The organism is Pseudomonas plecoglossicida NBRC 103162 = DSM 15088 (assembly GCF_000730665.1).
GTDB classification, from domain to species: Bacteria; Pseudomonadota; Gammaproteobacteria; order Pseudomonadales; family Pseudomonadaceae; genus Aquipseudomonas; species Aquipseudomonas plecoglossicida.
This window is the reverse complement of sequence record NZ_BBIV01000051.1, coordinates 1-42496: the sequence shown is the minus strand read 5'-3', so window position 1 is coordinate 42496 and position 42496 is coordinate 1. Positions and strand designations below refer to the sequence as shown.

The following is a 42496-nucleotide window of genomic DNA, read 5'->3' as shown; positions in this document are numbered from 1 at the left end:
CGCTCGATCTTCAATTCAGCATACATGCCACGGCAAGCACACTGCGTCGCACCCCTCACCCAAGAAACAACCGATACGCCGGATTCTCGGTCTCATCCCAATACCGATACCCCATCTCCTCCAGCGCCTGCGCCATCCCCGCCTGTTCATCCATCGGCACTTCCAGCGCCGCGAACACCTGCGCCTGCGCCGCACCATGATTACGGTAATGGAACAAACTGATGTTCCAGCGCTTGCCCAACCGCTCCAGAAAACCCAGCAACGCCCCCGGCCGCTCGGGGAACTCGAAGCGCAGCACCCGTTCTTCAGCCCCCGGCGCCGCATGCCCGCCCACGGTATGGCGCACATGCAGCTTGGCCAGCTCGTTGTCGGTCAGGTCGAGCACGCTGTAGCCCTGCTCGCCGAGGCTGGCCAGCAATCGATCGCGCGGATCATGCAGCGGGTGAGTCTGCACGCCGACGAACAGACGCGCCTCCTTACCTGGGTAATAGCGGTAGTTGAACTCGGTGATCTGCCGCCGCCCCAGTGCCTGGCAGAATGCACGGAAACTGCCCGGCTGTTCGGGGATGGTTACGGCGATGATCGCTTCGCGCTGCTCGCCCAGCTCGGCGCGCTCGGCCACATGGCGCAAGCGGTCGAAGTTGACGTTGGCCCCGGAATCGATGGCCACCAGGGTCTGCCCCTGCACGCCCTCACGGGCCACGTACTTCTTGATCCCGGCCACGGCCAGGGCGCCTGAAGGCTCGGTGATGGAACGGGTGTCGTCGTAGATGTCCTTGATCGCCGCGCACAGTTCGTCACTGCTGACCGTGACCACTTCATCGACGAAGTGCCGGCACAGTTCGAAACAATGGGCACCGACCTGGGCCACCGCCACGCCGTCGGCGAAGGTACCGACCTGCGGCAGGATCACCCGCTCGCCTGCGGCCAGCGCGGCCTGCAGGCAATTGGAATCTTCCGGTTCGACGCCGATTACCTTGACCTGCGGTCGCAGGTACTTCACGTACGCAGCGATACCGGCCACCAGCCCACCGCCGCCCACAGGCACGAAGATCGCATCCAGCGCCCCCGGTTGCTGACGCAGGATCTCCATGCCAACGGTGCCCTGCCCGGCGATCACGTCCGGGTCGTCGTAGGGCGGTACGAAGGTCGCGCCTTCTTTGTCGGCCAAGGTCAGCGCATGGGCCAGGGCATGGGGGAAGCTCTCGCCGTGCAGCACCACCTCACCGCCTCGCGAACGCACGCCCTCGACCTTGAGCGACGGGGTGGTGGTCGGCATCACGATGGTTGCCTTGATGCCCAGCCGGGCGGCCGCCATGGCCACGCCCTGGGCGTGGTTGCCCGCCGAGGCGGTGATCACCCCGCGCTCGCGCTGGACCGTGCTCAGGCGCGAGAGCCGGGTGTAGGCACCGCGGATCTTGAACGAGAAGGTCGGTTGCAGGTCTTCGCGCTTGAGCAATACCTGGTTGCCCAGGCTGGCGGACAATGCCGGGGCCCGTTGCAGCGGGGTCTCGATGGCCAGGTCGTACACCGGCGCCGAAAGGATGCGCCGTACCTGCTCCGACAGCAGCTGCTGCGGGGTTGGCGGGGTACGTGGACTGACGTTGAGGTTGGTCATCGATGCAACTCCTTGGCTGTATTCACGTTGCCCAGGAGTCAGAGAGAAAAACCCGCCTCCAGGGCGGGTTCGGTGCACGTACGCGCTAGCCCGCCAAGCTGATAATGGCGGTAATAATAATGGCGTTCACGTGCGGGAAAGTGTTCATGGGGTGGGAACTTATCCTGCCCGATGCGGGCAAGTCAACACTTGGCTTGCTGGGCCGAGAGCGGCACGTCGAACACTTTGTCGAAGCCCCACTGGAACACGAAGGCATAGACGAAGAAGAACACGAACAGCGCCAGGTTGGTAAGGAGCGCCGCCCACAGGCTGACATCCAGCCAGTACGCCACCAGCGGCAGCAGGAGCACCACCAGGCCGCCCTCGAAGCCCAGGGCATGCAGCAGTCGGCGCATGAAGGTGCGCTCACGTTTGTGCTGACGGGCTTCCCAGCGCTCGAACACCCAGTTGAAGCCCATGTTCCAGCTCATCGCGATGCCCGACATCAGCATCGACAGCACGGCCGACTGGGCCATGCCGGCCCCGAACGCCAGCTCCAGCGCCGGTGCCACGCAGGCCACGGCGATGACCTCGTAGAGAATGGCCTGGACGATCTTGCGTGCCTTGCCTTGCATGTGCAGCTCCATGATGAAAAGCCATGACAAATTACAAGGTGCATCCTACAAGAAAAAGTCTGGGAGACACATTTGTCTGACCGTTCAATCAACAGTGCGCATTGGACAACCCCGCCCCTGACTGCTTGTATCTATCCATTGCAAACGGCAATGAGTCGTATCGCTTCGTCCGGCAAATCGAACGAGGAACACGTCGATGGCTAACACCGTCATGATGGTATTCGGCACCCGCCCAGAGGCGATCAAGATGGCTCCGCTGGCCAGGGTGCTGCGCGAATGGCCGGACCTGGACCTGCATATCTGCTCCACCGGCCAGCACCGCGAGATGCTCGGGCAGGTGCTCACGGCGTTCGGCCTGAGCGTCGACCAGGACCTCAAGGTGATGACCCAGAACCAGACCCTCAACGGCCTGGCGCGCGACCTGCTGGACAAGATCGACAAGGCCTATGAACAGGTCAAGCCAGACCTCGTGCTGGTGCACGGCGACACCACCACCAGCTTCATCGCAGGCCTGGCCGCCTTCCACCGGCACATCCCCATCGGCCATGTCGAAGCCGGGCTGCGCACCGGCAACCTGCAGCAGCCCTGGCCGGAAGAAGCCAACCGGCGCCTGACCGGGGTGATTGCCGACCTGCACTTCGCCCCCACCACCAAGTCCCGTGACAACCTGCTGCGCGAAGGGGTGCCGCTGGAAAACATCGAAGTCACCGGCAACACCGTGATCGACGCCTTGCTGTGGATGCGCGAGTACCTGGCCGCCAGCGCCTGGCACCCGGCAGCCGACTCCCCCCTGCACGCCCTGCGCGACGACCAGCGCATGGTGCTGATCACCGGCCATCGCCGGGAAAACTTCGGCGCCGGTTTCGAGCGCATCTGCCTGGCCCTGGCCGAACTCGCCCTGCGCCATCCCGACGTGCAGTTCGTCTACCCCGTGCACCTCAACCCGCATGTGCAGAAAGCGGTGTACGGGCTGCTGTCCGGACGCGACAATATCCTTCTGGTGCCGCCCCAGGACTACCAGCATTTCGTCTGGCTGATGAACCGCGCGCACATCATCCTGACCGACTCCGGCGGCATCCAGGAAGAAGCCCCGGCCCTGGGCAAGCCGGTGCTGGTTCTGCGCAAGGTCACCGAACGGCCCTCGGTGCTGGAGGGTGGCACGGTCAAGCTGGTCGGCACCCTGACCGAACGCATCGTCAAGGAGACCAGCCACTTGCTCGACGACGACGCGGCCTACCGGCAGATGGCGCGGGTCTTCACCCCGTTCGGCGACGGCCACGCCAGCGAGATCATTGTCGAACGCCTGAGCCGCTGGTTCGAGGAAACCGCCAAGCAACGGGATGACGCATGAGCCTGGCTTTTATCGACTTCCTGACCTATGTGCTGTTCGGCCTCAAGATCCTGGCGATCATCCTCGCCACCCTGATGTTCCTGCTGGGCCTCGATGACCTGTTCATCGACCTGTGCTATTGGGGCCGCAAGCTGATCCGGCGCTTTCGCATCTACGACAAGTACGAGAAGGCCGACGAGAAACGCTTGTACGAAGTGCCGGAAAAACCCCTGGCGATCATGGTCCCGGCCTGGAACGAGGTGGGCGTGGTCGGCGAAATGGCGCGCCTGGCAGCCTCGACCATCGACTACGAGAACTACCAGATCTTCGTTGGCACCTACCCCAACGACCCGCAGACCCAGGCCGACGTCGACGCCGTCTGCCTGCACTACCCCAACGTGCACAAGGTGGTCTGTGCCCGCCCCGGTCCGACCAGCAAGGCCGACTGCCTGAACAACATCATCGACGCCATCCTGCGCTTCCAGGACGATGCGCGCATCGAGTTCGCCGGTTTCATCCTGCACGACGCCGAAGACGTGATCTCGCCCATGGAGTTGCGGCTGTTCAACTACCTGTTGCCCAACAAGGACATGATCCAGATCCCGGTGTACCCCTACGCACCGGAATGGAAAGGTTTCACCGCCGGGCACTACGTGGACGAATTCGCCGAGAACCACGGCAAGGACGTGATCGTGCGCGAAGCGCTTACCGGCCAGGTGCCCAGCGCAGGCGTCGGCACCTGCTTCAGCCGCCGCGCCATCAGCGCGCTGCTCGAAGATGGCGACGGCATCGCCTTCGACGTGCAGAGTCTTACCGAAGACTACGACATCGGCTTTCGCCTGAAGCAGAAAGGCATGAAGTGCATCTTTGCCCGCTACTCCATCAGCGACCCGGCGCTGACCCTCAAGCAGGAATGGCGCCTGGGCATGAGCCGTGAGTTTTCCCAGGTGATCTGCGTGCGCGAGCACTTCCCGCGGGACTGGCAGCACGCCATCCGGCAGAAGTCGCGGTGGATCGTCGGCATCGTGTTCCAGGGCACCAGCAACCTCGGCTGGAGCCGTACCGGCGCGCTCAACTACTTCCTCTGGCGCGACCGCCGCGGGCTGTTCGCCTACCTGCTGAGTTTTTTGGTCAACCTGTTGCTGCTGGTGCTGCTGGCCATGTGGCTGGTAACGGTGATCGCCCCGCAATCGTGGCGTTTCATGTCCATTCTCAGCGACAGCTGGCTGCTCACCACCCTGCTCTGGCTCAACGGCCTGATGCTGATCAACCGCCTGTTCCAGCGCGGCTGGTTCGTTACCCGCTTCTACGGCATCGGCGAAGGCCTGCTGTCGGCGCCGCGGATGATGTGGAGCAACTTCGTCAACTTCTTCGCCAACCTGCGCGCCTTGCGCCAGGTCATGGAGATGGGCGATTCGCGTCGGGTAGCGTGGGACAAGACCACCCACGAGTTCCCCGCCCTCGCCTCGCCGGCGCGCACCCCGCTGGGGCAACGGCTGGTGGCCAAAGGCCTGATCAGCGAGCAGCAGCTGGAACAGGCCATCACCAGCCCGGTGCGCCGCCGCCTGGGCCGCGAACTGTTGCTGCGCGGCTGGCTGAGCAGCGAACAACTGGTGCAGGCCCTGGCCGAGCAACTCGACCTGCCCTGGGCACCGCTCAACCCGTTCAAGCTCGATGCACGGCTGATCGCCACCCTGCCCCGCCGGCTGGCCACCCATTACGGGGTGCTGCCGGTGGCGGAGGATGGCGACACGCTGGTGCTGGCCAGCGAGACCCCGGTCAGCCAGGTGTCGCTGGGGGTAATCAGCCGCCAGCTCAAGCGCCCGGTGAGCTGCCGCCTGGCCCCCCAGGGCCGGGTCACCCTGGGCCTGGGCTACCACTACCCCAGCCCCTGGCAGACAGAGCAGACCCGGCACATGCTCGAGGTGCTCGAACAGCACCAGGACAACGCCGAACTGATCGAGAAGGTCAGTTGCCACCAGGTCATGCTCGGCACCCTGCTGCAAGTGCGCGGCATGGTGCCGGTGACGCTGTTCAACCAGGCACTGATCGATTTCGACCCCGAGCGGCAAAGCCTCGGCGAGCACCTGATCGCCCGCGGCATCATCACCGAGCAGGTGCTGCAGCAAGCCCTCGCCGAACAGGCCAGCGAGCAGCAGGCCGCCTATGACCTGATCCGGGAGGTGGCATGAAGCCGCGTTTTACCCTGACCTTCACCAGCCTGTTGCTGTGCTCCGCCGCGCTGCCCTCGCTGGCCGCGCCGATGACCGAGTTCCAGCGCTTCACCAGCTTCCCGTTCATGGAGCGCAGCTACCGCGAAGCGAAGAAGGACAACTGGGTCGAAGTCGAGCGCCTGACCCGCCACGTGCTCGGCCGGGTACCGAACAACGACGAGGCCCGCGCCCTGCTGGTCGAGGCCCTGGCCCACCAACGCCGCTACAAGGACGCTGAAGCCGTCGCCGAGCAGATGGCCGGCAGCGCCGAGCAGGCCGATACCTTGCAGGAACTGCGCCTGACCTGGATCGAACAGGACCCGCCGGCGGCCAGCCAGGTGGAAAGCTGGATGGCCAGCGCCGATGCCAACCAGCGCGTTCGCCTGTGGCAGGCCTATAGCCTGAGCCTTGCCAAGTTCGGCGGTGCCGGCAAAGCCCTGGACTGGCTCAGCCAGATCCCCCCGCGCAACGACGGCCGGGTATTGCGCCTGGCGCGAGCCAATTTCGCCGAGCAACTGCGCGACTGGAACCAGACCATCGAACAGCTGCAACCGCTGGCCGACAAGGGCCAGCTGCCCGCACAGGACTGGCAGCGCCTGGCCAATGCCTATATCCAGCAGGTCGACGAGCAGGGGCTGAACAAACTGCTGCAGACGGCGCCCTCCGCCGAGGCGGCCAACCAGGCCCGCCTGGCCATGGCCAACCGGGCGATTGCCGTGGGTCACAACCAGCAGGCGCAGCGTTGGCTGCAAACCCTGCCGAGCGACCAGTTGCAACGACCGGAACAACGCCAGCAATTGTGGGAACTGGCCCGGGAAGGGGGCGACGCGCCCCTCGTCATGCGCTTGAGCAATGAGCTGCAGCGCCCCTGCCTGGAAACCGTGGACTGGCTGTCCCGGCATGACCCGGACCTTGCCCGCGAACAGTTCAAGGGTTGCGCAGACCAGGCGGATGCACGCGCCTACGCCGTGCTCAAGCAGCGCCTGTACGGTGACCCGGTGCAACCGCCGCAACCGCGCACGGCAGCCGAGTGGGAGCGCCGCTACCGCCAGAGCGGCGACCTGGCCGCGCTGGAGCAAACCACCTTCCTGCTGCTGCAACAAGGCCAGGCCGAGCACGCCCGGTCATTGCTGGAGCAGGCCTACGACCGTCGCCAAGGCCGACTGACGCCGTCGCTGCTGCAGCGCCTGGGCAATCTCTATGCGCGCATCGACGGACCGCTGGACAGCCGGCGCATGCTCGGCCTGGTGCCCAGGGTCGATGCCGCTACCCGCGCGCAGCTGCTGGGCCGCCTGGCCGAGAACGGGCAATGCGATGCCGTGCGCCAGGCCATTCCCGCCACGCCGACCGAAGCCGGCCAACTGCGCGCCCTGGGCCGCTGCGCCATGCCCGACCAGCCCGGTGAGGCCGTGGTCTATTACCAGGCCGCCGAGCGCCTCGGCGGCGCTGGCGACCGCCTGCCGCTGGCCTATGCCCTGGAAGCCGCCGGCGACTCGCAGTCGGCGGCGCCGATCTGGCGCAGCCTGCCGGACAGCGCCTGGACCGACAATGCCCGGCTGACCGCGGCCAGCGGCGCCCTGAACAACGGCGATGCCCAGGCCGCCCGCCGCTACTGGGATGGCGCCCGGCACCAGAGTGCCGATGACTGGGCCCTGGGTGCCAGCATCGCCCAGCGCCAGGGCGACCCCCACGCGGCCCTCGAATTTCAGCGCCAGGCCCTGGCCCACAACCCGCGCGCCGATCACTACTATGCCGCCGCCAGCACCGCGCAAACCGCTGGCGACAGCGCGCAGAGCACGGCCTGGCTCGCCGAAGCCGTGCGCCTGGCCCCTGACCAGCCGCGCTACCGCGCCGACTACGGCATGCGCCTGGCCGGCTCGGCCGACAAAGCCCAGCGCCGCCAGTCGATCCCCTACCTGGAGCAGGCCACCCGCGACTTCCCCGAAGACTATCGCCTGGGCGAGACCCTGGCGCTGCGCTACGACGAAGCCGAGGACAGCGCCTCGGCGCGACGGGAACTGCGCCGGATCATCGACGTGGAAGAGCACCTGGTCGACGGCGACGACGAGTACGGCAGCCTCGAAGCGCGAAAATACCGCCAGCGCCGAGCCCACGAGAGCCTGTCACGGCGCGATACCGTCACCCTGGCCAGCACCTGGTCGCCTGCGGGCACCTCGACCAACGACAAGTTCCTCGACAACGGCCAACGCAGCGGTACGTCACGCAAGGCCCAGTCGCAGAACGTGCAGTTGGCCATGTGGGACCACGCCCTGGGCGAAGAGCCCAGCCGCAACGGCAGCACCCTGTCGGTCTACGGCCGGGTGCTGTTCGGTGGCCAGAGCCGCACCGACTACGCCCAGAGCATGGGCACCGGGGTCGGCCTGCGCTACAAGCCACTGGGCCAGGCCAACCTCAACCTGTATGCCGAGCTGTATCACCAGCGGCAGATCGATGATGAGCACTACAGCGGCCTGAGCCTGGGCGAGCTGCTCAGCCCGGCCAAGGTCGGCGGCAACTGGGGCGACCTGCGGCACAACGCGCAATCGAGCAACGACCTGCTGCTGCGCGCCACCTCCTCGTTCCTCGACCAGGGCGACTGGCGCAACGACTGGCGGGTCGACGAGGACGACTGGAACGAACGCTTCCTCTATCTGGACGCTGCCTGGTGGACCCGTGCCGGCGACCACGCCTGGCTGTCGCGCTACCAGCAGGGCCACGCCTGGAAACTGCCCGGCTCCTCGCCACAGACCGTCATGCCCTATGGCTTCCTCGAATTCTCCAGTCAGGACCCGAGCAACGACTGGCGCCAGGATGCCCGCGCCGGGGTCGGCGTGCGCTGGCAATGGTGGTTCGACGATGATCGCTACAACGCCTACCGCGGTTCGCTGAAAGTGCGCGCCGAATACCAGCAGTCGCTGGGGGGCAACCTCTACGTGCGCGCCAATGGCGTGCTGGTTGGCGCGGAGATGAACTTCTGATGCGTACCTTGCTGGCAATCTGCATGCTTGCCCTGTGCCTGCCGGCCATGGCCGACCAGCGCCTGTTCTATCAGCCACTGAACCGCGATGCCGGAGTGACCCCCGCCCAGTGGCAGCAGCTGTGGCGGGCGACGGCAGCCCAGGGCGGCAAGACCCTGATCGTGCAATGGAGCGCCTATGGCGACAGCGATTTCGGCGGCCCCCAGGGCTGGCTGGCAAACAGCTTGCGCCAGGCCCGGGCCCAGGGGCTGGAGCTGGTGCTGGGGCTGTACATGGACCCGGCCTACTACCAGCGCATCGACGAACTCGACGGCGATGGGCTGACCGGCTACTGGAAAGCGCAACTGGGCCGCTCGCTCGGCCAGTACCAGCGGCTGCGCCAGGACTGGCAGTTGCCAGTGGCGGGCTGGTACCTGCCGCTGGAGCTGGACGACCTGCATTTTCGTGATGCGCTCCGGCGCCAGGCGTTGTTCACCCAGTTGCAGGCGTTCAACCGGCAGTTGGACAAACCCTTGCATATCAGCGCCTTCAGCGCGGGCAAGCTGGCACCGCGACCGAATGCCGCGTGGCTGGATGAACTTGCAGGCTTGGGCTTGACTGTGTGGTGGCAGGACGGCGTCGGGACCGGGCGGTTGCCGCCCATGGTACGCCAGGGCTACGAACAGGCCTTGCCGTGCAGGGTGGGTGTGGTGCGCGAGGCGTTTCGCCAGGTGAGCGCACCGGGGCAGGCGTTTCGCGCAGAGCCTGCCGAGCCGAAGCTCGGCGGCGGGTGCCATGCCGAGGCAGTGTTTGCGTTGCGCTACCGGCCTTGGGCCCGGGGTATCCTGCCATTGAATTGAGTGCCTGTACCGGCCCTGTCGCCGGCAAGCCGGCTCCCACATCGAAGCCTGTGCTGACCTTGTGGGAGCCGGCTTGCCGGCGATAGGGCCGCAGCGGGCAAAAGCAGTCCTCACAAGGAACCCCAATGCTCAGGACCCTCGAAGAACACGTCCGCCAACAAGTCGCCCCCGCCGCGCTGCGCTCGGAATTTCGCCAATACGAATTCGAGAACGCGCGGCGCGTCTGCCAGCTCATCTTCTGCGTCAGCATCATCATATGGGTGGTGTTCGACCTCATCGTCAGCTACATCGGCAAGCAGGGCTTCACCTGGCTGTCGGTCGCGTTCATAGCGCCAATGTGCAGCCTCACCGTGGTGCTTGGTTTCACCCGCAAAAGCCATCACTTCGATGTCCTGAACCTGTTGTTCGTCGCCATCATCACCGTGGGCATGCGCCTGATCACCGATGGCCTGCCGATCGAACTGCGCCCGCTGTGGCTGGTACTGGTCATCTCGACCGTGCTGTACAGCGTGTCGGTACTGCCGGTGCGGCGCTGGTCGTTCTTCTGTGTGCTGGTGCTCACCTGGGCCATTCTCAACCCGTTCTACGGCACCGACATCGAACTGAGCGACCTGGAAGCCATCATGCTGGTCAGCTACGCCGTGTTCCTCAGCGGCCTGGTGATCTACACCTACCTGCGCCTGCGCCAGACCAAGCTGCACAATTTCTACATGGCCAAGCTGCTGCTGGAGCAGGCCTACGTCGACGTGCTGACCGAAATCCCCAACCGCCGCTCGTTCATGACCAAGGCCGAGCGCCAGTTGCAGGCCGCGCCGGGCGGGCAGTACCTGGCGATGATCGATATCGACAACTTCAAGAAGGTCAACGACCGCTTCGGCCATGACATCGGCGACCAGGTGCTCAAGCGCGTGGCCGTGCATATCAAGGCGTCCATGGGCGACTACGAATTCGCCAGGCTCGGCGGCGAGGAGTTCGCCATCTTCTTCAAGGGCCTCGACCAGGAGGGCGCCGAGCGGCAAGTGGCGGCCTTGTGCAAGCGGGTGCGGGAAGATGTGGGCGAACATCCGGTGACCATCAGCATCGGCCTGGCCCGGGTGGACAGCGCTGATACCTTGACCATGGCACTGGTCAAGGCCGACCAGGCGTTGTACGAGGCCAAGCACAGTGGCAAGGACAGGTTCGTGCTGTGGACTGCCGAGCTGGCCGAAAGCGACTAGCAGGCCTGGCCTTATCGCCGCGGTTCGTCGCCACGACAAGCCGGCTCCCACAGGTTTTGTGCAGCACCCAGACCTGTGGGAGCCGGCTCGCCGGCGATAGGGCCCGAACAGCCACCCTACCCACCCCCAGGCAAACGTATCCTGAACTGCGCCCCACCCAGCGCCGACTGCGCCACGGTCAGCGTCCCGCCCTGCCCCTCGATCGCCCGGCGGCTGATCGCCAATCCCAGGCCAAACCCGCCGGTATTGCGGTCCCGGCTGCGGTCCAGGCGGTAGAACGGCTGGAAGATCCGCTCACGCTCCTGCACCGGGATGCCGATCCCGTCATCCTCGACCGTCAACAGGCAGGCGCCGTCCTCTTCCAGGCGCAGGCGCAACAGCAGGCTCTGGTCGCAATAGCGCATGGCATTGCGCACCAGGTTCTGCACCGCCCGGGCCGTCAACCGCGGGTCGAGCACGAAGCGTGGCAGTTCACCCTCGGCCCGCACTTCCCAGCGAATGCCACGGGCATCGAGCTCTTCGGCAAAGCCGCCGAGCACACTGTCGACCAGCTCCAGCAACGACACCTCGACCCGCTCACGGGCCTGGTCGGCGTTGTACAGCCGGCTGTAGGACAGCAACTCGAGCACCAACTCGTCCAGCTCGCGCACATGCCCCACCAGCTCCAGCAGGCGCTTGCGGCTGGCCGGGGGCACTTCGTCGAACAGCAGCACCAGGCCGAAATCCAGGCGGGTGAGCGGCGTGCGCAGTTCGTGGGACACCGCGTTGAGCAACTCGCGCTGCTGGTTGACGTGGCGTTCCAGGTCGCTGGCCATGGTGTCGAACACCCCTGCCAGCTCGCCGATGTTCGAGTGCGGCGAAATGTGCGTACGCTCGGCCATCTGCCCCTGGCCCAGGCGCCGGGCGGTTTCCTTGAGGCGCTCCAGGTCCCGCCAGTGCGGCCATACCCATAGCAACAGACAGCCGAGCATGGCGGCGACGATCAGCACGGTGACGCCCCAGGAAAGAACATTGATGTCCAGCGGGTCGGGCGGCGAATGCAGGCTCACCAGCCAATCCTTGTCCAGCGGTGCCAGCACCGTCCGGTAGTAACCCCAGTCGCCAATACGCACCACGTACAGGCCATGTTCCACACGCGCTTGCTCAGGCGCAGTCAAATCGGCCTGGTCGCTGCGCAACAGGCTGACCTGCAGCGGCGCGAACGCCTGCGCCAGCTCCTCTTCCACCGCTGGCCATTGCTCGCGGGGCGCCTGGCGGAACTGGCGAACGATCAGCGACTGTACGCCCTTGGCCTGGTCCAGGTTGTAGGCCATGAAGCGCTCGTGAAACAGGCCGACGATGGCGTCGGGGATCAACAGCAGCGCGCCGGCATAGCCGACGATGATCACCAGGTACAGACGCACCAGGATCTTCAGCACCCCTTCAGCACTCCCACTCGACGCGGCTGAACAAGTAGCCCTTGCCCCACACGGTCTTGATCTTGCGGGCTTCGCCGGCGCTGTCGTCGAACTTGCGGCGCAGCTTGGAAATGGCCACGTCGACCGAACGGTCGGTGCCATTGAACTCGATACCGCGCAGTTGCTGGAGAATGCGGTCACGGCTGAGCACTTCGCCGGCATTGCGCGCCAGCACCACCAACAAGTTGTATTCACCGCTGGACAACTCCACCTCTTCGCCGCGCCAACTGATCAGGCGCTCGGCCAGGTCGATGTGCAGGCCGCCCACCTGGATGCGTTCATTGTCCAGGCACGGCTCGTTGACGCTGCTGCGGCGCAACAGGGTACGCACACGCGCCAGTAGCACCCGCGGCTCGCACGGTTTGGTGACGTAGTCGTCGGCCCCCATTTCCAGTCCCAGTACCTGGTCGTGGCTGTCGTCGCGGGCGGTCAGCATCAGGATCGGCACGCTTTGCGAGGCCTGGCGCAGCAGGCGGCACACCTGCAGGCCGTCGAGGCCCGGGAGCATCAGGTCGAGGATCACCAAGTCCGGTTTGTCGCGGTGGAAGCTGTCCAGCACGTGATCGCCGCGGGCGATCACCTGCACATGAAAACCGTTGCGTTGCAGGTAGCTGGCGATCAGTTCGGACAGGGCGCTGTCGTCTTCGACCAGGAGAATGTTTGGCATAGGCGCTTGACAGAATGTAGAGAGGACCTCATCGGCCCCCGTGGGAGCGGGCTTGTCCCGCGAAAGGACCAGCACCGATATCAGCCAGCAGAATATAGAATCCTACAAGCCGGAAGGATTATTCGTCACACTTTTTCACACACGTCCTACAGCTGTTAACAGGCACCCAGGGAACGACTGCCGTAGCATACAGCCATCATCATCGGAAGATCCGTATGCCTACCATTCTCTCCCCTCGCCTGCGCCCCGTGGCGCTCGTGGCGCTGCTGGCCTTGCCCCTGGCCGGTTGCAACGACAGCGCCGAACAGGCCGAACAGGCCGAACAAGCTCCCCTGCCCCAGGTTCGGGTAGAAACCCTGCAACTGCAGCCGCTGGCCATCAGCACCGAACTGAGCGGGCGCATTCTTGCCCCGCGCACCGCCGAAGTGCGTGCCCGCGTCGCTGGCGTCGTGCTCAAGCGCGTCTACCGCGAGAGCAGCGACGTCAAGCAGGGCGACGTGCTGTTCCTCATCGACCCGGCCCCGTTCAATGCCGACCATGACAGCGCCCGCGCCACCTTGGCCAAGGCCCAGGCCAACCTGTACCAGGCGCGCCTGCAGGAGCAACGCTACCGTGAACTGGTCGACGACAAGGCGGTCAGCCGCCAGGAGTACGACAACGCCCGCGCTGCCTTCCTCCAGGCCGATGCCGTGGTTGCCGAGGCCAAGGCCGCCCTGGAGCGGGCGCGCCTGAACCTGGGCTATGCCACGGTTACCGCGCCGATCTCCGGGCGCATCGGCAGGGCCCTGGTGACCGAAGGTGCGCTGGTGGGGCAGAACGAGACCACGCCCCTGGCCACCATCCAGCAACTGGACCCGATCCACGCCGACATCACCCAGTCGACCCGCGAGCTCAACGCCCTGCGCCGCGCCCTGCGCGCCGGCGAGTTGCAGCAGGTGGGCAACAGCGAGGCACGCGCCACGCTGATCCAGGATGACGGCAGCGCCTACCCGCTGCCCGGCAAGCTGCTGTTCTCCGACCTCAGCGTCGACCCGAGCACCAACCAGATCACCTTGCGCAGCGAGTTCCCCAACCCCGACCTCGACCTGCTGCCTGGCAGCTACGTGCGCGTGCGCCTGCAGCAGGCGCTGCAGCCCAAGGGCATCAGCGTGCCGCAGCGGGCTATCCTGCGCGACAGCGCGGGGGTGCCGAAAGTGCTGGTGGTCGACGCCCAGGCGCGCATCGGCGAACGCCAGGTGCAGCTGGGCAGCGTCCAGGGCGACCGCTGGATCGTCAGCGACGGCCTGGTCGCGGGCGATCGCGTGGTGGTCGAAGGCCTGCAGCACGTCAAGGCCGGCGACCAGGTCCAGGTCGAAGCCACCCCGGGCAACCCGCCCATCGCCCAGCACAACGGCCAGTGAGGGCCTGACCCATGCCGCAGTTCTTCATCGACCGCCCGATTTTCGCCTGGGTGGTCGCAATGTTCATCGTGCTTGCCGGCGCGCTGGCCCTACCCCAGCTGCCAGTGGCGCAATACCCCAACGTGGCCCCGCCGCAGGTGGAAATCTACGCCGTGTACCCGGGCGCTTCGGCAGCGACCCTGGACGAAAGCGTGGTCAGCCTGATCGAACAGGAGCTCAACGGTACCGACAACCTGCTGTACTTCGAGTCGCAGAGCAGCCTGGGCAGCGCCACCATCACCGCCACCTTCGAGCCGGGCACCCACCCGGACCTGGCCCAGGTCGACGTGCAGAACCGTCTCAAGGTGGTCGAGTCGCGCCTGCCCCGGGCCGTGACCCAGCAGGGCCTGCAGGTCGAGAAGGTGTCCACCGGCTTCCTGCTGCTCGGCACCCTCACCTCGGAGGATGGCAGCCTCGACGAGACCGCGCTGTCGGACATCCTCGCGCGCAATGTGATGAACGAAATCCGTCGCCTCAAGGGCGTCGGCAAGGCCCAGCTGTACGGCGCCGAGCGCGCCATGCGCATCTGGATCGACCCGCGCAAGCTTGTCGGCTTCACCCTCACGCCCAACGATGTGGCCGTCGCCATCGCCGCGCAGAACGCCCAGGTCGCCCCTGGCAGCATCGGCGACCTGCCGGCCCGCGGCAGCCAGGAAATCACCGCCAATGTGGTGGTCCAGGGCCAGCTGAGCACACCCGAGGAATTCGCCGCGATCGTCCTGCGGGCCAACCCGGATGGTTCGACGGTGACCATCGGCGATGTCGCCCGGGTCGAGATCGGCGCCCAGGAATACCAGTACGGCACGCGCCTCAACGGCAAGCCGGCCAGTGCGTTCAGCGTGCAGCTGGCACCGGGGGCCAACGCCATGGAAACCGCCACGCTGGTGCGGGCGAAGATGAAGGAACTGGCGCGCTACTTCCCCGAAGGGGTCAAGTACGACATCCCCTATGACACCTCGCCGTTCGTCAAGGTGTCGATCCAGCAGGTCATCAACACCCTGTTCGAAGCCATGTTGCTGGTGTTCGCGGTGATGTTCCTGTTCCTGCAGAACCTGCGTTACACCCTGATCCCGACCCTGGTGGTGCCGGTGGCGCTGATGGGCACCTTCGCGCTGATGCTGGCGCTGGGCTTCTCGATCAACGTGCTGACCCTGTTCGGCATGGTCCTGGCCATCGGCATCCTGGTCGACGACGCCATCGTGGTAGTGGAGAACGTCGAGCGGATCATGGCCGAAGAAGGCCTGCCGCCCAGGGAGGCCACGCGCAAGGCCATGGGCCAGATCAGCGGTGCCATCGTCGGCATCACCCTGGTGCTGGTGGCGGTGTTCCTGCCAATGGCCTTCATGAAGGGTTCGGTCGGCGTCATCTACCAGCAGTTCTCGCTGTCGATGGCGGTGTCGATCCTGTTCTCGGCGTTCCTTGCCCTGAGCCTGACCCCGGCCCTGTGCGCGACCCTGCTCAAGCCCCTGGGCAAAGGCGAGCACCACGAACGCAAAGGCTTCTTTGGCTGGTTCAACCGCCGTTTCGAAGCCATGAGCAACGGTTACCAGCGCTGGGTGGTCCAGGCGCTGAAGCGCAGCGGGCGCTACCTGCTGGTGTACGGCGTGCTGCTGGCCGTGCTCGGCTACGGCTTCAGTCAGTTGCCCACCGCCTTCCTGCCGACCGAGGACCAGGGCTACACCATCACCGACATCCAACTGCCACCGGGTGCCAGCCGCATGCGCACCGAACAGGTGGCCGCGCAGATCGAGGCGCACAACGCCGAGGAGCCTGGCGTGGGCAATACCACGGTGATTCTCGGCTTCAGCTTCTCCGGCAGCGGGCAGAATGCGGCGCTGACCTTCACCACCTTGAAGGACTGGTCCGAACGCGGCGGCGACGACAGCGCCCAGTCGATTGCCGACCGGGCCAGCGCGGCCTTCTCGCAGATCCGCGATGCGGTCGCGTTCTCGGTGCTGCCACCGCCAATCGACGGCCTGGGCGAGTCCACCGGCTTCGAATTCCGCCTGCAGGACCGGGGCGGCATGGGCCATGCCGAGCTGATGGCAGCGCGTGACGAGTTGCTCGAAGGCGCCGGCAAGAGCAAGGTGCTGGTCAACGTGCGCGAAGCCTCCCTGGCCGAAAGCCCGCAGGTACAGCTGGAAATCGACCGCCGCCAGGCCAACGCGCTGGGCATCTCGTTCGCCGACATCGGTGCAGTGCTGGACACCGCCGTGGGCTCCAACTACGTCAACGACTTCCCCAACCAGGGCCGCATGCAGCGGGTGGTGGTGCAGGCCGAAGGCGATCAGCGCAGCCAGGTCGAAGACCTGCTGAAGATCCATGTGCGCAACGACAGCGGCAAGATGGTGCCACTGGGCGCCTTCGTCCAGGCCAGATGGGTCAGCGGCCCGGTTCAGCTGACCCGCTACAACGGCTACCCGGCGGTGTCGATTTCCGGCGAGCCGGCGCCCGGCTACAGCTCCGGCGAAGCCATGGCCGAAGTCGAACGCCTGGTCGCGCAGTTGCCGGCCGGTGCGGGCCTGGAATGGACCGGCCTGTCGCTGCAGGAGCGCCTCTCCGGCAGCCAGGCACCCATGCTGCTGGCCCTGTCGCTGCTGGTGGTGTTCCTGTGCCTGGCGGCGCTGTACGAAAGCTGGTCGATCCCCACCGCCGTGCTGCTGGTGGTCCCGCTCGGCGTGCTCGGTGCGGTGCTGGCGGTGACCCTGCGCGGCATGCCCAACGATGTGTACTTCAAGGTGGGCCTGATCACCCTGATCGGCCTGTCGGCCAAGAACGCCATCCTCATCATCGAGTTCGCCAAGAGCCTGGTGGACCAGGGTGTGGACGCCGCCGACGCCGCCGTGCAGGCCGCACGCCTGCGTCTGCGGCCGATCGTCATGACCTCGCTGGCGTTCATCCTCGGCGTGGTGCCGCTGGCCATCGCCACCGGCGCAAGCTCGGCGAGCCAGCAGGCGATCGGCACCGGAGTGATCGGCGGCATGCTCAGCGCCACGCTGGCGGTGGTGTTCGTGCCGGTGTTCTTCGTGGTGGTGATGCGCCTGGCAAAACGTGGCCAAGTGACTAACCAGACCACCAGTGAAGAGCGTGCCTTATGACAAACGAGCTCGGTCGGGTAGAAGTCGGTATGTCAATGTTGCTGGCATCGGTGGAGGGTCTGAAATGAATAAAGCTCGCCATGCCAGTGCCAGCAGCCAAGTCCAGGCACTCGTGGGCCAGCAAGGCGAGCCAGCTATCTGCGCAAGCAATTGGGTGCTGGACGTCTCATTGAAACGATGCTTTGTACTAAATCCCTAGCCTCATACCCACTAAATGGATAATGGGTGCCTTCAGCAGTTAAACTGTTGGCCTTTTGCACTTCCCCGCACCTTGTAGGCTGGGAGTTCCTGAACCCAGTGGAGGACCCCTGTGAAGCTCTCCCGGCTACGACTGCACGATTATCGCTGCTTCGAATCTCTCGATATCGATTTCCACCCCCAGGTGACTGTTCTGGTCGCTTCGAACGGTGTGGGAAAAACTTCTATACTTGATGCCATCGCAGTAGCTTACGGCCCTTTTGTTGGCGCTTTCGACGAAGCGATTGGCAGCCATTTCGAGCCTCGGGACATTCGCCAGTTCGCAGTGCGCAAGACATCCTCCAATGAGATGGAGTACGCCGCCAAAGGTGTGAGGATGGAGGCAGAAGGTAATATTCCAGGAAGTCTATTGGACTCGCTGGATACAGGCCTGACTAGTGCCTGGCGCAGAAGCCTTTCAAGTGGCACGAAGACCAAGACCACTGTGAAGGATGCCAAGGAGCTGAGTGACTATGGCAAACGGCTCCAGGAGGCCGTTCGCACACCAGGTAGTGAGGTGTTACTACCCCTTATCGCCTACTACGGCACGGGTCGCTTATGGCAGCAGAAGAATAAGAAACGTGAATCAATGCCCCTGCAACGGACTTCGCGGACAGTTGGCTACACCGACTGTCTAGATCCGGCCTCCAGCTACAAATCGTTCGTAGATTGGTTCCGCTACTGGAGCATGAGCGCCAAGGAATACCGCTTCAAAGCGATGGAGCTTGAAGAACCATCACGGCCCTCAGAGTTCGACGACTACATCAAGTCGGTGAGCACCGCCGTTGACATCTGTATGTCCCCTGCAGGCTGGCAGGGGATCGAGTACTCACTGACCAAGGAAGCACTGGTTTCCTACCATCCCGAGTTTGGCCAGCTCCCTGTGGAATTGTTGAGCGATGGCATCCGCAATATGATCGGGATGGTCGCAGACATTGCATTCCGCGCCACCAAACTCAATGGTCAGCTGGGTGGCTTTGCTGCCAGGGAAACCCCCGGAATCGTGCTGATAGATGAAGTGGATATGCACCTTCACCCAGAATGGCAACAAGCAGTAATACCTTCACTGACTAAGGCCTTTCCCAAGATACAGTTCATCGTCACCACCCACAGCCCTCAGGTGCTAAGTACCGTTGACAGCGAGTCGGTGCGAATGATCCGCAGCGTACGCGACCCTGAATCGGGTCGGATGGTCACATTGACAGAACGCCCGCAATGGCAGACCCGTGGTATTGCCAGCACGGACTTGCTAGCGCGCATCATGGACGTCAATCCAGTTCCCGACGTACCCGAGGCACACTGGATCAACCAATTCCAGGCTCTGGTCCAGCAGAATCTGCAGGACTCGACCGAAGGAACTGCGCTGCGCGAAAAGCTGAAGCAGCATTTCGGCGCTGGGCATCCCATCATGCTGGAGTGTGATCGTTTGATACGTCTGCAAAGCTTCAAGCAGCGTCTCCCCAAAGCCATAGGAAAGGAGTAACGCTGGGTGCGACGGTTAAGCAGAGATGTAGAACCGCCCGAGGGCTTGAGCCGCTATCGTCACGGTCGCGATCGATGGGCGAGTATCACACCCGCAAACCGCCAAGTGATATGGGACAAGCTGGATGCAATGCAAGGAAAGCGTTGCGCCTATTGCGAAGCCGATATCAACCACGAAAAACGGCACATCGAGCACTTTCGCCAGCGGGACCGCTACCCCCAAGGAACATTTGATTGGCACAACCTTTTCGGTTCCTGTAACCGCACAAGCTCTTGCGGGAAGCACAAGGACAACTGTGGTGTCTATCGCCAGGAAGTCCTCATCAAGCCGGATGTGGAAGACCCCGAAGCCTTTCTTGTGTTCACCCCGAATGGTTCCGTGCAACCAAGAGCCAATTTAAGCGCAAACGACCGCACCCGGGCCGAGCAGACCATTCGAATACTCGGATTGGACGGCGCACTGACGCAGATAAGGCTGGAGCAGATACGCGGCCATCTTGATACAGCACTGATGATCGCGGAGCTGGCCAAAGAGTATTCCCAAGATGAATGGCTGCCGTTCCTGGCTGATGAGCTCTCGCTCATTGCCGATCTTCCGTTCGCAACCGCCATTAAGCATGTACTGACCCCACAAGATGAATGACAGTTTCCCTCTCTGCCTTGCGCCCTGCTCGATCCTCATCCTCGCCGGTGGCCGTGGCCAGCGCATGGGTGGCCGTGACAAGGGGCTGCTGCCCTGGCGCGGCGAGCCGCTGGTGGCGCACGTGCAGCGGGTGGTGCGGCCACTCAGCGATGATGTGGTGATCTCGTGCAACCGCAACCAGGCGCTCTATCGCCCCTTTGCCGAGCAACTGGTAGGCGATGCCGAAGCGGATTATCCCGGGCCATTGGCCGGGGTGATCGCCGGCCTGGCGGCGGCGCGGCATGAGTGGGTGGTGGTGCTGGCCTGCGATGCGCCATTGATTGACCGGGGGTTGATCGAGGACCTGCTACGGCTGGCGGTGGCCAATGACTGCGCGGCCATGGTGCGTCAGGGTGGCTTTTGGCAGCCGATGTTCAGCGTGCTGCCGCGCCGGCTGCTGGCGGTGCTGGCGCAGGCCTGGGCTGCGGGTGAGCGGAGTTTGCAGAAGGCGTTGCTGCTTGAGCCCGTTCAAGAGCTGGCGTGTGCCGAGGGGGATATCCGTTTGAGCAATTTCAACAGCCCCGACCTGTTGCAGGGCCATTGAATCCAGCCGATCAACGGCCAGACAACTCCTCGACACTGATCTCGCGCATCCTGAACTTCTGCACCTTGCCGGTCACCGTCATCGGGAACTCGTCGACAAAGCGGAAATACCTGGGCACCTTGAAATGCGCGATCCGCGCCCTTGCCCATTCGCGCAGCTCGTCTTCGCTGGCCACCTGCCCCGGATGCAGGCGCACCCACGCCACGATCTCCTCGCCATACTTGCTGCACGGCACGCCGATCACCTGCACGTCGGCGACCGCCGGATGGGTGAAGAAGAATTCCTCCAGCTCGCGCGGATAGATGTTCTCGCCACCGCGAATGATCATGTCCTTGCTGCGCCCGACGATCCGCACATAGTCCTGCTCGTCCATCACCGCCAGGTCGCCGGTGTGCATCCAGCCTTCGGCATCGATGCTTTCTGCCGTCGCCTTGGGGTTGTTCCAGTAGCCCAGCATCACGCTGTAGCCCCGCGTGCACAGCTCGCCGATCTCGCCGCGCGGCACGGTATTGCCGTCGCCATCGATCACCTTGCTTTCCAGCCGAGGCTGGGTGCGGCCGACACTGGTCACGCGCCGCTCCAGGTCGTCGCTGGCTCCAGTCTGCAACGACACCGGGCTGGTTTCGGTCATGCCGTAGGCGATCTGCACCTCGGCCATGTGCATCTCGTCGATTACCCGGCGCATGACTTCGATCGGGCAGGTGGCGCCGGCCATGATCCCGGTGCGCAGGCTCGACAGGTCGAAATCGCCCCGTTGCGGGTGGTCCAGTTCGGCGATGAACATGGTCGGCACGCCGTACAGCGCCGTGGCCTTCTCTTCGGCCACGGCACGCAGGGTAGCCAGGGCGTCGAAGGCATCGTTGGGGTAGATCAGGGTGCTGCCGTGGGTCATGCAGCCGAGGTTGGCCATGACCATGCCGAAACAGTGGTACAGCGGCACTGGCACGACCAGCCGATCGTGTTCGGTCAGGCCGAGGCTTTCGCCGACCATGTAGCCGTTGTTGAGGATATTGCTGTGGCTCAGCGTGGCGCCCTTGGGGAAGCCTGTGGTGCCGGAGGTGTACTGGATGTTGATCGGGTCGTCGCAGCGCAGTTGTGCCTGGCGCTCGGCCAGTGCCTGACGGCTGACCGCCTCGGCGCGCGCCTGCAGGTCGTGCCAGGCGAGGAAGCCTGGCGGTGGCGCAATGGCAAGGCTGACGACCCCGCGCAGCTCGGGAAAGCGCTCGCAGATCAACGCACCGGGTTGCCCGTGGGCAAGGCCCGGGATCAGGCCCAGCAGCATGGCGTGGTAGTCGGAGGACTTGAAGGCATCGGCGCAGATCACCCAGCGGCAGCCGGACTGGCCGAGGGCGTAGTCCAGTTCGCTGGCGCGGTAGGCCGGGTTGATGTTGACCAGGATCGCACCGACCTTGGCGCTGGCGAACTGGGTGATGCACCACTCGGCGCAGTTGGGGGCCCAGATCCCCAGGCGGTCGCCCGGTTGCACGCCCAGGGCCATCAGGGCGCGGGCGTGCTGGTCGACGACGTCGGCCAGTTGCTGCCAGGTGTAGCGCAGGGCCTGGTGGCGCACGACCAGGGCTTCGCGGTCGGGGAAGCGGGCGACGGTGCTGTCGAAGGCATCGCCGATGCATTCATGGAGCAGGGTCTTGTCCAGGTTGCCCTGGGTGTAGCTGGGCTGGGTCATGGGCGCTTCCCTTTGTTGTTCTTGTAGTGACTTCAGTGGCCCCATCGCCGGCAAGCCGGCTCCCACACCTACCTGTGGGAGCCGGCTTGCCGGCGATGGATCCAGCACTGTATTACCTGACGAACACCTGCGGCGTAGTGGTCGACATGTCACCACCCGGCAACTTGATGTTCTTCACCTTCTCCAGCGTCTCGGGGTCGAACACCGCCAGGTCATTGAAGGTGCCGCCCAGGTACAGCTTGTCGCCCTTCTTGTCGAAGGTCACACAGTAGTAAGTGTGCTCCAGGTTGGCCGCCTTGATCAGCTTGCGCTGCTTGATGTCGTACTTCGCCAGGCGGTTGAGTACACCGTAGATCTGGTTCGGGTCTTTCGGCGAGCGCAGGCCGGTGAAGTAGATCTCGGTCAGGTCGCCGAATTCCTGGGTGTGGGTCTTGCCGGTCTTGAGGTCGACGCTCAGGTAGCCATACAGCAGCTCGGCGGTAGCCGGGTCCTGTTTCTCGTCCTTGAACTTGGCGATGGTGTAGAGCATCGAGAACTCGTGGCGCGGGCTCTGGTGCGGCCAGAAGTACAGCACGTCCGGCGCGCTGTAGCCTTTGCGGTTCCAGTTGCGCAGCGGCAAGGCCACATCGTACTTGCCGGTTTTCACGTCCATCTTGTAAAGGTCGGGGCCGACGAAGAACAGGCTGCCATCGTCGGCGGCGCGCATCAGGTACACCTGGCGCGGCATCGGGAAGGTACGCACCGCCTTGGCATTGACGCCATCGGCTGTGCTGAACACCTCCAGGCGCGGCGGCTTGACCACGTAGTGGTCGTTCAGGCGCTGGGTCGGGTTGACCGTGGCGTAGATCTCCTTGCCGTCCGGGCTGATGGCGAACGAGTACATCGACATGCCGGTTTCACCCGGCACGCTCGACAGGTCGGCGTGGAAGGTGGTCTTGCAGGTGTCCAGGTCGATGCCGTAGATGTCGGCATAGTGGTTGTTGAGCACGTAGGCCGTGTGGTTGTCCGGCGCCATCATCGCGGTGCCGGGGCCGAACTTGCCAGGCAGCTTGCAGCTCTTGTACAGCGTGTCGCTGGCAACGTCGATCAGGTGCAGGTTGTTCGGGTAGTTGGTGGTGACCAGGTATTCCTGGCCGGCCGTCAGCGCCTTGCCTGTGTCGTCGGCCTGCACCGTCCAGGCGCAGACCGTGGCGGCGATGGTGAGCGCGAGTTGCGCGCAGCGTCCAGCATTCATGCGGTTTCCCCTTGTTTTTCTTGTCGGGCCGGTCACTTGTCTTTCGGGAACACGGTGCCGAGGTTGCGCCAGTCGTCCTGGGAGTTGGTCGCCTGGGCGTTCCAGTCCTGGTAGGTGCTCATCATGTCCGGCACCTGGGCCGGCCACCAGCAAGGGTCGGAGCAGCCATACAGGTCGGCTTCCATCGGCTGGCACAGCGAGCTGACGCCACCGAAGGCGTCCACTTCCCAACCCGGGTCGGTGGTGGCGGTGCAGCCGGCGACGGCGCTCATGGCCATGACTTCTTCGACACGGTCTTCGGCGGCGGCCTGCTCCAGGATGCGCGCCTTGTTGTTGAGGGGCTTCAAGTGCTTCATGTCAGTGCGCCTTCCGCGGGGTGATGTAGCGATCGATGAAGGCCGGGTTGGCGGCCATGATGCGGCTGTAGACATCGATGCCGAAGTCGACCCAGTCACGCATCAGCTCGCAATAGTGGTAGGTCGGGTGCTGCGGGTCGCCGTAGCGCGCGTAGCTTTCGTGGTAGCAGCCACCGGAGCACAGGTTGCGGATGCGGCAGCTGTCGCAACCGGTGTTACTGCGGTCCAGGCGCTGGGACAGGAAGTCGTTGAGCTGCGCCTGCTTGACGCCCTGGTGGACGTTGCCGAAGGTCGGCAGGCTGGACCCGGTGAAGCGGTGGCACAGGTTCAGCTCGCCCTCGTGGTCCACGGCCAGCATCTTCAGCCCGGCGCCGCACGGCAGGGCTTTCTTGTGGCCCTCGTGGATGTCGGTGATCAGCTGGTGCAGGTTGGAGAAACCGATGTTGCGGTGCTCCAGGGCCGCCTCCAGGTAACGGCGGCCCAGCGCCTTCATGTTGGCGAAGACCTCGACCAGTTCCTCGCCCGTGAGGTTGAAGTCGGCCATGTCGCCGGAGGTGACCGGCGCAAAGCCGACTTCGGCGAAGCCCATCTCGTTGAACAGGTGGTTCCAGATGGTCTCGACGTCGGTGATGCCGCGGGTCAAGGTCACCCGCGCGCCGACCGGGCGGCTGGTGTAGCGCGACAGCAGCATGTCGGCCTTGCGCCGCACCACGTCATAGGTGCCCTGCCCGCCCACGGTGATGCGGTTGCGGTCATGCACGGTCTTGGGCCCGTCGATGCTCACCGACAGGCCGAAGCGGTGGGCGTTGAGCCAGTCGACGATCTCTTCGGTGAGCAGCGTGGCGTTGGTGGTCATGATGAACTCCACCTGCTTGCCTGCCTCGGCGAAGCGTCGCTCGCAGTAGGCCACCATGTGCTCGATCAACGGCCGGTTGGACAGCGGCTCGCCGCCGAAGAACACCACGCTGTAGCGCTGTTCGTCCGGCGATTCCTTGAGCAGCATCTCCACCGAGGCTTCGGCGGTGGCGGTGCTCATCTTCTTGCCGGCGGACGGCTTGTCCAGGTCTTCCTTGTAGCAGTAGGTGCAGCTCAGGTTGCAGCCGGTATTGACGTTGAGCACGACCGTGTTGAGCGCGGTGCGCTCGACCTGCCTGATGGCGATTTCCGGGGTCAGCGGCGAGCCGTCGCTGACCAGTTCCAGGGCGATCAGCTCGCGCAGGGTTTCCTGGATGTCCTGGCCGGCGAACTGCTGGCCGAGGCGCTGGGTCAGCTCCTCGGCGCTGCAACCTTGCTGGCGCAGGGTGTCGATGATGCCGCCGGTCACCGCGTCGGCGGCGAACAGCGAACTGCTGGGGATATGGAACAGCATGCGGTCAGCGTCGACCTGCACTTCGTGCAGGTTGCGCTCGACCAGGTTCAGTTGTGCGCCCATGGCGACCTCCGAGTAATCGATCCGTTGAACACGCTTGGCAACCGGCCCTTATGGCAAGGGCGGGTTGTTCCAGCGCTGAACGGTGACGATCAAGTGCCCCTCGCCCGTCTGGCCGCCGTCAGCCAGGGTGGCGACGACCTTCAGGTTGCCGGCGTTGTTGGTCATCATCTTGCGCGCCGGGTTCGGCCCCGCGCCGCCTGGCACGAACACGCCGTCGGCCTGCATCGTGCCGGCGAACTTGACGTCTTCGTCCTCGACTGCACGTTCGTTGAACGGTTCGACCTTCCAGGTCGCCGGCAGGTAGCCGATGCGCAGCGGCTGGCCGCTGGCGTCCTTGCCCCAGGCCTCGGCCTCGAAACGGCCCTGGACCTTCGGTACCGAAGCGCCATTCTCGCCGATGCGGGCAATGGAGAAGGCCGGCACCACCTTGACTTCCTCGACCTTGTCATAGACCGCCAGGTTGATGCCCTTCAAGTCTCCGACCGCGACGTCGCGCTGGCCAGGCTTGGCATCGGCGGCGGCGCGCGCCTTGACCCGTACCAGGGTCGGCGTCTGCTCGAGCACTTCGGTCACTTCGACACCCGCGCCCAGGTCCGGCTTGCCGGCAAGGCCAGTACCGACCAGGCTGATCTCGCTTTCGCCGCCAGCCTTGATGAACGCCGGTTGCACCGCCAGCAGGCGCACCTTGCCTTCTTTCGCGGCCGTGAAGTCCAGCCCGCGCTCGTCATGATCGGCCTCGAACATGCGACCCTTCATCTCGCCATCCAGCGCCGAGAAGACCTGGCGCAGATTGGCCTCGCCAACCTTGACGTTGCCGCGCCACTCGTAGCCGTTGTAGAGGATCGCCGTGCCACTGCCGTTGAACGGCGTGCCGTCGGCGTAGGTGCCTTTGACTTCGACCTTGAAGCTGTCGCCTTGGTCTGCGCTGACCGACATCACCCCACGCACATCGCCCTTGGCCAGCATGTGGCCGCTGAACGCCCACTGCCCCGGCAGTGCATCAGCCTTGGGCTTGGCCTTCTGCCATTGGGTCCAGGCCGGGCTTTCCAGCGGGTAGCGCTTGGCCAGTTCCGGCACCACCTGTTTCAGGGCGATGTTCAGCCAGTCGCGGTCGCGGGCCTGGGCCTGGTATTCGAGGGACGGCCACTGGCCGAGGTGGAAGTTGATCAGGTGTTCCCATTCCTGCGCCGGGCGACGCTGCAGGGCGACACGGGCGCCGGAGTGGCAGCGACCGCAGGTTTCGCTGAGCATGCTGTCGAAGTTCTCGACCGTGTTCAGCCGGCGCTCCATGGCGTAGCGCACGCCATCGGTCTCGCTCGGCGCCAGGCCCTGCTTGTCGGCCAGGTACTTGACCAGGGTGCGACGGTCGTCGTCACTGATCTGCAGGCCATGCATGATCTGCATGCGGGCGATGCTCATCAGCCAGCCTTCGGGCGTCTTGCGCTGGTGGCTGATGCGGCTGTAGGTATCGTTGCCCTCAGGGGTATGGCACCCCATGCACTTGTTCTGCAACAGGCTCGGGCCCTGGTCGGCCGCCATGGCCTGGGTACCCAGCAGTGCGGCGGCGACAAGCGCCAGTTTGCCCGCATGTCGCCGGAGTCGAGTCGTCTTCAAGGTCAGACCTCCACGGTGTTGTTCTTATCGTTTTCGCACGCTTTGGTACAGCAGGTGTGCATGTGACGGTTGTGATACAGAAACTGTGCCAGATGCTGATAAATCGTTGTATTTCAGGGTTTTAGGGGGTTTCCAATGTCGCCGGACAGGTGACCGGGGCGAGTTGGACCGTGCCATTTCGAGACAGCGTGTTTCAGGTTGAGACAGGGCTTGCTGCAAAGGCCATCGCTGGCAAGCCAGCTCCCACAAGGTACCCCACAGCGCTTGAGGGTTGCGGGGTACCTGTGGGAGCCGGCTTGCCGGCGATTGGCCCTCACAGACACTGTTTCAGCACCGTCTCACACCGTCTCAAAGTGCAACAGCGCAACCACGCAATCGCACCTTTGCACACGGGCAAACCCAAGGCAGCACAGGCCTTTGCGCCCATTGCAGCACCTTGGCACGGCCATTGCGCCATCCCCGTCACATCCAATGACAAGAGGCACCGCCCCATGCTTTCCGAACTGCCCATCCTGCCCGCCACCCGCGCTTTCCTGGAGCGCAAGCTGAAGATGCGCATCGGCGCCGACTGGCAGGACGCCGCCAGCGGTCGCACCCTGTCGTTCCGCAACCCGGCCACCGGCGAGGTGCTCGGCGAAGTGCCGGCCGCCGAAGCCGAAGACGTCGACCGCGCCGTGCGCGCCGCGCGCCAGGCGTTCGACGACTCGGCCTGGAGCCGGATGCGCCCGCGCGAGCGGCAGAACCTGCTGTGGCGCCTGGCCGACCTGATGGAGCGCGACGCGCAGCAGCTGGCCGAGCTGGAATGCCTGAACAACGGCAAGAGCGCCGGTGTGGCCAAGGTCATGGACGTGCAACTGGCCATCGACTTCTTGCGCTACATGGCCGGTTGGGCCACCAAGATCGAGGGTAGCACCGTCGAGGCGTCGATGCCGTTGATGCCCAACGACCAGTTCCATGGTTTCGTGCGCCGCGAGGCGGTGGGCGTGGTCGGCGCCATCGTCGCCTGGAACTTCCCGCTGCTGCTGGCCTGCTGGAAGCTCGGCCCGGCGCTGGCCACCGGCTGTACCGTGGTGCTCAAACCGGCCGACGAAACCCCGCTGACCGCGCTCAAGCTCGCCGAGCTGGTGGACGAAGCCGGCTACCCGGCCGGCGTGCTCAACGTCATCACCGGCACTGGCCTGAATGCCGGCGCCGCACTGAGCCGCCACCCGGGCGTGGACAAGCTGACCTTCACCGGCTCCACCGAGGTCGGCAAGCTGATCGGCAAGGCGGCGATGGACAACATGACCCGCGTCACCCTCGAACTGGGCGGCAAGTCACCGACCATCGTCATGCCCGACGCCGACCTGCAGCAGGCCGCCGCCGGCGCCGCCACGGCGATCTTCTTCAACCAGGGCCAGGTGTGCTGCGCAGGTTCGCGTCTGTACGTGCACCGCAAACACTTCGACAACGTGATCGCCGACATCGCCGGCATCGCCAACGGCATGAAGCTGGGCAGCGGCCTGGACCCTGCCGTGCAGATGGGCCCGCTGATCTCGGCCAAGCAGCAGGACCGGGTCACCGGCTACATCGAGCTGGGCCGCGAGCTGGGCGCGACCATTGCCTGCGGTGGCGAAGGCTTTGGCCCGGGTTACTTCGTCAAGCCGACGGTGATCGTCGACGTCGACCAGCGCCATCGCCTGGTGCAGGAAGAAATCTTCGGCCCGGTGCTGGTGGCGATGCCGTTCGATGACCTCGACGAGGTGATCGGCATGGCCAACGACAACCCATACGGGCTTGGCGCGAGCATCTGGTCCAACGACCTGGCGGCGGTGCACCGGATGATCCCGCGGATCAAGTCCGGGTCGGTATGGGTCAACTGCCACAGCGCGCTGGACCCGGCCTTGCCGTTCGGGGGTTACAAGATGTCCGGGGTGGGGCGTGAAATGGGGGCGGCGGCGATCGAGCATTACACCGAGCTGAAGTCGGTGTTGATCAAGCTCTGATCTGAGAGGCTTGGCGTCTGTGAGATCGAGCGCCGCGCGGGCGGCGCTCGATCTCCGCCCCACCACAAAACCCAAGCCATGCACCTGGCAACACCCGACAACCTCAGCCGTACCCCTGCCCTACCAGCCACCGCCGCACCATGCCCTGCTGCGGCAACGGCAAATCTTTCAGCACCTCATCAACGCCCCGCCCCCCGCAAAGCCCCCGCACAATCGGTGCCAACTCCACCGCCTGCAGGTGCCAGACCCCCAACGGCTGGTCCGCCGTCACCACCACTTCGGCCTCATCCACCAGGCCATCGCGCAACACGGGCCGCTTATCCACCCGCACTGCCGACCAATCCGCCTCAAGGTGCAGCGGTTGCGCATCCGGCCAGCCCCGCCGCCGCGCCCAGAACGCCAGCCCCGCCCGCGCCTGCTCCTGCCCATAGAAATCCCGCCCTATCCGCGCAAAGCGCAAGAACAGCTGCTCGACCCGCTGCTGGTGGAAGCGCTGGGCCAGCTCGGCACGCTCAGGCCTGCGCAGCAGCGTGTTGACCACCACAGGCGCCTGCAGCGCCGAAGACAACGATTGGAAGATCCCGTTCCCCGACAGTGGGTCAACCGCCATGGCAGCATCCCCCACACGGATCCAGTCGTCCCCCACGCACTCGCCGGCGAGGATCGCCGTGCTGCTGCGGGCATGCACTTGCGCAGGTTCGAACGCAGCGGCGCCGAACATTTCGGCCACCAAGGCAGAGGCACGTCGGCGCTGCGCGCAGTAGTCCGCCAGGGCTGCCTTGCCCGGCAGCCCTTCGGCGTTCTGGGTGATCTGCCAGTAGCATCGGCCATCGGCCAACCTCGCCATCCACGCCCAGCCATCGTCGAGGCTCTCCACCGCCGAAGCCGGGGCGCCGGGTTCGCCTTGCCAGAGGTTGAGCAAGCTGACCGTCTCGGGGCCGCGCAAGCGGTCAGCGGCCAAGGGCGCCTGGCGACCACGGGCCTCGACCAGAAATTCGGCTTCAAGCACCTGCCCATCGTCCAGCCGGACGCAGTGGCCCTCGGCGCGCGAAACGTCGCGGACACGCCCCTCCACCAGCGACACGCCCGCCCGCGCCAGATCATCGCGCAAGGCGCGGTCAAAGCTTTGCCGGTCGAGCAAAAACTCCTGGTTCATGCGCAGGTGCTGGCCATTCCAGCGCACCTCGCGGCTGGCGGGCATCGCCGCCTTGGCCAGGGCGTCGCCGAGCCCGGCATGGCGCAGCCCGTCCAGCACCCGTTGCGACACCCCTTCCAGCGCCGCGAAACGCCGCCAGTCGGACACAACGGTGACCGGGTAACCCAGACGGCGCAGGCCAATGGCCGTGGCGGCCCCGGCAGGACCGGCACCCAGCACCAGAATGCGTGGTTCAGGCATCCCCAGCCCCCCGCCGCTCCGGGCCGATGAAACTGGCGTGCCCCTGCAGCCAGGCCAGCACCTGCTCGCGGTCAAGACCAGGCCGTTGCTGCAACAGCCCGGCAATACGCCCGGTAACCGCTGCGCAACCAAGGCTGGCGCCGGCCATGCCGCGCTCGCCGACATGCCCACCGAAATCGGCCTGGGCGCTGCCCAGCCACGACCACTGGCCGGGCGCGCAGCGGGCATCGCCGGTGATGCGGATCACCCCGGGATAGCTCGCCGGGTACACCGCAGCACCCTGGGCGGGGCTCGATGCGCACAGCAGCACGCCAGCGGCCTGCACTTCGGCGCAGGCCTGGCGCAGCACCGGGCGGTCCTGCTGCAAGCCAAGGCTGAGGTTGACCAGCGTGGCGCCCTGCTCGGCCAGCCACAGCAACGCCGCGGCCACTTGCAAGGCGCTGGTGCTGCCCTGATCGCCAAACACCTGGGCCAGCAGCAGCGCCACCCCGCCCGCCTCGGCCTGCAGGCGCGCCAGCACGGCGCTGCCATGGCCCAGGCGATCGGGGTGCGGCTCGCCCTCGCGCAGCATGCCCTGTTCCAGCCAGAACCGCCGTGCGGCGCGCAGCCCCTCGCCCTGTGCGGCGCTGCAACCGCTGTCGATCAGCCCGACCAGCACTTCACCGGCCATGCTTGATGGCCTGCGCAGGCAACACCTGCAGCTGCCCACCCTGCAGATGCAGATGCAGGTCGGCATCGGCCAGGGTCGAAGCGCGGTGGCTGATAAGAATGCGCGTGCGCCCGGCGAACAGTTCGTCGATGGCGGCGATCACTTCGCGCTCGGTGGTCTCGTCGACCGCCGAGGTGGCTTCGTCCAGCACCAGGATCGACGGTGCCTGGAGCACCGCACGGGCAATGGCGATGCGTTGTTTCTGACCGCCGGAGAGCTGCTGGCCGCGCTCACCGAGCAGGCCGTCCAGGCCCAGCGGCAGGCTCTCCACCAAGGCATCCAGGTGCGCCAGGCGCACCACCCGCTCGAGCGCCTCGCGGCTGGCCTGGGGTGCGCCGTAGGCGAGGTTCTGCGCCAGCGTGCCACGGAACAGCACGATGTCCTGGCTGACCACCGCGATGCGTTGGCGCACGGCGGCCAGGTCGAGTTCACGCAAGTCGGCGCCATCGAGCAGGATGCGCCCGGCGTCCGGGTCGTAGAAGCGCTGCAGCAGGTCGATCAGGGTCGACTTGCCCACGCCCGAGGCGCCGCTGATGGCCACCTTCAGGCCAGCCGGCAGGCAGGCGTCCACGCCGTCCAGCACCGCGCCCTGGCGGCCGTCATGGGCAAAGCGCACACCTTCCAGGCGCAGTTCGCCAGGCCCTTGCGGCATCGGACAGGGCTCGGCGGCCTCGTGTACCGCCACGGCTTCCTGCTTCAGCTCCATGACCCGGCCCAGGCTCACCGCCATGCGCTGTACCGCCACATACAGCCCCAACAGGCTCTGCACCGGGCCGACGGCCATGCCCATGTAGGTGGAAAAGGCAATCAGCGCGCCCAGTTGCCAGGTCCCCTGGATCACCCACCAGCCGCCCACCAGGAACGCACAGGCGCGGCACCATGAGGTCAGGGTGCCGGGGATCGCCTGGGTGAAGAACTCGGTGACCTGCACCTTGAGCAGCTGGCGCATGTAGCCTTGGCCCAGCTGATCCAGGCGCCCGGCTTCGCGGTCTTGCTGGCCGGCAGCCTGGATGAATTTCATCGCCGGCAGCGTCTCGACCAGGAACGACGACACGTCCGCCGAACGCTCGCGCAGGCTGCGCACCTCGCGCTCGACCTTTCGCCGCATCCAGCGCAGCCACAGCACCTCGATCGGGATCAGCAGCGCCAGCAACAGCGACAGTTGCCAGGACAGCATCAGCATCAAGGCCACCGAGCCGATCAGGCCGATCACTGCGGACACTGCCGAGAACAGCGAATCCACGGCAAAGCGCTGGATTTCGGCGACGTCGCCATCGAGCCGGGAAAGAATGTCGCCCGTGCGCCGGCGTCCGTAGAACGTCGGCGACAACCGTTGCAGGTGGCGATACAGGTCGTCGCGCAGGGCGAACAGAATGCGCCCGGACAGCCGCGTGTGCAGGTAGCGGTTGACCCCGGCCAGCACCGTGCCGAGCAGACCGGCGCCGATCATGATCGCCGCCATGTGCCAGAGGGTCTGGTAGTCCTTGGCCAGCAGGCCCTCGTCGATCAGGGTCTTGACCAGCCAGGGTTGCGCCAGCGCCAGCAGCGATGCGCCCAGGGACAGACCTAGCAACACGCCGATGGCGCGCCGCTGCGGACGTACGAAACCATACAGCCAGGCCAGGGCCTGGCGCATGAGCACAGGGTTGCTGGACTCCACCAGCCTTGCGAACAAGCCGCCCATGTCAGCCCCGCAACTGCTTGAGCTTGCGGTACAAGGTCGCGCGGCTGATGCCCAACGCCTCGGCGGCCGCCGAGACATTGCCCTGGTGGCGTGCCAGGGCGTTACGGATCAGCTCGAGCTCGGTGTCCTTCAAGCTGCCGGAAGGCCCGCTACCGCTGGCCAGTTCATCGAGCAGGCAGTCGGTCAGGTGGTCCAGGGTCAGCACTTGCTCGCCGTCTTCGCGCATGGCCAGTGCGGTACGCACGACCATTTCCAGTTGGCGGATGTTGCCCGGCCAGTCGAAGCCTTCGAGCAGCGCGGCCAGCGAGGGGTCGAGGGTGATTCCCTTGGCCCCGGACTTGTCCAGCAGGCCCTGGATGATCGTCGCCAGGTCGTCGCGCTCGCGCAGGGCCGGCAGGCGCAGCGATACGCCGTTGACCCGGTAGTACAGGTCTTCGCGAAAATGCTGGTCCTGCACCAGGCGCTTTAGGTCGCGGTGGGTCGCGCAGATCAGCGCCACGTCGATGTCCTGCTCGTCGCCTGCGCCCAGCGGCGCCACCCGGCGTTCCTGCAGCACCCGCAGCAAGCGCGCCTGCAGAGCCAGCGGCATGTCGCCGATCTCGTCGAGGAACAGCGTGCCGCCGTGAGCTTGCATCAGCCGCCCGACCATGCCGCCCCGGCGCGAGCCGGTGAAGGCGCCTTCGCGGTAGCCGAACAGCTCCGATTCGATCAAGCCTTCAGGGATGGCCGCGCAGTTGACCGCGACAAAGGCCTTGTCGGCCCGTGGGCCGGCCTGGTGCAGCGCCCGTGCCACCACCTCCTTGCCGGTACCAGTCTCGCCCAGCAGCAACACCGGCAAGCCATTGCCCAGGCCCTGGCGGGCCATGCGCAGGTTGCGCGCCAGGCGCGCATCGCCACCGGCCAATGCCTCCAGCGCTGGGGCCTTGTTGGCCTGGGCCGGCTTGCCGGGTGCGCTGGCGCCATTGACCTGGCTGTGGCGTGGCAACTGCAAGGCGCGGAAGAAGAACTCACCCTTGGCGGTCTGCACGCTGCTCACCCCGCCCTGCCACAGGCGGGCGATGAAGGCCGGCGAGCGCTCGCCCAGCAGGTCGCTGCTGCGCCGCCCGAGCAGCCCCTGGCGAGGCACCTGCAGCAATTGGCAAGCGTTGTCATTGGCGGCGACCACTTCGCCATCCAGGCTCAATGCCAGCAAGCCGTGCCAGGCACTGTTGAGGTATTGCGGACGGCTGTGGAAGGCCAGCACCAGGTGTTGCGGGTGGCACAGGCCGAACATCCGGCTTTCGATGTTGCCGGCGGCCATCATCAGCATCGACAAGCTGTCCTGGGGCTGCGCCATGACCCCTTCGCGGGTGATGTCGAGCACGCCGATCACCTCGCCGCGCGGGTCGCGCAGCGGCACCGAGGTGCAGGAGAACGGGCTGAGGCGGTCCAGGTAATGTTCGCCGCAATTGATCAGGGTCGGCCGGCCTTCGACCACGGCTGTGCCGATGGCGTTGGTGCCGCGCAGCGACTCGCTCCAGCAGCTGCCGGGGTGCAGGTCGCGCAGGCCTTCGCGTTCGAGCACGTGGGTCTGCCCTTCGATGGCCAGCACGTTGGCCTGGGCGTCGCCGACGATGATGATGCCGGCCTTGCCCTGGCGTGCGACCAGGTAGTCGAGTTCGGGGGTGACGGCGTCCATCAGCAGGCGATTGCGTTCCAGCAGGGTACGCAGGTCGTGGCCCTGCTCGAGGCCCAGGCCGACTTGTTCGCCTTGCAGGCAGTTCAGGCCATGGCCGAGGCTGCGGCGCCATGAAGCGTCGATTTCGTCGCGCAGCATGCCAATTGGCAGCTCGCCTTCGCTGGCCAGCTTGAGGCGGGCCTGGCGGGATTCGTTCAGCGAGTCTTGGGCGTTTGTTATGGGTAATTGTCGCGCCATCTTCTACTCCAGCTGTGCCACCTCACGGCAGGGGCACCGGGCTTGGGATTTTTTCCGCAGTGTGCGGGAGTTTTCTCTGGGCGTCATCAGGCAACATCGCCGCGCCCGCAGCGACGTACCTGTGGGAGCCGGCAAGCCGGCTCCCACGAGGATCGCGCAAGTTTCGGCATCCCGGGCAAGGCTGATGCTTCATCGCCAAGGCGTGACCCTCCACCAACCCAATCCCCCCAATCCTGGGGGACAGCCCCCATGTAGCAAAGGCCTGCAAACACCCCTCAGCCAACCTCAACCCCTTGCAGCACAAGGCCTGGCGCCTAATTTAAAAAACCTGGCACGACTGTTGCCGATCTCTTGCCAAACGCCCCAAGTTCATGGGCCCGTTTGCAGGAGGAATCGACTCATGCACCGACCGCTACCTAACCCGCTGGCTGTGGCGATCCTTGCCAGCATGCTCCAGCTCCCAGCCCAGGCTGCGCTGTATGCAGTCGACACGGGCACCCCCGACATCGCCAACGGGAATTTCCCCGCCTGGTACCAGGACAGTCACGGTCGCACCCTCGACCTGTGCCTGAGCAAAGTCGTCAGTTCACGGGTGGCCGGTGCACCGGGCGCGCCGGCCTACATGTGCACCTTGTTGCCGACACCCGGCGTGTTCGACGACACCCAACCCATCGCCTTCCCCGACAACTTCCCGGATGAAGCCTTCTGGTTCACCGCCGACGCCGCCATCGTCGATGCCGCACGCGGTATCGACCTGAGCTATGGTGCGGCCATCGAAGCTGCATTCGCCGCCGAAGAGCCCCATGAAGGCGACCAGCAGAGTTTCGCCCGGGTGCGCATCCGCGTCGACGTGCCGGCCGCCGGCACCTACGTCATCACCCACCCTTATGGCGTCGAAGTGTTCGACGTACCCGCCGGCGGGCGCCGGGCGATCAACATGACCCGGGATATCGGCATCGCCGGCGCTGGCGATTTCAGCGGCGCGCTCAAGGGTGATGTCGGCCCGTTCCTGCGCAGCGTCAACGGTCCCTACGTTGAAGGCGGCCAGCGCTTCATCGGCGACCCCAACCTGGAAGAGCGCGTCACCGGCAGCCCGTTCAACACCAACTTCGTGCGCATCGAAGGCCCCAACGGCATCGACGTGCGCACCGAACTGTTCGCCATCTCCGGCAAGCTCTCGGCGGTTAACCGCCCAACCCCACTGATCCCCCAGCGCAGCACCTATTCACGGCGCTCCGTGAGCGGTGTGGTGCAGGCCCAGCAAGACATGTTCGTGCTCGCCCCGCCACCACCGGCCACCGTCACCCTCACCAGCCAGACCCCGAACCTGTCGCTGACCGAAGCCAACGGCACCGGCACCTGGTATGCCCAGTCGGCACTCAACCCGGACATCGGCAGCAGCTTGCTGATCAAGGCCGACAACAGCGTGGCGATCCCCAGCAGCAGTGCAACCGACGCCGCCCTGCCACTGACCGACCTGGTCACCATCACCCGCGCCGAGTACAGCCTGGGCAGCGGCGAGCTGACCCTGGAGGCCAGCAGCAGTGACGAGACTTCACCTCCCAAGCTCACCGCACGCACTGGCGACGGAACATTGATCGGCGTGCTCGGCGGAAGCGGTTCAGTACCATCGTTGACCACCACCCTGAAGCCTGTCCCACCGACGAAAGTGCAGGTCGACAGCGCCAACGGTGGCAGCGACAGCGAAGACGTGGTGCTTGTGCCATGAACAGACAAAGGCTCAGCCTTCAAGGAGGCAGCATGAACACTTGGCCGCGCCGTGCGCTGTTCGCCGCCGGTTTCTCCCTCACCGTCACCAGCGCGGCCTGGGCCAAGCTCGCCGAGGTCGACCCAGGCCCCTACACCTTCGCCACCGGCGGTTACCCGATGTGGTACAAGGACGGCGCTGACCCGGCGCTGGCGCTGGAGCTGTGCCGCTCGCGCGCCACCAGCTCCAGGGTCGCCGGGACACCGGGGGCGCCTTCCTACATGTGTACCCTGTTGCCGGAACCGGGCATCTACGATGACAGCCTGCCGTTGGTGTTCCCCGACAACTGGCCGCCCGAGATGTTCTGGTTCCTGGCCGAAGCCACCATACCGGCGGTGGGTAACAGCGGCTACGAGCTGGACGCCTACGTTGCCGGCCTGGAGGCTGCCTTCGCCGCCGAGAACCCGGTCAACGGCGACCAGCAAAGCTTCGCCCGGATCCGCATTCGCGTGTCGGTGCCAGTTGCCGGCACCTACACCATTACCCACCCCTATGGCGTCGAGAAAGTCACGGTCACGACACCGGGCCGGCGGGCAATCAACATTACCCGCGATATCGGCATCGGCGCCCCCGGCAACTTCAGCGGAGCGCTCAACGGTGCGCTCGGGCCATTCCTGCACCGTGTCGGCCCCTCCTACACCGAGACCAACCCGGATACCGGCGCCATAGAGACCTTCATTGGCGACCCAAACCGTCTGGAACCCGTGCAAAACAGCCCGTTCAACACCAACTACGTGGAGATCGACGGCCCCGCCGGCAAGATCCACACCGACCTGTTCACTCTCTCTGGCAAGGTCCTCGATCCGCGTGCAGAAACACCGGTGACGCTGGAGCGGGCCACCTACTCGCGCAATAACCTCGGTACCCGCGTAGCAGTGTTCGCCAAGGCGCCGAACACCGCCAGCCTGTGCATGCGCAACGGCCTGGCGCTGGTCGGCTCCCCACCTGGGCCGTGCGAACTCACCCTGACCAGTGACAACAATGGGCGCTTCTTCAGTCAGCAACTGAGCCAGGCCGTGCCACCCTCGGTGGTAGTGGTCACCGCCAGTGATGACAACGTTACCCAACCGACGTCGCTGTCGAGCAAGTTGACCGACGTGGTCAAGATCAGCACCGCGCGCTACGAGTGGTCCAGCAAGACATTGACCATCGAAGCACGCTCCAGCGACGAAGTCGTGGTGCCTGACATGCTCGCCCAGGGCTTTGGCCGCCTGTCCAGGAGCGGTGGCTTGCAGAAGCTGACGGTATCCGATCTGAAACAGCCACCGGCCACCGTGACGGTCAAGTCCGCCCATGGCGGCAGTGATGTGGAACCGGTCGTGATCGTCGGCACCGCCCCGGTCGAAGGCGAAAACAAACCACCGGTGGCCCAGGCCGACGTCGGCAGCACCAGTGTCGGCATCCCGCTGACCCTGAACCTGCTGCAGAACGACAGCGACCCGGACGGCAACGTGCCGTTGAGCATCACCGACCTGACCCAACCGGGCACCGGCCTGGGTGGTGTGGTACTCAACGGCAGCACCCAGGTGACCTACACCCCACCGGCCGGTGCCACCCAGCCGCTGGTGGCCACCTTCAACTACTCGGCCATGGACGCCAAGGGGCTGAAATCGGCGCCGGCCACCGTGACCATCAACGTCGCGCCCAACCGAGCGCCGACCGCTGTCGCGGAAACCGTCACCACCCTGGCCGCGCCGCTGACCATCAACGTGCTGGCCAACGACACCGACCCAGAAGGCAACCTGCCACTGGCGGTGGCCAACTTCTCTCAACCGCCTGCCGGTCGCGGCACCGTGACCAGCAATGGCACCACCATCACCTACACGCCACCGGCCAGCGTGCCTACGGCATTCACCACCACCTTCACCTACCAGGCGCGTGATTCGCTGGGTGCGGTATCCCCTAGCGCAACGGTCACGGTCAACGTGCAGCCACGCCCAGTCGCAGAGACCTTCGCGGTCACCGCAGCCACCGTGCTGGCCCGCTCGAACAACCGTTACAACTGGGACATCAGCGGCACCTCCTCGGTGACCACCGGCAACACCATCACCGTGCGTGTCACCACCACCACCGGCGTGCAGACCCTCGGCACCACCACGGTACCGGTCACCGGCCGCTGGCGCCTGACGGTCAGCAACAGCACCACGCTGGTCCCGACCGCCAGCCCGACGGCAACCATCACCACTAGCCAAGGGACCACCCGCACCGTCGCTGTAACCCGGCAGTGAGGCAAAGGAGAACGCCATGAAACGCCTGTATCCGCTGTTGCTCTGCCTGGCCCTGGTGGGCCAGGCACAAGCCGACGATCTGATGGACAACGCCGACCTTGCCGCCGGCAGCGACCTCGGTGAACCGGTGATCATCCGCCTGCTGCCGGCAGGTGCCGGCCAGGTGGCGGTGATCGAGCAGCAAGGCACGGGCAACCGCGCCGCCCTCGACCAGAACGGCCAGGCCCTGCTGGGCCGCATCGTCCAGGCCGGGGGCGCGCAGGAGGCGTACATCCTGCAGGAAGGTAGTGACCTGATGGCCAGCATCAGCCAACAGGGATATGGCAACAGCGCGTCGATCCGCCAGAGCGGCAGCAGCAACAGCGCCAGCATCGACCAGATCGGCAACGACAACAGCGCCAGCATCGTGCAAGCCGGCTCGGGCCTCAACAGCTCCGTGACCCAGGCCGGCAATGGCCAGCATGTTCAGATCACCCAATACCGATAGACCTGGAGGCACCACCATGTTCAAGCTCGCTCCCTTAAGTGCCGCTATCGTCCTGGCCTTGGCCGGCCAGGTCATGGCTGATGACAGCACCTCGAATCAGTCGCAAAGCGGTAACCAGAACATCGCCGAAGTGACGCAGACCGTCGCGCCTTTCGCCGCGGCCACCCAGACCCAGACCGGCAAGGGCCACAACCACCTGGCGGTGCAGGAAAACAGCACCAGCTTCATCGACCAGACGGCCAACGGCTCCTACAACGCCGGCTACGGCGAGCAGCTGTTCGAAAACGGCAGCCACATCAACCAGCAAGCCACGGGCAACCTGAACGACGCCTTCGCCAGCCAGTCGATCGGCCAGAACAACCAGGTGCTGCAGATCCAGCAAGGCGGCGAAAACCGCTCGACGGTGTGGCAGGACAGCCAGCTTGGCAGCCAGGCCACCACCCAGCAGAACGGCCAGCGCAACGAAGTCTTCGTCGAGCAGCTGTTCGGCGGCAGCAACAACAAGAGCAAGGTCGAACAAGGTGGCCAGGACAACTACGCCGCCGCCGAACACATGACCCACAACGACGGGCACATCGAGATCTACCAACAGGGCAAGGAGAACTGGGCCTACGGCGACCAGCGCGACGGTATCGGCGGCATCCTCACCATCGACCAGCAAGGTACCGGCAACTCAGCGGAAGTCTGGCAGGACACCCAGACCGGCAGCCGCGCCGGCGTCAGCCAGACCGGCCAGCTCGACGAAGCCTACATCGACCAGAGTTTCGGCCAGGGCAACGTCGTCAATCTGTACCAGCAAGGCAACACCAACGCCAGCTGGTCGGACCAGTTCGAGACCAACAACTCCAACACCACCATTTCCCAGAGCGGTACGGGCAACCTGCATTACACCTACCAGACCGGCGACAACCAGAGCCTCACCGTGACCACCCAGGGCACTGGCAACAAGGTCATGGCCAGCAACTGGAAGGGTGACAAGCTTGGTGGCCAGTTCGGCAACAACCAGACGGCAGCGGTCAACCAGAAAGGCACCGGCAACGGCGTCAACCTGACCCAGAACGGCGCCTACCAGCAAGCCACCCTGAACCAGAAAGGCACCAACAACTCGATGGAGACCAAGCAGGCCGACCAGAACAACGAGCTGTACTTCGAGCAGAACGGCAGCGACAACATCCTCGTCGCCGACCAGCGCGGCACCGACAACTATGCCTTCGGCTCCACCACCGGCAGCGGCAACACCATAACCCTGGATCAGTCCGGCTATGCCAACCAGAGCTTTACCACCCAGCTGTACGGCAGCGGCAACAGCGCCACCATCAAGCAGGCCGACACTGCCAACGTCGCCTACGTGACCCAGGGTGGTACTGGCAACCAGGCCGTCGTGGACCAGGCTGGCGCCAACCAGAGTGCCACCATCACCCAGATGGGCAACGGCAACATGGCGACTTCAACTCAACGATAAACAGCAGCTCCCCCCTTGAACCGCGGTGTCCCTCTCCCTGGTGCCGCGGTTCTTTTTTTTCGGTCATGCCTTGCACAGTCTGTACTGGCCCTATCGCCGGCAAGCCGGTTCCCACGGGTACGGCAAAGGTTTCGAAAGGTGCAGCGGCCAGCGCTAGAATGGCCTCACATTCCCTCAGCGCCACCACCATGATCCAGTCCGACCTCGACCTGTTCGGCACCCAGCCCCAACGTCTGGCCAGCCACACCGTGCTGCTGCCTGGCTTTGCCCTGGCCGAGATCGAGCCGCTGCTCGACGCCCTGCGCCCAGTGCTGCGCGCCGCACCGTTGCGGCACATGCAGACGCCAGGCGGCCTGAACATGGCCGTTGCGCTGACCAACTGCGGCTCGCTGGGCTGGGTCAGTGATGCCAAGGGTTATCGCTACAGCCCCGTCGACCCTGTCAGCGGCAAACCCTGGCCCGCCCTGCCCCAGGTCCTTCTCGACCTGGCAGGGCGCGCGGCGGCAGCGGCAGGCTTCGACGGGTTCTTACCCGATGCCTGCCTGGTCAACCACTACCTGCCCGGTACCCGCCTGAGCCTGCACCAGGACCGTGACGAAGCGGATTTCGGCCAGCCGATCGTGTCGGTGTCATTGGGCTTGCCAGCGGTGTTTCTGCTCGGTGGGCTGCAGCGTTCGGACCGTACCCGGCGGGTGCCGTTGAGCCATGGCGATGTGCTGGTCTGGGGGGGTGAGGATCGGTTGCGCTTTCATGGGGTGCTGCCGGTCAAGCCGGGCGTGCATCCACAGATGGGCGAGCGACGGATCAACCTGACGTTGCGCAAGGCCGGGTGACTCGGAGACTGTTGCTGGCCACCTGACATTTTTGCCAGTAGACGCTGTGTGGAGACACCCGCCTAATGACACCGTCGCCACCGCACCCGGGTGGCTCGTTCAAGGGAATGAGACGATGCGCGTGCTTACACTTTTTCTGCTTTCGCTCGCCGCCGCCACGGCAACCCCAGTCATGGCATTGGACGCCAATGAACAAGCCTGGGTCGACGCCCCGCCGGTCACCTTTCGGGTTTACTCGGTAACGTGGCAGCCGACTTATTGCCTCATGCAAAAAGAAAAAACAGATGGCCGCCCCTGCGCAGAAATTCCTGCGCGCTTCAAGACGCACGGCATTTGGCCCTACAGTAACAGCGAAGGCCCGTTTACCAATCGACACCCTCAAAACTGCACGCCCTCGAAGGCCTGCACGGTCAAAGACGCCTGCAGTGAAAGTACGCTGGATGCAGAGTTGGCACGCATCAAACGCAACGATCATGAGAAATGGCTACCTGAAAACCCGGACGGCATGCTCAAGCACGAATGGAAGAAGCACGGTAGCTGTTCCGGCAAGTCGATGCAGGCCTACTTCGATGACCTCATCAACCTCAGGAAAACGGTGGTAACAGTTGATGAGAAGACCCCCGCTTTCAAGGCACTGGTCGACCGCTCGACCCCTTTCAAGGATATCCGCAAGATTTTCCCGGCCAATACGGCGTTCCGATGTTACACGGACAGCAATGGCAAGCAGAACCTGCATGAAGTCTTCTACCTGATTGACGATAACGGTCAGCCTTACCACCAGGAAAAGAATCTGCGCATTGGTATCCAATGCGATGAAGAGCAAGAGACGTTGATTCGCAGCACACTTTGAAAGGCCGTGGTGATGGGCCTGACCATACTGGCCCTATCGCCGGCAAGCCGGCGATAGGGCCACTGCAGTCACTGATGAATCTTCAGGCACTTCGCATCCGCGTGGCCGTCAGCTGCTGCAACTCCACACCATCGAGCAAAGCCTCGACCACCGCCTTGGCCGAATCCAGCCCATGATCGTTGCTCAACAACAGATCGCGACAGGTGCCGGTGGCGAGTTCCATGGCCTTCAGGTTGGTAGCGAACGCGCCTTTGAGCAGCGTTGACAGGTGCACCAGCGCATCTTCGAAATCCACGCCCGGCCGCACTGCGAACAAGGGCGGATGGCTGCATTCGCAGTTGCCGAAATCGAATGAAGTGGTGGTGGCGCGGGTGGGTGGGTCGGGTAAGCCTTTTGTCATTGTGTCGCTCCTTGATTCAATGGAGCCGCCACACATCGCTACCG

31 protein-coding genes are annotated in these 42496 nt (G+C 65.1%); 17 read left to right on the top strand and 14 right to left on the bottom strand.

Going from position 1 to position 42496, the window contains the following annotated elements:
• Positions 1-55: 55 nt before the first annotated feature.
• Together ilvA and PPL01S_RS21735 are read right to left on the bottom strand one after the other, a co-directional pair.
• Positions 56-1618: a threonine ammonia-lyase, biosynthetic gene (ilvA, locus tag PPL01S_RS21740; RefSeq protein WP_016394751.1), complete on the bottom strand. Its 1563-nt coding sequence runs from the start codon at positions 1616-1618 to the stop codon at positions 56-58.
• A gap of 182 nt (positions 1619-1800) precedes the next feature.
• On the bottom strand, positions 1801-2232 hold the full coding sequence (locus PPL01S_RS21735) for a PACE efflux transporter (protein ID WP_016394752.1): 432 nt from the start codon (positions 2230-2232) through the stop codon (positions 1801-1803).
• Between the two features lie 196 nt (positions 2233-2428).
• Here PPL01S_RS21735 and wecB point away from each other — a divergent pair, with 196 nt between their 5' ends.
• The 5 genes from wecB to PPL01S_RS21710 all read left to right on the top strand — a co-directional run bounded on the left by wecB (position 2429) and on the right by PPL01S_RS21710 (position 10809).
• Complete coding sequence (gene wecB / locus PPL01S_RS21730) at positions 2429-3583, top strand: non-hydrolyzing UDP-N-acetylglucosamine 2-epimerase (RefSeq protein WP_016394753.1); 1155 nt, start codon at positions 2429-2431, stop codon at positions 3581-3583.
• Positions 3580-5754 (top strand): cyclic di-3',5'-guanylate-activated glycosyltransferase NfrB, encoded by a 2175-nt coding sequence (gene nfrB, locus PPL01S_RS21725; RefSeq protein WP_016394754.1) that lies wholly within the window; start codon positions 3580-3582, stop codon positions 5752-5754. The genes wecB and nfrB overlap by 4 nt, the downstream gene beginning before the upstream one ends.
• Positions 5751-8753, top strand: a complete 3003-nt coding sequence (locus PPL01S_RS21720; protein ID WP_028625358.1) for a phage receptor — start codon at positions 5751-5753, stop codon at positions 8751-8753. Before nfrB ends, PPL01S_RS21720 begins: the two co-directional genes overlap by 4 nt.
• Positions 8753-9592, top strand: a complete 840-nt coding sequence (locus PPL01S_RS21715) for a DUF4434 family protein (protein WP_016394756.1) — start codon at positions 8753-8755, stop codon at positions 9590-9592. Before PPL01S_RS21720 ends, PPL01S_RS21715 begins: the two co-directional genes overlap by 1 nt.
• A gap of 125 nt (positions 9593-9717) precedes the next feature.
• Positions 9718-10809 carry a GGDEF domain-containing protein gene (locus PPL01S_RS21710; protein ID WP_028625357.1) on the top strand — a complete coding sequence of 364 codons (1092 nt, stop codon included), beginning with the start codon at positions 9718-9720 and terminating at the stop codon, positions 10807-10809.
• 116 nt (positions 10810-10925) lie between these two features.
• Here PPL01S_RS21710 and PPL01S_RS21705 read toward each other — a convergent pair whose 3' ends face one another.
• Complete coding sequence (locus PPL01S_RS21705; RefSeq protein WP_028625356.1) at positions 10926-12227, bottom strand: ATP-binding protein; 1302 nt, start codon at positions 12225-12227, stop codon at positions 10926-10928.
• Between the two features lie 4 nt (positions 12228-12231).
• The gene (locus tag PPL01S_RS21700) at positions 12232-12933 is read right to left on the bottom strand and encodes a response regulator (protein WP_028625355.1); all 702 of its coding nucleotides are present in this window, start codon (positions 12931-12933) and stop codon (positions 12232-12234) included.
• 215 nt (positions 12934-13148) lie between these two features.
• Between PPL01S_RS21700 and PPL01S_RS21695 the strand changes: the two genes are divergently transcribed.
• From PPL01S_RS21695 to mobA, 5 genes are all read left to right on the top strand, one after another.
• A complete protein-coding gene (locus tag PPL01S_RS21695; protein ID WP_028625354.1) occupies positions 13149-14333 on the top strand; it encodes an efflux RND transporter periplasmic adaptor subunit in 1185 nt (394 codons plus the stop codon).
• 11 nt (positions 14334-14344) lie between these two features.
• Entirely contained in the window at positions 14345-17470 is a 3126-nt protein-coding gene (locus tag PPL01S_RS21690) for a multidrug efflux RND transporter permease subunit (RefSeq protein ID WP_028625353.1), read from the top strand.
• Positions 17471-17780: 310 nt separating this feature from the next.
• Positions 17781-19190, top strand: a complete 1410-nt coding sequence (locus PPL01S_RS21685) for an AAA family ATPase (RefSeq protein ID WP_028625352.1) — start codon at positions 17781-17783, stop codon at positions 19188-19190.
• A 6-nt stretch (positions 19191-19196) separates the two neighbouring features.
• Positions 19197-19832, top strand: coding sequence for a retron Ec78 anti-phage system effector HNH endonuclease PtuB (gene ptuB, locus PPL01S_RS21680; RefSeq protein WP_028625351.1), 636 nt, complete (start codon positions 19197-19199; stop codon positions 19830-19832).
• Entirely contained in the window at positions 19825-20415 is a 591-nt protein-coding gene (mobA, locus tag PPL01S_RS21675; protein ID WP_016394764.1) for a molybdenum cofactor guanylyltransferase MobA, read from the top strand. Before ptuB ends, mobA begins: the two co-directional genes overlap by 8 nt.
• Positions 20416-20425: 10 nt before the next feature.
• Here the strand turns inward: mobA and PPL01S_RS21670 are convergent, their stop codons facing one another.
• From PPL01S_RS21670 to peaA, 5 genes are all read right to left on the bottom strand, one after another.
• Positions 20426-22099, bottom strand: coding sequence for a fatty acid CoA ligase family protein (locus PPL01S_RS21670; protein ID WP_016394765.1), 1674 nt, complete (start codon positions 22097-22099; stop codon positions 20426-20428).
• Positions 22100-22211: 112 nt separating this feature from the next.
• Complete coding sequence (gene peaD, locus PPL01S_RS21665; RefSeq protein WP_016394766.1) at positions 22212-23333, bottom strand: quinohemoprotein amine dehydrogenase subunit beta; 1122 nt, start codon at positions 23331-23333, stop codon at positions 22212-22214.
• A gap of 32 nt (positions 23334-23365) precedes the next feature.
• The gene (qhpC, locus tag PPL01S_RS21660; protein ID WP_008091708.1) at positions 23366-23689 is read right to left on the bottom strand and encodes a quinohemoprotein amine dehydrogenase subunit gamma; all 324 of its coding nucleotides are present in this window, start codon (positions 23687-23689) and stop codon (positions 23366-23368) included.
• 1 nt (position 23690) lies between these two features.
• Entirely contained in the window at positions 23691-25121 is a 1431-nt protein-coding gene (gene peaB / locus PPL01S_RS21655; protein WP_016394767.1) for a quinohemoprotein amine dehydrogenase maturation protein, read from the bottom strand.
• Positions 25122-25169: 48 nt separating this feature from the next.
• A complete protein-coding gene (gene peaA, locus PPL01S_RS21650; protein ID WP_016394768.1) occupies positions 25170-26735 on the bottom strand; it encodes a quinohemoprotein amine dehydrogenase subunit alpha in 1566 nt (521 codons plus the stop codon).
• A 491-nt stretch (positions 26736-27226) separates the two neighbouring features.
• Between peaA and PPL01S_RS21645 the strand changes: the two genes are divergently transcribed.
• On the top strand, positions 27227-28720 hold the full coding sequence (locus PPL01S_RS21645) for an aldehyde dehydrogenase family protein (protein ID WP_028625350.1): 1494 nt from the start codon (positions 27227-27229) through the stop codon (positions 28718-28720).
• A 103-nt stretch (positions 28721-28823) separates the two neighbouring features.
• Here the strand turns inward: PPL01S_RS21645 and qhpG are convergent, their stop codons facing one another.
• From qhpG to PPL01S_RS21625, 4 genes are read right to left on the bottom strand one after another with little or no spacing between them, the layout of a single operon-like run.
• Positions 28824-30116, bottom strand: a complete 1293-nt coding sequence (qhpG, locus tag PPL01S_RS21640) for a flavin-dependent monooxygenase QhpG (protein ID WP_016394770.1) — start codon at positions 30114-30116, stop codon at positions 28824-28826.
• Positions 30109-30786, bottom strand: coding sequence for a subtilisin-like serine protease QhpE (gene qhpE, locus PPL01S_RS21635; protein ID WP_016394771.1), 678 nt, complete (start codon positions 30784-30786; stop codon positions 30109-30111). The genes qhpG and qhpE overlap by 8 nt, the downstream gene beginning before the upstream one ends.
• Positions 30776-32509 (bottom strand): ABC transporter ATP-binding protein, encoded by a 1734-nt coding sequence (locus PPL01S_RS21630; protein ID WP_028625349.1) that lies wholly within the window; start codon positions 32507-32509, stop codon positions 30776-30778. The genes qhpE and PPL01S_RS21630 overlap by 11 nt, the downstream gene beginning before the upstream one ends.
• A 1-nt stretch (position 32510) precedes the next feature.
• On the bottom strand, positions 32511-34424 hold the full coding sequence (locus PPL01S_RS21625) for a sigma-54-dependent Fis family transcriptional regulator (protein ID WP_028625348.1): 1914 nt from the start codon (positions 34422-34424) through the stop codon (positions 32511-32513).
• 400 nt (positions 34425-34824) lie between these two features.
• On the opposite strand from PPL01S_RS21625, the gene PPL01S_RS21620 reads away from it, so the two are divergent.
• From PPL01S_RS21620 to PPL01S_RS21595, 6 genes are all read left to right on the top strand, one after another.
• Positions 34825-36153: a hypothetical protein gene (locus PPL01S_RS21620; RefSeq protein WP_028625347.1), complete on the top strand. Its 1329-nt coding sequence runs from the start codon at positions 34825-34827 to the stop codon at positions 36151-36153.
• Positions 36154-36185: 32 nt separating this feature from the next.
• A complete protein-coding gene (locus tag PPL01S_RS21615) occupies positions 36186-38420 on the top strand; it encodes an Ig-like domain-containing protein (protein ID WP_028625346.1) in 2235 nt (744 codons plus the stop codon).
• 16 nt (positions 38421-38436) lie between these two features.
• The gene (locus PPL01S_RS21610; protein ID WP_028625345.1) at positions 38437-38907 is read left to right on the top strand and encodes a curlin; all 471 of its coding nucleotides are present in this window, start codon (positions 38437-38439) and stop codon (positions 38905-38907) included.
• A gap of 16 nt (positions 38908-38923) precedes the next feature.
• Positions 38924-40369, top strand: a complete 1446-nt coding sequence (locus tag PPL01S_RS21605) for a curlin (protein WP_028625344.1) — start codon at positions 38924-38926, stop codon at positions 40367-40369.
• Positions 40370-40557: 188 nt separating this feature from the next.
• Positions 40558-41202 (top strand): DNA oxidative demethylase AlkB, encoded by a 645-nt coding sequence (gene alkB / locus PPL01S_RS21600; protein WP_028625343.1) that lies wholly within the window; start codon positions 40558-40560, stop codon positions 41200-41202.
• Between the two features lie 115 nt (positions 41203-41317).
• Positions 41318-42052, top strand: coding sequence for a ribonuclease T2 family protein (locus tag PPL01S_RS21595; RefSeq protein WP_028625342.1), 735 nt, complete (start codon positions 41318-41320; stop codon positions 42050-42052).
• An 82-nt stretch (positions 42053-42134) separates the two neighbouring features.
• Here PPL01S_RS21595 and PPL01S_RS21590 read toward each other — a convergent pair whose 3' ends face one another.
• Positions 42135-42368 (bottom strand): hypothetical protein, encoded by a 234-nt coding sequence (locus PPL01S_RS21590; protein ID WP_016394780.1) that lies wholly within the window; start codon positions 42366-42368, stop codon positions 42135-42137.
• Positions 42369-42496: the final 128 nt, after the last annotated feature.

Coding starts and splice junctions, on each gene's coding strand:
- ilvA (WP_016394751.1), bottom strand. CDS start 1,618: ATGACCAACCTCAACGTCAGTCCACGTACCCCGCCAACCCCGCAGCAG.
- PPL01S_RS21735 (WP_016394752.1), bottom strand. CDS start 2,232: ATGCAAGGCAAGGCACGCAAGATCGTCCAGGCCATTCTCTACGAGGTC.
- wecB (WP_016394753.1), top strand. CDS start 2,429: ATGGCTAACACCGTCATGATGGTATTCGGCACCCGCCCAGAGGCGATC.
- nfrB (WP_016394754.1), top strand. CDS start 3,580: ATGAGCCTGGCTTTTATCGACTTCCTGACCTATGTGCTGTTCGGCCTC.
- PPL01S_RS21720 (WP_028625358.1), top strand. CDS start 5,751: ATGAAGCCGCGTTTTACCCTGACCTTCACCAGCCTGTTGCTGTGCTCC.
- PPL01S_RS21715 (WP_016394756.1), top strand. CDS start 8,753: ATGCGTACCTTGCTGGCAATCTGCATGCTTGCCCTGTGCCTGCCGGCC.
- PPL01S_RS21710 (WP_028625357.1), top strand. CDS start 9,718: ATGCTCAGGACCCTCGAAGAACACGTCCGCCAACAAGTCGCCCCCGCC.
- PPL01S_RS21700 (WP_028625355.1), bottom strand. CDS start 12,933: ATGCCAAACATTCTCCTGGTCGAAGACGACAGCGCCCTGTCCGAACTG.
- PPL01S_RS21695 (WP_028625354.1), top strand. CDS start 13,149: ATGCCTACCATTCTCTCCCCTCGCCTGCGCCCCGTGGCGCTCGTGGCG.
- PPL01S_RS21690 (WP_028625353.1), top strand. CDS start 14,345: ATGCCGCAGTTCTTCATCGACCGCCCGATTTTCGCCTGGGTGGTCGCA.
- mobA (WP_016394764.1), top strand. CDS start 19,825: ATGAATGACAGTTTCCCTCTCTGCCTTGCGCCCTGCTCGATCCTCATC.
- PPL01S_RS21670 (WP_016394765.1), bottom strand. CDS start 22,099: ATGACCCAGCCCAGCTACACCCAGGGCAACCTGGACAAGACCCTGCTC.
- peaD (WP_016394766.1), bottom strand. CDS start 23,333: ATGAATGCTGGACGCTGCGCGCAACTCGCGCTCACCATCGCCGCCACG.
- qhpC (WP_008091708.1), bottom strand. CDS start 23,689: ATGAAGCACTTGAAGCCCCTCAACAACAAGGCGCGCATCCTGGAGCAG.
- peaB (WP_016394767.1), bottom strand. CDS start 25,121: ATGGGCGCACAACTGAACCTGGTCGAGCGCAACCTGCACGAAGTGCAG.
- PPL01S_RS21645 (WP_028625350.1), top strand. CDS start 27,227: ATGCTTTCCGAACTGCCCATCCTGCCCGCCACCCGCGCTTTCCTGGAG.
- qhpG (WP_016394770.1), bottom strand. CDS start 30,116: ATGCCTGAACCACGCATTCTGGTGCTGGGTGCCGGTCCTGCCGGGGCC.
- qhpE (WP_016394771.1), bottom strand. CDS start 30,786: ATGGCCGGTGAAGTGCTGGTCGGGCTGATCGACAGCGGTTGCAGCGCC.
- PPL01S_RS21630 (WP_028625349.1), bottom strand. CDS start 32,509: ATGGGCGGCTTGTTCGCAAGGCTGGTGGAGTCCAGCAACCCTGTGCTC.
- PPL01S_RS21625 (WP_028625348.1), bottom strand. CDS start 34,424: ATGGCGCGACAATTACCCATAACAAACGCCCAAGACTCGCTGAACGAA.
- PPL01S_RS21620 (WP_028625347.1), top strand. CDS start 34,825: ATGCACCGACCGCTACCTAACCCGCTGGCTGTGGCGATCCTTGCCAGC.
- PPL01S_RS21615 (WP_028625346.1), top strand. CDS start 36,186: ATGAACACTTGGCCGCGCCGTGCGCTGTTCGCCGCCGGTTTCTCCCTC.
- PPL01S_RS21610 (WP_028625345.1), top strand. CDS start 38,437: ATGAAACGCCTGTATCCGCTGTTGCTCTGCCTGGCCCTGGTGGGCCAG.
- PPL01S_RS21605 (WP_028625344.1), top strand. CDS start 38,924: ATGTTCAAGCTCGCTCCCTTAAGTGCCGCTATCGTCCTGGCCTTGGCC.
- alkB (WP_028625343.1), top strand. CDS start 40,558: ATGATCCAGTCCGACCTCGACCTGTTCGGCACCCAGCCCCAACGTCTG.
- PPL01S_RS21595 (WP_028625342.1), top strand. CDS start 41,318: ATGCGCGTGCTTACACTTTTTCTGCTTTCGCTCGCCGCCGCCACGGCA.